The 45900-nt window shown below is 60.0% G+C and carries 44 protein-coding genes, 1 tRNA gene and 1 riboswitch (1 of these 46 running past the window's edge); of the genes, 24 read left to right on the top strand and 21 right to left on the bottom strand.

The genetic code is table 11. From position 1 onward, the window contains the following. Positions 1 to 251: 251 nt before the first annotated feature. Together C4N22_RS11215 and C4N22_RS11210 are read right to left on the bottom strand one after the other, a co-directional pair. Positions 252 to 917, bottom strand: coding sequence for a sigma-70 family RNA polymerase sigma factor (locus C4N22_RS11215; RefSeq protein WP_112149028.1), 666 nt, complete (start codon positions 915 to 917; stop codon positions 252 to 254). Further along, on the bottom strand, positions 901 to 1731 hold the full coding sequence (locus tag C4N22_RS11210; RefSeq protein WP_112149027.1) for a helix-turn-helix domain-containing protein: 831 nt from the start codon (positions 1729 to 1731) through the stop codon (positions 901 to 903). Before C4N22_RS11210 ends, C4N22_RS11215 begins: the two co-directional genes overlap by 17 nt. A 249-nt stretch (positions 1732 to 1980) precedes the next feature. Between C4N22_RS11210 and C4N22_RS11205 the strand changes: the two genes are divergently transcribed. The 4 genes from C4N22_RS11205 to C4N22_RS11185 all read left to right on the top strand — a co-directional run bounded on the left by C4N22_RS11205 (position 1981) and on the right by C4N22_RS11185 (position 5904). After that, positions 1981 to 2589: a CHC2 zinc finger domain-containing protein gene (locus tag C4N22_RS11205; RefSeq protein ID WP_112149026.1), complete on the top strand. Its 609-nt coding sequence runs from the start codon at positions 1981 to 1983 to the stop codon at positions 2587 to 2589. 73 nt (positions 2590 to 2662) lie between these two features. Further along, on the top strand, positions 2663 to 3979 hold the full coding sequence (locus tag C4N22_RS11200; RefSeq protein ID WP_112149025.1) for a DNA primase family protein: 1317 nt from the start codon (positions 2663 to 2665) through the stop codon (positions 3977 to 3979). Between the two features lie 465 nt (positions 3980 to 4444). Continuing rightward, complete coding sequence (locus tag C4N22_RS11190; RefSeq protein WP_112149024.1) at positions 4445 to 5710, top strand: plasmid recombination protein; 1266 nt, start codon at positions 4445 to 4447, stop codon at positions 5708 to 5710. Positions 5711 to 5727: 17 nt separating this feature from the next. After that, positions 5728 to 5904: a hypothetical protein gene (locus C4N22_RS11185; protein WP_223387700.1), complete on the top strand. Its 177-nt coding sequence runs from the start codon at positions 5728 to 5730 to the stop codon at positions 5902 to 5904. Positions 5905 to 6002: 98 nt separating this feature from the next. Here the strand turns inward: C4N22_RS11185 and C4N22_RS11180 are convergent, their stop codons facing one another. The 6 genes from C4N22_RS11180 to thiW all read right to left on the bottom strand — a co-directional run bounded on the left by C4N22_RS11180 (position 6003) and on the right by thiW (position 10137). Next, the gene (locus tag C4N22_RS11180) at positions 6003 to 6254 is read right to left on the bottom strand and encodes a DUF6061 family protein (protein ID WP_112149030.1); all 252 of its coding nucleotides are present in this window, start codon (positions 6252 to 6254) and stop codon (positions 6003 to 6005) included. A gap of 152 nt (positions 6255 to 6406) precedes the next feature. Then, positions 6407 to 6492: transfer RNA gene (locus C4N22_RS11175), tRNA-Tyr, on the bottom strand. Positions 6493 to 6671: 179 nt separating this feature from the next. Further along, positions 6672 to 7982 (bottom strand): phosphomethylpyrimidine synthase ThiC, encoded by a 1311-nt coding sequence (gene thiC, locus C4N22_RS11170; protein ID WP_112116448.1) that lies wholly within the window; start codon positions 7980 to 7982, stop codon positions 6672 to 6674. Positions 7983 to 8014: 32 nt separating this feature from the next. Next, on the bottom strand, positions 8015 to 8845 hold the full coding sequence (gene thiD, locus C4N22_RS11165; protein ID WP_112149023.1) for a bifunctional hydroxymethylpyrimidine kinase/phosphomethylpyrimidine kinase: 831 nt from the start codon (positions 8843 to 8845) through the stop codon (positions 8015 to 8017). Between the two features lie 121 nt (positions 8846 to 8966). After that, positions 8967 to 9599, bottom strand: coding sequence for a thiamine phosphate synthase (gene thiE, locus C4N22_RS11160; protein ID WP_112149022.1), 633 nt, complete (start codon positions 9597 to 9599; stop codon positions 8967 to 8969). 22 nt (positions 9600 to 9621) lie between these two features. Next, positions 9622 to 10137, bottom strand: a complete 516-nt coding sequence (thiW, locus tag C4N22_RS11155; protein ID WP_112149021.1) for an energy coupling factor transporter S component ThiW — start codon at positions 10135 to 10137, stop codon at positions 9622 to 9624. Between the two features lie 90 nt (positions 10138 to 10227). Continuing rightward, positions 10228 to 10335: riboswitch (TPP riboswitch) on the bottom strand. A 132-nt stretch (positions 10336 to 10467) separates the two neighbouring features. Between thiW and C4N22_RS11150 the strand changes: the two genes are divergently transcribed. From C4N22_RS11150 to C4N22_RS11140, 3 genes are read left to right on the top strand one after another with little or no spacing between them, the layout of a single operon-like run. After that, positions 10468 to 11760, top strand: a complete 1293-nt coding sequence (locus C4N22_RS11150) for an SPFH domain-containing protein (RefSeq protein ID WP_022256436.1) — start codon at positions 10468 to 10470, stop codon at positions 11758 to 11760. A gap of 13 nt (positions 11761 to 11773) precedes the next feature. Beyond that, the gene (locus C4N22_RS11145) at positions 11774 to 12847 is read left to right on the top strand and encodes a Trm112 family protein (RefSeq protein WP_112149020.1); all 1074 of its coding nucleotides are present in this window, start codon (positions 11774 to 11776) and stop codon (positions 12845 to 12847) included. A gap of 17 nt (positions 12848 to 12864) precedes the next feature. Further along, the gene (locus C4N22_RS11140; RefSeq protein WP_242981014.1) at positions 12865 to 13668 is read left to right on the top strand and encodes a TPM domain-containing protein; all 804 of its coding nucleotides are present in this window, start codon (positions 12865 to 12867) and stop codon (positions 13666 to 13668) included. Positions 13669 to 13725: 57 nt separating this feature from the next. Here the strand turns inward: C4N22_RS11140 and C4N22_RS11135 are convergent, their stop codons facing one another. From C4N22_RS11135 to C4N22_RS11115, 5 genes are all read right to left on the bottom strand, one after another. Continuing rightward, the gene (locus C4N22_RS11135; protein ID WP_022256433.1) at positions 13726 to 14490 is read right to left on the bottom strand and encodes an amino acid ABC transporter ATP-binding protein; all 765 of its coding nucleotides are present in this window, start codon (positions 14488 to 14490) and stop codon (positions 13726 to 13728) included. Next, complete coding sequence (locus C4N22_RS11130) at positions 14480 to 15244, bottom strand: amino acid ABC transporter permease (protein WP_112116436.1); 765 nt, start codon at positions 15242 to 15244, stop codon at positions 14480 to 14482. Before C4N22_RS11130 ends, C4N22_RS11135 begins: the two co-directional genes overlap by 11 nt. Positions 15245 to 15356: 112 nt before the next feature. Continuing rightward, positions 15357 to 16205, bottom strand: coding sequence for an ABC transporter substrate-binding protein (locus tag C4N22_RS11125; RefSeq protein ID WP_022256431.1), 849 nt, complete (start codon positions 16203 to 16205; stop codon positions 15357 to 15359). A gap of 214 nt (positions 16206 to 16419) precedes the next feature. Continuing rightward, entirely contained in the window at positions 16420 to 16872 is a 453-nt protein-coding gene (locus C4N22_RS11120; protein WP_112149018.1) for a threonine/serine exporter family protein, read from the bottom strand. Then, positions 16869 to 17660, bottom strand: a complete 792-nt coding sequence (locus C4N22_RS11115; RefSeq protein WP_112149017.1) for a threonine/serine ThrE exporter family protein — start codon at positions 17658 to 17660, stop codon at positions 16869 to 16871. The genes C4N22_RS11120 and C4N22_RS11115 overlap by 4 nt, the downstream gene beginning before the upstream one ends. 582 nt (positions 17661 to 18242) lie before the next feature. On the opposite strand from C4N22_RS11115, the gene C4N22_RS11110 reads away from it, so the two are divergent. The 12 genes from C4N22_RS11110 (at position 18243) to C4N22_RS11055 (ending at position 30817) form a co-directional block, all read left to right on the top strand. Next, complete coding sequence (locus C4N22_RS11110) at positions 18243 to 19172, top strand: MetQ/NlpA family ABC transporter substrate-binding protein (RefSeq protein WP_022256428.1); 930 nt, start codon at positions 18243 to 18245, stop codon at positions 19170 to 19172. 149 nt (positions 19173 to 19321) lie between these two features. Further along, on the top strand, positions 19322 to 20335 hold the full coding sequence (locus tag C4N22_RS11105; RefSeq protein ID WP_112116428.1) for a methionine ABC transporter ATP-binding protein: 1014 nt from the start codon (positions 19322 to 19324) through the stop codon (positions 20333 to 20335). Then, positions 20332 to 20988 (top strand): methionine ABC transporter permease, encoded by a 657-nt coding sequence (locus C4N22_RS11100; RefSeq protein WP_112149016.1) that lies wholly within the window; start codon positions 20332 to 20334, stop codon positions 20986 to 20988. The genes C4N22_RS11105 and C4N22_RS11100 overlap by 4 nt, the downstream gene beginning before the upstream one ends. Before the next feature lie 113 nt (positions 20989 to 21101). Continuing rightward, positions 21102 to 22376: an O-acetylhomoserine aminocarboxypropyltransferase/cysteine synthase family protein gene (locus tag C4N22_RS11095; RefSeq protein WP_112149015.1), complete on the top strand. Its 1275-nt coding sequence runs from the start codon at positions 21102 to 21104 to the stop codon at positions 22374 to 22376. 23 nt (positions 22377 to 22399) lie between these two features. Then, positions 22400 to 23335 (top strand): homoserine O-acetyltransferase MetA, encoded by a 936-nt coding sequence (gene metA, locus C4N22_RS11090; RefSeq protein WP_112149014.1) that lies wholly within the window; start codon positions 22400 to 22402, stop codon positions 23333 to 23335. A 65-nt stretch (positions 23336 to 23400) separates the two neighbouring features. After that, positions 23401 to 24447, top strand: a complete 1047-nt coding sequence (locus C4N22_RS11085) for a P1 family peptidase (protein ID WP_112149013.1) — start codon at positions 23401 to 23403, stop codon at positions 24445 to 24447. Positions 24448 to 24948: 501 nt separating this feature from the next. Next, complete coding sequence (locus C4N22_RS11080; RefSeq protein ID WP_112149012.1) at positions 24949 to 25641, top strand: hypothetical protein; 693 nt, start codon at positions 24949 to 24951, stop codon at positions 25639 to 25641. A gap of 359 nt (positions 25642 to 26000) precedes the next feature. Then, positions 26001 to 26855, top strand: a complete 855-nt coding sequence (locus C4N22_RS11075) for a LysR family transcriptional regulator (protein ID WP_112116418.1) — start codon at positions 26001 to 26003, stop codon at positions 26853 to 26855. A gap of 15 nt (positions 26856 to 26870) precedes the next feature. After that, entirely contained in the window at positions 26871 to 28238 is a 1368-nt protein-coding gene (gene citG, locus C4N22_RS11070) for a triphosphoribosyl-dephospho-CoA synthase CitG (RefSeq protein WP_112116416.1), read from the top strand. Beyond that, positions 28231 to 29274, top strand: coding sequence for a [citrate (pro-3S)-lyase] ligase (citC, locus tag C4N22_RS11065; RefSeq protein ID WP_112149011.1), 1044 nt, complete (start codon positions 28231 to 28233; stop codon positions 29272 to 29274). Before citG ends, citC begins: the two co-directional genes overlap by 8 nt. 270 nt (positions 29275 to 29544) lie before the next feature. Next, positions 29545 to 30678, top strand: coding sequence for a sodium ion-translocating decarboxylase subunit beta (locus tag C4N22_RS11060; RefSeq protein WP_112149010.1), 1134 nt, complete (start codon positions 29545 to 29547; stop codon positions 30676 to 30678). A 16-nt stretch (positions 30679 to 30694) separates the two neighbouring features. Then, on the top strand, positions 30695 to 30817 hold the full coding sequence (locus tag C4N22_RS11055; protein WP_022256416.1) for a hypothetical protein: 123 nt from the start codon (positions 30695 to 30697) through the stop codon (positions 30815 to 30817). Between the two features lie 52 nt (positions 30818 to 30869). On the opposite strand, the gene C4N22_RS11050 is transcribed toward C4N22_RS11055, so the two are convergent. Then, on the bottom strand, positions 30870 to 31739 hold the full coding sequence (locus tag C4N22_RS11050) for a patatin-like phospholipase family protein (protein ID WP_112149009.1): 870 nt from the start codon (positions 31737 to 31739) through the stop codon (positions 30870 to 30872). A gap of 331 nt (positions 31740 to 32070) precedes the next feature. On the opposite strand from C4N22_RS11050, the gene C4N22_RS11045 reads away from it, so the two are divergent. After that, on the top strand, positions 32071 to 32664 hold the full coding sequence (locus tag C4N22_RS11045) for a xanthine phosphoribosyltransferase (protein WP_022256414.1): 594 nt from the start codon (positions 32071 to 32073) through the stop codon (positions 32662 to 32664). A 66-nt stretch (positions 32665 to 32730) separates the two neighbouring features. Here C4N22_RS11045 and C4N22_RS11040 read toward each other — a convergent pair whose 3' ends face one another. Further along, positions 32731 to 34602, bottom strand: a complete 1872-nt coding sequence (locus C4N22_RS11040) for a peptidoglycan D,D-transpeptidase FtsI family protein (RefSeq protein ID WP_112149008.1) — start codon at positions 34600 to 34602, stop codon at positions 32731 to 32733. Between the two features lie 90 nt (positions 34603 to 34692). On the opposite strand from C4N22_RS11040, the gene C4N22_RS11035 reads away from it, so the two are divergent. The 4 genes from C4N22_RS11035 (at position 34693) to C4N22_RS11020 (ending at position 39374) form a co-directional block, all read left to right on the top strand. Further along, positions 34693 to 35847, top strand: a complete 1155-nt coding sequence (locus C4N22_RS11035; RefSeq protein WP_112149007.1) for an FtsW/RodA/SpoVE family cell cycle protein — start codon at positions 34693 to 34695, stop codon at positions 35845 to 35847. Positions 35848 to 36079: 232 nt separating this feature from the next. Further along, positions 36080 to 37357, top strand: coding sequence for a UDP-N-acetylglucosamine 1-carboxyvinyltransferase (locus C4N22_RS11030; protein ID WP_242981013.1), 1278 nt, complete (start codon positions 36080 to 36082; stop codon positions 37355 to 37357). A gap of 153 nt (positions 37358 to 37510) precedes the next feature. Beyond that, positions 37511 to 38674 carry a cell division protein FtsZ gene (ftsZ, locus tag C4N22_RS11025; protein ID WP_022256410.1) on the top strand — a complete coding sequence of 388 codons (1164 nt, stop codon included), beginning with the start codon at positions 37511 to 37513 and terminating at the stop codon, positions 38672 to 38674. Between the two features lie 76 nt (positions 38675 to 38750). Beyond that, entirely contained in the window at positions 38751 to 39374 is a 624-nt protein-coding gene (locus C4N22_RS11020) for a hypothetical protein (protein ID WP_112149006.1), read from the top strand. Between the two features lie 59 nt (positions 39375 to 39433). Here C4N22_RS11020 and C4N22_RS11015 read toward each other — a convergent pair whose 3' ends face one another. The 6 genes from C4N22_RS11015 to C4N22_RS10990 all read right to left on the bottom strand — a co-directional run. After that, positions 39434 to 40015 carry a hydrolase gene (locus C4N22_RS11015; protein ID WP_112149005.1) on the bottom strand — a complete coding sequence of 194 codons (582 nt, stop codon included), beginning with the start codon at positions 40013 to 40015 and terminating at the stop codon, positions 39434 to 39436. Between the two features lies 1 nt (position 40016). Continuing rightward, positions 40017 to 40238 (bottom strand): YdbC family protein, encoded by a 222-nt coding sequence (locus tag C4N22_RS11010; protein ID WP_022256407.1) that lies wholly within the window; start codon positions 40236 to 40238, stop codon positions 40017 to 40019. Between the two features lie 102 nt (positions 40239 to 40340). After that, positions 40341 to 40688, bottom strand: a complete 348-nt coding sequence (locus C4N22_RS11005; protein WP_112149004.1) for a hypothetical protein — start codon at positions 40686 to 40688, stop codon at positions 40341 to 40343. A gap of 40 nt (positions 40689 to 40728) precedes the next feature. Then, positions 40729 to 43194 (bottom strand): AAA family ATPase, encoded by a 2466-nt coding sequence (locus C4N22_RS11000; RefSeq protein WP_112149003.1) that lies wholly within the window; start codon positions 43192 to 43194, stop codon positions 40729 to 40731. Then, a complete protein-coding gene (locus C4N22_RS10995; protein ID WP_112149002.1) occupies positions 43191 to 44342 on the bottom strand; it encodes an exonuclease SbcCD subunit D in 1152 nt (383 codons plus the stop codon). Before C4N22_RS10995 ends, C4N22_RS11000 begins: the two co-directional genes overlap by 4 nt. Positions 44343 to 44445: 103 nt before the next feature. After that, positions 44446 to 45900, bottom strand: the 3' portion of a protein-coding gene (locus C4N22_RS10990; RefSeq protein ID WP_112149001.1) for an ABC transporter ATP-binding protein. 321 nt of this gene lie beyond the right edge of the window; 1455 of the gene's 1776 nt are visible here — the last part of the coding sequence; the start codon falls outside the window, past its right edge — the gene reads right to left on this strand; its stop codon occupies positions 44446 to 44448.

Below are 45900 nucleotides of genomic sequence, written 5' to 3'. Positions count from 1 at the left end.
AACATTCCGACATATGCCAGTGTATGAATAAGATCTTTTGAAAAAAACATTTTATCTCGTGTAATTTTCATAAAACGGCATCCTCCTCAAATCCTACAGTCGGTAATCAGCAGCTTCGTGAAATCAACGTTCCTTAGATACTTAGATTTAATCCTATTTTGTTTCATCCGTCTACAAAATTTCTCAAAATCGTATAGTTGCACATAAATTCCCATAAAGCTCGTAGCACAATCACGATTTTTTCTTTTCATTCAGATAAACCACCACGGCAGTTCCAGCCAAAGGTTATCCATGGCCTGTTCCTCCGTCTTTTTGGCGCGCCTTTTTGTCAGGTGGAAGTATATCGCCGTACCGATCAAAGGATGTTCCTCACCATCGGTGAAGCCATAGCGGTACAGCAGGTAAGTCTGCTCCCGTTGGGTCAGCCGTTTCAGGCCATCGTACAGTTCCCGGCGCGATTCCTGCTCCTCCATAATGCTCTGCGGCTGCATGGCGTAGGGGTCGGCTATGGCTTCAATGCGCCGCAGCTGCTCTTCTCCCGGCAGAACATCGTCCAGCGAAACGCGCTGGTAGCAGACGCCGTCCTTGTCCTCCGTTACCATCTGCTGTTCAAAAGCGGCAAAGGCATCCCGTACCATGTCCATCATGGCGTTGCGGATGGCAGGAGCCGCGTAGGTCAGGAACTTCATGCCGCGCGCTGCTTCGAACTTTGGCACGGCCTTCCACAAGCCCATATTCCCTGCCTGTTTCAAATCGTCCGTGTCAAGGTTCAGGCCGGACTGTGCCAGATTCATGCTGCGGAAGAGGTCGTTTGCCGCCTTGCCAATAAAGGACTTGTTGTTTTCGATCAGGCTGTCCAGTGCGGCGGCGTCCCCTTTCTGCGCCAGCGCACAAAGCCGTTCATTCGTCTGCTTCATGGGCGTTTTCCTGCTCTGCGGCAGACTGCAAGATTCCCAGCAGACCGTTCCGCAGCTGTTCCAGTGCTTCCGGCGTAGCTCCCTCCATGCCCGAAACGCTACCCAACATTGCGTCTGTCAGCTGCTCTGCCGTAATCGTTGGGTGCTGCACATCCTGCCCTTTGGTCAGTTCATTGAACATCTTCTCGGCCACTTTCTTGCTCATGGCTTCCTGCTCGGCGTAATGGCTCCCGATTCCCTTTTTGATTTCCTTGACCGCTGCCATGAAGTACATTTCAATGTCATCAAGGTCACCTTGGTATACTGGCTTTCTCCGAAGGCTGATGTCCTTTGCGGCTTTGGCTGCTTCCGGGGTCTTGATCTTTGTGCGCAGCAAGGTGCTCAATGTCGTGAGCATGGCGTTCTGTGCTGCAATACCAGACGCAAAGGTATCATCAAAATACTGCGCTATGCGGTAAGTAAGTTCTGCAAAGCGGGCGTTTTCCAGCAACAGGTTGACCACCTCTGCATTGACGCGCCCTGTGTAAAGGTTCTTTGCAGCCTCTACGGACAAGCCCAGTTCGACAATGTCGTAATTCTTGCGGTCGGGGATGTTGGTTTCTCCCAGCAGAAAATCCGTGGACACGTTGAACAACCTTGCGATCTTCAGCACCTGCTCATGGGTCAGGGTTCCTTTCGCACCGCTGATAAAACGGCTGATGGTGCTCTTGGAGCAGCCGATTTCCTTGGCAAGCTCCGGTTGGCTTATGTTGTGCTCTTTCATCAAGTCCGCAAGACGGACGTTGGATGGTGCGGGCAGATATTCCTGTGCCACGTGGTCGGCCCTCCTTTTGGCGTTTTTTCTCATTATAATACGCTCTGCCGTTTTGTTCAATATACGGTTTCCCCTCTGCCCTTGCTGTTGCAAATCTGCAACCAGTAAGGGCTTTTTTCTTTTTCCGTTGCAGTTCTGCCGCTTTTTCGCCTTTCCTACAAAATTTTCCGTATATTCAGGCAGGAAGCAAAAAACACCAGAGTTCCCACTTTGGGGATACTCTGGTGCAACACACGAAACAAAGGAGAAATGCCCTTGAGCCTGTATCAAACTGTCAAGTCCGCCATCACCGTTCGGCAGGTGGGAGAGATGTACGGCATGGAACCCGACCGCCATGGCATGGTGTGCTGTCCGTTCCATTCCGACAGCGACCCCAGCATGAAGCTGAACGACAACTATTATTATTGCTTTGGCTGTGGGGCCAACGGAGATGCCATCGACCTCACCGCCAAACTGTTCGACCTGAACCCCCGGCAAGCCGCCGAGAAGCTCGCAAGTGACTTCGGGCTTGACCCGGACAAGCCGCCCGCCAATGCCATCGCTCTGCCGCCGCCCAAGCGTGGCCTGACAGACGAGCAGTGGGCAGACATTGCCTACTGCCTGCGGGTGCTGACCGATTATCTCGACCTGCTGCACGACTGGCGAGAGCGCTACAAGCCCACCACCCCGGAGGAGCCGCTGGACGAGCGGTTCGTGGAAGCTCTCCACATGACCGAGACCGTCGAGCACCTGACGGACTGCGTTGCATTTGGGACACCCCAGCAGAAAGCCGCTGCCGCCGCACAGCTGCTGTCCGGGTCGTACCTGCTGATGCTGGAGGAGCGCACCGACCGCCTTGCTCTGGCAAAGTGCGCCTGATAATTTATTCACCTGAAGTGGTAGGTCTCACCGTGAGACCTACCACTTCACTTTCCTAAAGGAGAACCACCCTATGAAGAAAAACATTTCCCGCAACCCTTTATGGCCGGACTGGTACAACGGTAAGAAGATCGATGAAGTCCAGTTTGGCCGTGCCTTTCTGGAACAGTGGCCGCTGAAATGCGTCAACGGTACGCTGTACACGCTGGACGGCCCGGTGGAAGACGAAAGCGAGATCAAGCAGCGCATCTTGGAGAACATCGAGGAATATGTCACCTCTGGCCTGTCCAAAAAGGTCACCAACATTCTGGAGACCATCAAGCTGCTGGCTTTTTCCGACCCGTTCCCCATCGAACAGGACTGCATCCACCTCCAGAACGGCGTGTACCATCTGCCGGACGGCTCTTTTCAGGAGAGCCGCCTGTTCTGCCAGAACCGCCTACCTGTGAGGTATGACCCCAAAGCCGCCAGCCCTGACCGCTGGCTAACTTTCCTGCACGAGCTGCTGGACGATGCTGACATTCCAACCTTGCAGGAGTATCTGGGCTACTGCCTGATCCCCAGCACCAAGGGGCAGAAGATGATGCTCATTGTTGGCAAGGGCGGCGAGGGCAAGTCTCGCATTGGGCTGGTGCTGAAGCGGCTCATGGGAGATGCCGCCAGCAATGGCAGCGTCCAGAAGGTGGAGAACAACCGCTTTGCCCGTGCCGATCTGGAGCGCCGCTTGCTGATGATCGATGACGACATGGACATGAACGCCCTGCCCAAGACCAACTATATCAAAACGATTGTCACTGCCGAAGCCAAGCTGGACTTGGAGCGCAAGGGCGTCCAGAGCTACCAGCGGGACATTTACGCCCGGTTTCTCTGCTTCGGCAACGGTGCGCTGACCTCGCTGTATGACCATTCGGACGGCTTCTTCCGTCGCCAGCTCATCCTGACCACCAAGGACAAGCCCGCCGACCGCACGGACGACCCATTTCTGGTCGAGAAGATGTGCGCCGAGTTGGAGGGCATTCTGCTGTGGTGTCTGGAAGGGCTACACCGGCTGGTGCAGAACAACTTCCGCTTTACCGTCAGCGAACGTGCCGCTGCCAATGTGGACACCATCAAGCGCAGCAGCAACAATGTCATCGACTTCATGGAGTCCGAGGGCTACTTCCGTTTCAAGGCGGACTACTCCATCAGTTCCAAGGAGTTCTACGACATTTACAAGCAGTGGTGCGAGGACAACGCCTGCCACAGCGTATCGGCCATCCGTTTCAGCGCCGAACTGCGCCAGAATGACCGCCGCTATAACCTTGAAGCCACCAACAACATCTACCTGCCCGGTGGCCGCAGGGTGCGTGGATTCGTGGGCATTGAGCCGCTTGTCCACCCCTGCCCGTAAAAAGTGCATTTTTTCACGGAAGAAGTTCGTACAACCTGTACGGTCTGTACTTGTACGCACCTGTACAGCGAATTGAAACAAATTAAAACGTGTTATCGTTTATATTTCGCATTTCTGTACGCCGTACAGACCGTACGGGTTATTTGAAGTCCGTACGCGATTTTTTCAGATGCGTACGGAGCAATCAAGTTCGCATTGTGCGAACTTGTCGGGGCGAGGCCCCTCCATCTTGCTGGCGCAAGACCGTTCGGTCACTTAAAAGCCCCACTGGGGCTTTCATTGCTTCGCAAACGTGAACTTGATTGGCTCTCCCGCAGGAGACGTTTTCCCTCGTTCCCCCTCGGAGAGCCCACTACACTTTGCAGCCCATAGGGATGAAAGTGTTATAGTGGGTTATTACACTTCCGAAGAAGTGCATCTCCGTCCCCGTCACCTTCCTCTGAACCCCGAAAGGAGGAATGCCCTTTGGCAAGAAATGATGGTATTGACCGCACCAGTGTCCGAAATCTCGCCGTTTCAGACAAAGCCGTTGGCAACACCCAGCAGCACAATGAGCGCGAAAAGGACAGCTATCGGAACCCCGATATTATCCCCCAGCGCGCTGCATGGAACTTCCATTTCAAGAAGCCTGCCGCCAGTTATACCGACCTGTTCGCCCAGATGGAAGCCAACGGCACGATCTCCACCCGTGGTTTGAAGCCGGATGCCACCCACTACTGTGAGCTGATTTTTGATGTCAACTCGGCCTACTTTGACAACCACGGCGGCTACGAGTTCGCCAAGCAGTTCTATGCGGATGCCTACAAAGCTGCTGTGCAAATCGTGGGTGGTGAGCAGTATATCCTCTCAGCAGTCATGCACGCCGATGAGATCAACCGCGCCATGACCGAAGCACTAGGCCGCGAAGTTTACCACTACCACCTCCATGTGGTCTATGTGCCTGTGGTGGAAAAGCAAATCCTGTGGTCGAAACGCTGCAAAGACAAGGCATTGGTTGGCACCGTCAAGGAGACCGTCATGCAGGTCAGCCGAAGCAAGAAGTGGGCTTCCAAGCCCCTGCTGGACGATGCCGGAAAGCCTGTCCTGCAAAAGAGCGGCAAGCCAGTCCTGAAGAAGTCGTACAGTGTCCTGCAAGACGATTTCTTCAACTATATGCGCAATGCCGGGTACACGGATGTGGAGCGCGGTGAGCGTGGCAGCACTGAAGAACACCTGACCGTCACCCAGTTCAAAGTCCAGCGGGAGCAGGAGCGGCTGGACAGCCTGACCGCCCAAGCCGACCAAAAGGCGCAGTCGCTTGCCAAAACCAGTCAGACCCTCTCCAAAAAGGAGAAGGAACTTGCCGCTGTGCAGAAAAAGGCCACGCTCACGAAAGAAGCCCTCATTCATGCGCGCGATCTGGATTATATCGGCAAGCGCACCTTCCTCGGTAACTACTCGCTGACCGAAGAAGAATTTTCCAAGCTGAAAAAGCAAGCCGACCACGGCTATATGATGGACGTGGAGAACCGCCGCTTGAAAGAAGAACTTTCCACCGCCAAGAAGGAGGCCGTTCGTTGGAGCAACAAGTACCACGACCTTTGGTATGATGTGAAGCCTTATCTGGATGCTCTCCACCGTGCGCCCGAACTGGTGCGCGGCTTTCTGGAAAAGATTCTTGCCCCCAAGCAGGAGCGCACCATGAATGTGCCGCAGCGAAACCGCAAGCGTGGGCAGGATATGGAACTTTGATTTTCGGAGGATACCATTTGAACAAAAAGAAGAAGTCGAACAAATCCGGCTACCCGGATGAAGCAATCAAGACCCTTGCGCGTTGCTTTTATCCCTCCATGGTTGAGTTTTTCAACAGTGAGGAAGGCCAGCGTGAATATGAGGAATGGCTGAAAGAGCAGGAAGCACTACAAGCCTTACCTGTTGCCGCATAAAAACAGCAGGACGCTCCCAGTAAAGGGAACGCCCTGCCTTATATAGATGTATCTTGCCGAGGTGTGTCCAGTTGGGCACACCTCTTATTTTTTTGCCCTCAATCTTCTAGCCCATGGCTCCCGGCCACATTCTTCAAATATTCCTTCGGATCGCCATTCAGAATCAAATCGGCATAGCCCAGCGGGTCATTATAGATAAGGTAGTCCAACTCTGTCCTCTGCGCCATAGTCACATCCAGCACATCCTCGACCCCGGTGCAGTCAATGGAGATCTTTCTCCCATCCCGGAGCAGCAGCTCCACGCAGCCATTGTCCATATTAAACTTGCAGGCTCTTTCATCGTACTTCATAATCATACCCCCCAAATCTTGTTATCAGCTTACGGTCTATGACAAGGTATCGGAGTTTTGTGCCGTCCACGGGAGCCTTCATTGTTGTACCCGAAGAAAACGAAAAATCCGAACCCTTCTCCAATCGGAAATAGGTTCGGATTTTTCTTGTTTGGTGGGCGCGGGTGGATTCGAACCACCGAAGCTGAAAAGCAGCAGATTTACAGTCTGTCCCCATTGGCCACTCGGGAACACGCCCATATTCTTTTGAGTGCCCGGCCAAGCCGGACGACTCAATTATTTTAGCATGGGCGGCTGGTTTTGTCAACTGCTTTTTGCAAATTTCGCGGTACTTTTTTGCAGAGAAAATAAAAACCGCCCGGCAGAGCAAAAGCCGGGCGGGGAAAAGGAAGAAAAACGCGCGTTGAAACGGCAGGCTTACAGGATGTCGATGTACTCGCCGGCCAGTGCCTTGTTCATGCTGCGGACGGCGCAGAACTTGCCGCACATGGAGCAGGTGTCGCTGTGGTCGTCTTCGGGCAGGCGGGCATCACGGATGGCCTTGGCGGTCTCGGGGTCGATGGCGCAGGCAAACTGTGCGTCCCAGTCCAGCACCCGGCGGGCGTCGCCCATCTTGTCGTCGATGTCGCGGGCATGGGGGATGCCCTTGGCGATGTCGGCGGCGTGGGCGGCAATTTTGGACGCCACGATGCCCTGCTTGACGTCATCCACATTGGGCAGGGCCAGATGCTCTGCAGGAGTGACATAGCACAGGAACGCTGCACCGCTGGCGGCAGCCACGGCACCGCCGATGGCCGCCGTGATGTGGTCGTAGCCGGGGGCAATGTCGGTCACCAGCGGTCCAAGAACGTAGAACGGAGCGCCCATGCAGATGCTCTTCTGCACCTCCATATTGGCGGCGACCTGGTTCAGAGGCACATGGCCCGGGCCCTCCACCATGACCTGGACATTGTGGGCCCAGGCGCGTTTGGTCAGCTCGCCCAGACGCACCAGCTCTTCGATCTGGCAGACATCGGTGGCGTCGGCCAGGCAGCCGGGGCGGCAGGCGTCGCCCAGAGAGATGGTCACATCGTGCTCTTCGCAGATGTCCAGGATCTCGTCAAAGTGCTCGTAGAACGGGTTCTCGTTGCCGGTCATGCACATCCAGGCAAACACGAGGGAGCCGCCGCGGCTGACAATGTTCATCTTCCGCTTATGCTTGCGGATCTGGTCAATGGTCTTGCGGGTGATGCCGCAGTGCAGGGTGACAAAGTCCACGCCGTCCTCTGCGTGCAGGCGGACCACATCAATGAAATCCTGTGCCGTCAGGGTGGCCAGGTCGCGCTGGTAGTGGATGACAGAGTCATACACGGGCACCGTGCCGATCATGACAGGGCACTCGTGGGTCAACTTCTGGCGGAACGGCTGGGTGTTGCCATGGCTGGAAAGATCCATGATGGCCTCGGCACCCATGTTGACGGCGCTCATCACTTTCTGCATCTCGATGTTATAATCCTTGCAGTCGCGGGAGACACCCAGGTTGACGTTGATCTTGGTGCGCAGCATGCTGCCCACGCCCTCGGGGTTGAGGCAGGTGTGGTGCTTGTTGGCGGGGATGGCCACCTTGCCCTCCGAGACCCACTGCCGGATCTCTTCGGGAGTGCGGTACTCTTTCTTGGCCACGACCTCCATTTCAGGGGTCACGATGCCCTTGCGGGCGGCGTCCATCTGTGTGGTGTAAGTCTGCATACGATAAATCCTCCAAGTTGAACTCTCTCGATTTATTCCTGAATGGCGTCCGGTGCGCCGTTCATCCATGTAAAAATGTCCTTGCCGCCCAGCGTGTGATCCAGCGGGCCGGAGCCAGCGCCCAGGTCCAGCCCGGCGGAAAGGGCGGCGGTGATGTAGCCTTTGGCTCGCGCGATGGCCTGCGGCAGGGAATACCCCTTGGCCAGGTTCGCCGCAATGGCGCTGGAAAGGGTGCAGCCGGTACCGTGGGTGTTGGGGTTTGCAATCCGCCTCCCCGCAAACCAGGTCTCGGTGCCGTCGGCCTCCACCAGTAGATCATCCGCGTCGGTGTCGCTGTGGCCGCCCTTGAGCAGTACGGAGCAATGGCAGTCAAACGCGATGGCGCGGGCGGCGGCCAGCATCTCTTCCCGGCTGTGGATAGGACGGCCGGAGAGCACTTCGGCCTCCTGCCGGTTGGGGGTGATGACCTCGGCCAGCGGGAACAGCTGCTCCCGCAGGGAGCGGACGGCGTCCGTTTCCATCAGGCGGGAGCCAGAGGTGGCCACCATGACGGGGTCCACCACGATGTGCCGGGCCTGATAGAAACGCAGCCGCTCGGCGATCGTCGCAATGAGCGGGGCGGAAGATACCATCCCGATCTTGACGGCGTCGGGGCGGATGTCGAGAAACACCGCGTCGATCTGCTGTGCGAGGAAGGCAGGGGAAACTTCAAGGATGCCGGAAACGCCGGTGGTGTTCTGGGCCGTCAGCGCGGTGATGGCGCTCATGGCAAACACACCGTTCAGGGTCATGGTTTTGAGATCAGCCTGGATTCCGGCGCCTCCGCTGCAATCGCTTCCTGCGATGGATAATGCGGTCTTCATGAAAAATCTCCTTTGCATGAATTTTATAGCGCGGCAAAAGGTGGTGCCCCCAATCTGCCGCGGACTCCTCCAGCCTCCCTCCCTGAGGGAGGTGTCATCGCGCGGGCGATGACGAAAGGAGTTACAGTTTCCGGACCATCTCGCGCAGTTCTCTGCACGCGGCTTCGATATCCGGCTGTGCAAAGATGGCGCTGATGACGGCGATGCCGGCCTCTCCGCAGCCGGCAAGCTGGAGCAGGTTCTCCCTGTGGATGCCGCCGATGGCCACCACCGGGATGGGAACACTGGCGCACACATCCGCCAGTACCTGACGGGAGATCACGTTGGTGTCCGTCTTGGTGTGGGTGGGAAACATGGCCCCGCAGCCCAGATAGTCGGCCCCGTCCGCAAAAGCCTTTTTGGCCTCCGCCACATTGTGGGCCGACACGCCGATGATCTTGTCCGGGCCCAGCAGGCGGCGGGCCTCGGCGGCGCTCAGGTCGTCCTGCCCCACATGCACGCCGTCCGCGCCGCACAGCTTTGCCAGCGGGACATTGTCATTGAGGATGAACGGGACATGGTACGCTCTGCAGAGGGCGGAAATTGTTTTTGCCTCGGCCAGCATATCGGTGTCGTCCAGGTGTTTTTCCCGCAGCTGAACGCAGGTGGCTCCGCCTTTCAGGGCGGCTTCCACCTGCTGGGGCAGGGTCTGTCTGCCGACCCAGGCGCGGTCCGTCACGGCATAAAGCCGCAGCATCTCAGCGGTACAGTTCATAACACAGCTCCTTTGGCAAAATTCAGGTCAGGCTGGCCTGCATGGAGTGCAGCGCGCCCGAACGCTGCAGGCTGAACAGCAGCACGCCCGCAATGACGGCACCGCCGGCCGTGGAGACCAGGAACGGGATGATGTAGGCGTAGAATGCGATGTCACCGGCGCTCTTGCCCATGAACAGGATGGCCACCGGGTAGGCGCACAGCCCGCCCAGGATCGAGGTGCCAAACACCTCCGCCACCAGCGTGGGGAGCAGCTGCTTTGCCTTATGGTAGGTCAGCCCGCAGAGCAAAGCCCCAAACATGCTGCCGGGGAATGCCATCAGGCTGCCCAGCCCCAGCAGATTGCGCAGCAGCGAGGCCACAAAGGCCACGCCCACCCCGTAGTAAGGGCCCAGCAGCACGGCGCACAGGATGTTGACCATGTGCTGTACCGGGGCGCACTTGCTGCCAAAGATGGGGAAGCTGAACACGCTGCCCACCACGGCAAGCGCGCAGAACATTCCCGCCAGAGCGAGTTTTTTCACTGAGAGATTTTTCATGAAGATGCCTCCTTTGCAAAATACGGCAAAACAAAAACAGGAGACGCCTGTTACGGTGTCTCCTGTAAAAATCCATATCTTCAAAGTATGCACTTCGACGTTATGACTTCCTACGGCGGCATTATCCGCATCAGGTGAAAGGGTCGAAGTTTGGGTACTTCCTCTCAGCCTGCTTTACAAGCTCCCCTGTATTTGTGTTGACGCCCATATTCTACACCCGTCGGCTCCAAATTGCAAGAGTCGATTTGCTATACAATTTCCGTCCGGTATGCTATACTGAACAAAACGCCTGCAAAAATCAGAAGCAGGCGCAAAAAGGAGATTTGACTTATGGGTCTTGTCAAAGCAGCATTGGGCGCCGCTTCCGGCGTGATGGGCGACCAGTGGAAAGAATACTTTACCTGCAGTGCTCTCCCGGCGGATGTTCTGGCCGTCAAAGGCGAGAAAAAGCAGAGCGGCCGCTCTGCCAACCGCCATGGCAGTGAGAACATCATCACCGATGGCTCCATCGTGGCCGTGGCTGAGGGCCAGTGCGCCCTCATCGTGGAGCAGGGCAAGGTGGTGGACCTCTGCGCCGAGCCCGGTGAGTACACCTACAATACCGGTACCCAGCCCTCCCTGCTCAGCGGCGGGCTGGCCAAGAATATTGATGACGCCTTTGCCGAGATGGGCAAGCGCTTTGCCTTTGGCGGCCAGGAAGCCACCGACCAGCGGATCTACTACATCAACACCAAGGAGCTGCCCGGCAACAAATACGGCACCCCCAGCCCGGTGCCGTTCCGGGTGGTGGACCAGCGGGCCGGCATCGACATGGACATCAGCATCCGGTGCTTTGGCGAGTACAGCTACCGCATCACCAACCCCATCCTGTTTTACACCAATGTCTGCGGCAATGTGGAAAACGCCTATCTCCGTGAGACGCTGGACAGCCAGCTCAAGACCGAGCTGCTGACGGCCCTGCAGCCGGCTTTTGCCAAGATCAGCGAGCAGGGCATCCGCTACTCGGCTCTGCCCGGCCATACCATGGAAATGGCTGACGCCCTCAACGAGGTGCTCTCCGCCAAGTGGAAGAACCTCCGCGGCATTGAGATCGTCTCCCTCGGCGTGTCCGGCGTCAAGGCCAGCGAGGAAGACGAGGCCATGCTCAAGGCCATGCAGCGGGATGCCGCCTACATGGACCCCACCCGGGGCGCTGCCCATCTTGTGGGTGCCCAGGGCGACGCCATGCGGGCTGCTGCCGCCAACACCAGCGCGGGCCCAGCCATGGCCTTTATGGGCGTGAACGCGGCTGCCGCTGCGGGCGGAGCTGACGCTCAGACGCTCTACCAGATGGGGGCCCGGCAGGCGGCAGCACAGCCCGCTCCGGCTCCCGCCGCGGGCTGGAAGTGTGCCTGCGGCCAGAGCGGCAACACGGGCAAATTCTGCACGGCCTGTGGTGCTCCCAAGCCGGAGGCACCCACGGTCTGGGTGTGCAGCTGCGGCACCAAGAACAGCGGCAAGTTCTGCTCCGAGTGCGGCAAACCCCGCCCGGCTGCCCAGTGCGCCAACTGCGGCTGGAAGCCTGCCGACCCCACCCGGCTGCCCAAGTTTTGCCCGGAATGCGGCAAGCCCTTTGGGGCATAAGGGGGAATGAACCATGCCGAATGAAACCACCAATTACCAGTGCCCGGCCTGTACCGGCCCGCTGCGGTTCGACAGCGCCACGGGCAAACTGGTCTGTGATTACTGCGGCTCCACCTATGAGGTCAAGGAGGTGGAGGCCCTTTATGCAGACAAGCAGAAAGCCTCTGACACCGCTGCCCGGCAGCGGCCCCAGGGCCCCGTCTGGGGCGAGGAGGAAGCCGCCGGCCTCACCAGCCGCACCTGCTCTTCCTGCGGGGCCGAGCTGGTCTGCGACGGTACCACCGCTGCCACCACCTGCCCTTACTGCGGCAACCCCACAGTGCTGGGCGGGCAGCTCTCCGGCAAGCTGAAGCCGGAGTACATCATCCCATTCAAGCTGGATCGCAAGGCAGCCGTGCAGAATCTGAACAAATACTACAAGGGCAAAAAGTTCCTGCCAAAGGCGTTCAAAGAGCAGAACCACGTCGAAGAGATCCAGGGCGTGTATGTGCCGTTCTGGCTCTACGACGCCACTGCCGATGCCCGGGGTGCTTATGAGGGCGAAGTGACCGAGAGCCACCGCGAGGGGAATTACGTCGTCACCAACACCCAGCACTACAATGTGGCCCGCGCGGGCGAGGCAGACTTTATCAAGGTGCCCGTGGATGGCTCCAGCAAGATGCCGGATGCCCACATGGATGCCATTGAGCCCTTTGATTACAGCGCCATTCAGCCGTTCTCCACGGCGTACCTGCCCGGCTTCCTGGCCGACCGTTACGACGAGGACGAGGAAAAGTGTCTGCCCCGGGCCACCCGCCGGATGGAAAACACCACCCGTGCGGCCCTGCGGGAGACCATTGACGGCTACTCTGAGGTACACACCAAGGCGGAGAACATCAACATCGACATCCGCAAGGCGCACTACGCCCTGCTTCCGGTCTGGATGCTCCACACCCGCTGGAACGACAAGGACTTCCTCTTTGCAATGAACGGCCAGACCGGCAAGCTCATTGGCGACCTGCCCGTGGACCCCAAGCGGGTCGCTGCCTGGTTTGCGGGCATCAGTCTGCCGCTCATGGTCATTCTGGCACTGTTTCTGTACGGCTGAGGGGGTGTGAGCGCAAAATGAAAAATCGGATGTGTAAAACAAACTGTTATAAAAAGTGCTGTGCTTTTCTGGCCGCTCTGCTGATGCTTGCGGTGCTGGTTCTGCCCGGTATGGCGGCGGCTCCCCTGGTCCGGGACGAGATGGGCCTGTTTGATGCCGATACCTACAACGAGCTGGAACAGAGCGCGGAAGCGGCTTCCAGCGGCCACGATTGCGACGTCTATTTCCTTGTGGTCAACGACATCGGCGATGCCAACCAGCGGGATTTTGCCAAGAATTATTATGTAAACAACGGTCTTGGCAGCGGTGAGGGCAAAAGCGGCATCCTCTTCCTGCTGGCGGTGGGTTCCCGCAAGTATGTCACCATCACCTATGGCGGCGGTGTCACGGCCTTTACCGATTACCGCATTGAGCAGATGGAGGACGACATCGTCCCCAAGCTCTCGGACGGCGACTGGGCCGGGGCGGCCCGCACCTACATCGAGATGGCAGATTACACGCTGGACTACTATGCCGAGCATGGCGAGCCCATTGATGTGGACAACGACCTGGGCGCCGAGGGCCTCCTCTTTGTCATTGGGATCCCGGCGGCCATTGCGGCAGGTGTCTGCCTGGTGTTCTACCACCAGATGAAGACGGCCAAGGAGAAGACCGAGGCGGACGATTACATGCCCGGCCTCAAGCTCCGGGTCAAGCGGGATGTCTACACCCACACCACGCAGACCCGCGTCTATGACCCGCCCAAGGAAGAAAAATCTTCCGGCGGTGGCTCCTCCACCGACAGCGACGGCTTCGGCGGCTCGTCGGGTGGTTCGTTCTGAGTAAAAAACGAGCAAAAAAATACTCCGTGCATTTGCACGGAGTATTTTTTTGACTTGTTACAACATCCTGGACAAAAATGCTTTCAGTCTCGGGTGCTTGGGGTTGGAGAACAGCTCCTGCGGGGGTTCATCCTCCTGGATGCGGCCATTATCGATGAAGATGACACGGTTGGAAACTTCGCGCGCAAAACCCATCTCGTGGGTGACCACCAGCATGGTGATGCCGGTGTGGGCCAGCTCTTTCATCAGCTCCAGCACTTCGCCGACCATCTCCGGGTCCAGGGCGGAGGTGGGCTCGTCAAACAGGATGACGTCCGGGTCCATGGCCAGGGCACGAGCAATGGCAATGCGCTGCTGCTGGCCGCCGGAAAGGCTCTTGGGGAAGACATTGGCCTTATCGGACAGGCCCACGCGGGCCAGCAGCTCGTCGGCACGGGCGGAGGCCTCCTGCTTGTTCTTGAGCTTGAGCAATTCCGGGGCCAGGCAGAGGTTCTGCTTGACGGTCAGGTGGGGGAAGAGGTTGAAGTGCTGGAACACCATGCCCATCTTCTGGCGCACGGAGTCAATGTGGGCTTCGTCCACTTCCACGCCCTCAAATTTGATGCTGCCGCCGGTGGGGATCTCCAGCCGGTTCAGGCAGCGCAGGAACGTGGATTTGCCGCAGCCGGAGGGGCCGATCAGGCAGACCACATCGCCGCGGTAAATGTCAATGTCGATGCCCTTGAGGACATCCAGCGTGGGGGTGGCCTTTTTGTCGCCTTTGAGCTTCTCGCCGCCGTAGGTTTTGGTCAGGCCGCGGACTTCCAGAATTTTATCGGTCACTTTGTGCCAGCCTCCTCTCAAACTTTGCCAGCAGCCGGGTGAACAGCATGACCAGGAGCAGATAGATCAATGCAACGCCCAGCAGCGGGTACATGGCTTCGTAGGTACGATTCATAATGCCCTGCGCGGCATACAGCAGCTCTTTGCCGCCGATGGTCGTGATCAGGGAGGTATCTTTCAGCAGGACGATGAACTCATTGCCCAGGGCCGGCAGCACGGCACGGATGGCCTGCGGAATGATGATGACCACCATGGTGGTTATGTAATTCAGGCCCAGGCTGCGGCCGGCTTCCATCTGGCCGGGGTCCACGGCCATCAGGCCGCCGCGGATGATCTCCGAGACATAAGCGCCGGAGTTGATGCCCAGCGTCAGCGCGCCCACCATGGTAAAGTTGCGGCTGTTGGAAAAAATGACCATGCTCATGATGAGCAGCTGCACCATCATGGGCGTGCCGCGGATGATGGTGGTGTACACCTCGCAGATGGCATTGAAGAAGCCCAGCACGGGGTTGCGGTGGTTGGGGCGCTGCTGGTCGTGGGCCACACGCACCAGAGCCACCACGCTGCCCAGTACGATGCCCAGCGCCAGCGCCATGGCGGTGACCAGCAATGTGGTGCCTACACCCTGGATGTACTGCATCCAGCGGTCTTTCAGGAGAAAGGCCTGATAAAACTTGAAAAAGAACTCCTGCCCGAAGTTGAGCTTGGTGCCGCTGTTGAGCAGCTCTTTGAGCAGTTCGTATTGAGCAGCCATTCGCATCCTCACTTTCCGATTTTGTCAGATTTTTGTAACCTTATTTTTCTAAAAAAGGGGAGGAGCCCCAAAAGAGACCGCCTCCCCGTGGTTCTTGTGGTACAGCAGCTGATTATTCAGCGGTGATGTACTTGTCCACGATGGACTGCAGGGTGCCGTCAGCTTTCAGCTCTTCCAGAGCAGCGTTGACAGCGTCCTTCAGAGAGGAACCCTTTGCCACGCCGATGGCGTAATCTTCCTCGGCGTAGCTGGTGTCCAGAATGACCAGGCCGGGGTTGGCGGCGACGAACTCCTTGGCGGGAGCGTTGTCGATGACCACAGCGTCCACCTGGCCGTTGTTCAGAGCCTGCACAGCGGTCAGACCGTCGTCGTAAGCCACAACGTTCTCGTCGCCGAAGTCATCAGAGCAGTAGATGTAGCCGGTGGTGCCGCGCTGAGTGCCGATCTTCTTGCCAGCCAGATCATCGGGGGAAGCAATGTCAGAGCCCTCGGGCACGATGATGGACTGGATGCCGGTAGCGTAGCTGTCGGAGAAGTCCATCACAGCCTTGCGCTCGTCGGTGACGGTGACGCCAGCCATGACGATGTCGGCCTTGCCCTGCTGCACGCTCAGCAGCGCGGCGTCAAAGTCCATGTCATCGATCTGCAGCTCCAGGCCCAGCTTGTCAGCGATGGCCTGAGCAGTCTCGATGTCGATGCCCTCAAACTCGCCCGCATCGGTGGTCATCTCGTACGGAGGGAATGCGGCGTTGGTAGCCATGGTCAGCTTGCCGGCCTCAACGGTGGTCAGCTCGGTGGCGGCAGCGGAAGCAGCCTCAGAAGAAGCAGCGGCGCTGGAAGCAACGGAAGATGCGGCAGCGGAAGAAGCAGTGCTGGAGGAACCACCGCAGGCAGTCAGAGCCAGAGCGGCAACGGTCAGACCAGCGGCAGCCATAAAGCTGCGGCGAGTAATCTTTTTCATATTCAAACACTCCTCTGTTGATTGTATAATCTTACAGCTCCCAACACGATGCGATTCATCGAAACTTTGGGAAGTGAACTTAGTATAGATTGTACAAAATCAAAAGTCAAGCGTTGTGCAAAAATTCCGTAAAATTGAAACCGATTTGCAAACAATTATGCAGAAAAGGGATGGAAATGAATGTATATATGCGGATGAATGAGAAAACACGCACTCAACGCCTGCGGTGAGGCAGGGGGATGCCCAGCACCAGCGCGATGCCAGTGGCCAGCACGACGGCGATTTTAAAAGTGGAAATACCATTGGAAAGGGCCAGCGCGTTGTTGCTCTGGATAAAATAATAAGCCGTGTAGTAGATGCCGGCTCCCGGCACCAGCGGGAAGATGCCCGTCAGCAGAAAGACCGTTACCGGGGCTTTGAGCAGGATGGCCAGCACCCGGGTGAGCAGCGTCAGGGGGATGACGGCCAGCAGGGAAGCGGTGGTGCTGTCGGCCCCCAGCAGGACAGCCAGCTCATACACCAGCCAGCCCACACCGCCCACCAGCGCGCAGTAAGGCAGCAGCCGCCGGGGGCAGGCAAACAGGATGGCAAAGCTCAACGTGCCCGCCGCTGCGAGGAAAAACTGGGCCACCAGCGTGCCAAGGACCGCGTTGGTCAGCAGACTCATGCAATGTTCACCCCCGTCAGCAGAGAATAGCACCACAGCACAAAACCGGTGCCGATGGCGATGCAGGCGGCCACCAGCAGGGCGTCGATCATCCGGATGGTGCCGGAGAGGTAATCGCCCTGCACAAAATCCCGGATGCCCATGGTAAAGGCGATACCGGGCGTCAGGATCATCAAAGTGCCGATGATGGCATGGCTGGCCTCGGTGCCCAGCAGATGACATAGCGGCAGGCAGACCAGCGTGATGAGGGAAGCCGTGGTGATTTTCCGGAAACCGCCCGGCAGGTGGAGCCGCTCACACAGCAGCAGGTAGCTGCTGGCGGCAAGGCCCGCCACGGCTGCCGCCAGCCCGGCCCGGAGAGTGCCGCCAAAGATCATGGCAAAACAGAACGCGCCGGAAAGCCCTGCCACCAGCTGCACCCAGTCGTTCGGGAACGGGATGCGCTGGGCCCTGGCCAGCTGGGCCTCTGCCTCGTCCAGCGTGAGCCCCCCCGCGGCGATCTGGCGGGAAAGCTCGTTCACCGCCGCCACCCGGCCCAGATGGGTGGTGCGGACGGGCACATTGCGCACTTCGCTGATCTCAGCCGTGCCTGCGCTGGCAAAGATACCGTTGGTCAGAATATAAACATGGAACTCCCGCAGGTGGAAGCTCCGGGCCATGATCTCCATGGTCTGCTCCACCCGGAACACCTCGGCGCCGTTTTCCAGCAGCGTCTGGCCTGCCGCCATAATAAAATCCATAATGCGGCGGCGCTGTTCCTCATCGGGATAAAGAACCCTCTCGCTCATCGGGGGCCTCCTTATAGAAAAGTGATAAACGATGCCGCCCCATTTTATCATGTCCGCAACTGGCGCACAAGAGGAAAGTGAAAAGAACCGCCAAAACCGTAATTTCCTACTAAAAAACTTCGTTTCACCTGTTGACAAATCGCGCTGAGGCGATTACAATAAATGCAATATCACTAAAATGGCTGTGAAGAGAAGAGTAGGTTTTCGCATTGAGCCTTACCAGAGAGCCCGGACGGTGGAAAAGGGCAGGAAACAGGGAACGGAAAATGGTCTCGGAGCCGCGTGGGCGAAGTGCAAGAGTGCTAAGCCTGCGACGGGTACGCCCGTTAAAGCGTCCGGCTGTACGCCGCGTGAGCCGAGCTCAGCTCCCGCTGCCGCAGCTTCAAGGCCGTACCTGTGAGGGTGCGGTAAACCAAGGTGGTACCACGGAAGTTTCAAGCTCCCGTCCTTGCAGGGCGTTTGCCCGTAAGGACGGGAGCTTTTTTGCTTGGCATTGCCAGGGGGCTTCCGGTGCACGGGCGCGGAACTGTGCCGTGCCGTGCAATCCAAAAACATTTTATAGAATAGAGAGGGAATACTGCTATGATTACTCGTCGTGATTTTCTGAAAGTTACCGGTGTGGCCGCTGCTGCCGCTGCCCTGACCGCCTGCGGTGGTTCTTCTTCCACCTCTACCGCTTCCTCTGCTGCTTCCAGCACTGCCGCTTCTTCTGAGGCAGCTTCCGCTGTGGCAAAGCTGGACAAAGTCAAGGTCGCTGTCCCCAACGACACCACCAATGAGGCCCGCGCTCTGACCCTGCTGGAGAAGAACGGCTTCTTCAAGCTCAAGGCGGACGCCGGCCTGACCGCTACCAAGAACGACATCGAGGAGAACCCCCTGAACGTCACCGTCGATGAGGTCGAGGCTGCTCAGGTGCCCAATGTCCTGCAGGATGAGGACTACGCTGTCATTAACTCCAACTACGCGATCTCCGCTGGTCTGGATCCCATGACCGACGCTCTGGCGATGGAAGACGGCACCTCTGCTTACGTCAACGTGCTGGTCTGCAAGGAGGGCAACGAGAACGAGCCCAAGATCAAGGCTCTGGTGGCTGCTCTGCAGAGCCAGCAGGTCAAGGACTTCATGGATGAGAACTACAAGGGCGCTGTCGTCTCTGTTGTCGAGAACCCCACCGACGGCTATGATTCTTCCATTGATTACGATGCACTGAACGGCGAGACCGTCAGCTGCGCGGCTACCCCGGCGCCCCACTGCGAGGTGCTGGAGATCTGCAAGGACATCCTGGCCGCCAAGGGCATCACGCTGGACATCCAGGAGTATGACGACTATGTGATCCCCAATACCATCGTGGAGGATGGCCAGTGCGATACCAACTACTTCCAGCATCAGCCGTACCTGGACAACTTCAATGAGGAGAAAGGCACCCACCTGGTCACCGTGGCCGGCATCCATGTCGAGCCTATGGGCATCTACGGCGGCAAGCAGGACAGCCTGGCTCCCATCGAGGGCTAAGCAAACTCCCCCAGTCACCTTGCGGTGACAGCCCCCTCGGGGAGGGGGCCTTTGCTTGACCGTTCTGTTTCAGGCTCCCTCCATGAGGGAGCTGGCAAACCCGCAAGGGTTTGACTGAAGGAGTTTATTCAACAGCGAGGAGAATTTCCGTGATCGAGATCAAACACCTTTCCAAGACTTTCCAAATGAAAGACGGTGCGGTCAACGCACTGAACGACATCAACCTGACCATCCCGGATGGAGCCATTTATGGCATCATTGGCATGTCCGGCGCGGGCAAATCCACGCTGGTGCGCTGCATCAATCTGCTGGAGCGCCCCACGGAGGGCAGCGTCGTCATCGACGGCACCGCCATGGAGACGCTGTCTCCTGCCGAGCTGCGCCAGCGCCGCCGGGAGATCACGATGATCTTCCAGCAGTTCAACCTGCTGATGCAGCGCAGCTGCCTGAAGAACATCTGCTTCCCTATGGAGCTGGCCGGGGTAAAAAAGGCGGATGCGGAAAAGCGCGCCAGGGAACTGCTGGAGATGGTAGGCCTGCCCGATAAGGCCAACGCCTACCCGGCCCAGCTTTCCGGCGGCCAGAAGCAGCGCATTGCCATTGCCCGCGCGCTGGCAACCAACCCTAAAGTGCTGCTCTGCGATGAGGCCACCAGCGCGCTGGACCCCAACACCACCCACTCGATCCTGACGCTCATCAAGGACATCAACCGGAAGCTGGGCATCACGGTGGTGGTCATCACCCACCAGATGAGCGTGGTCGAAGAGATCTGCGACCATGTGGCCATTCTGGACAGCGGTGTGGTCGTGGAACAGGGAGAGGTCAAGGAGATCTTTGCGAACCCGAAGACGGCCGCGGCCAAGCGCCTTGTTGCCCCCAACGGCGGCAGCGCGGCCCGCGACCTTTCGAGCTTTGCGCCTGACGATCACGTCGTCCGTGTTACGTTCAACGGCTCGTCCACGGCAAAGCCTCTTGTGGCCAGCCTGGCAGCCGAAAAAGGGATTCTGGTCAGCGTGCTCAGTGCGGATACCCGTGATCTGAGCGGCCAGTGCTACGGCAGTATGCTGCTCAAGCTGCCGCGGGAGATCGAGCAGGCAAAACAGGCAACGGCCTATATGCGGGCCCAGCCCGGTGTCACGGTAGAGGAGGTGACTGGCGAATGAGTATTGCGGATTATAGCTTTGCCATCTGGGAGACGTTCTATGTAACGGTGCTCTCCACGGCGTTTTCGCTGGTCATCGGTCTGCCGCTGGGCGTGCTGCTGGTGGCCGGGGATAAGGACGGTGTTCTGCCCCTGCCCGGCTGGCTGATGCATGTTCTCAACATCATCATCAACATCCTGCGCAGCGTCCCGTTCCTGATCCTGATGATCTGCGTCTTCCCGCTCACCCGCGCCCTCGTGGGCACTACCGTGGGCACCAAGGCCACCATCGTTCCGCTGGTGGTCGCGGCGTTCCCGTTCGTGGCCCGTCTGGTGGAGACCAGTCTCCGCGAGCTGGACGAGGGTGTGGTGGAGGCGGCCCAGAGCATGGGCGCGACCCCGTTCCAGATCATCACCAAGGTCATGATCCCCGAGTGCCTGCCCGGCCTTATTTCCAGCATGACCACTGCGCTGACCACCATTCTGGGTTACTCGGCCATGTCCGGCGTCATTGGCGGCGGCGGCCTGGGTAAGATCGCTCTGTCCTACGGCTACTACCGTTACCAGACCAACATCATGGTCGTCTGTGTCATCCTGCTGGTGCTGCTGGTGCAGGCGTTCCAGACCGTGGGCACCCTGTGGGCCACCAAGAGCGATAAGCGGCTCAGAAAGTAAACTCCATCTGCCTGCGGCAGGGAAAAATTTAACGTTTCAATTCCCCGCCGGAGGCTCGTGCTCCTGCGGGGAATTGTGCTATACAGACAAACCCAGTAAAGGAGTATGTTGCAATGAATCGTGATACCATCTGTGTGCAGGGTGGCTATACGCCCGGCAATGGCGAGCCCCGCCAGGTCCCCATTATCCAGTCCACTACCTTTAAATATGCCACCAGCGAGGATATGGGGAAGCTGTTTGACCTGGAGGCCAACGGCTATTTCTACTCCCGCCTGCAGAACCCCACCTGCGATATCGTCGCAAAGAAGATCTGCGAGCTGGAGGGCGGCACTGCCGCCATGCTGACGTCCAGCGGCCAGGCGGCCAACTTCTTCGCCCTGTTCAACATCTGCGAGGCAGGCGACCATATCGTGGCGTCCAGCACCATCTACGGCGGTACGTTCAACCTGATCTCGGTCACCATGGCCAAGATGGGCATTACCGCTACCTTTGTGGACCCGCTCTGCACCGAAGAGGAGCTGGACGCCGCGTTCCAGCCCAACACCAAGGCTGTGTTTGGTGAGACCATTGCCAACCCTGCCCTGACCGTGCTGGATATTGAGAAGTTCGCCAAGGCAGCGCATGCCCATGGAGTGCCCCTCATTGTGGATAATACATTCCCCACCCCGGTCAACTGCCGCCCCTTTGAGTGGGGCGCTGATATCGTCACCCACTCCACCACCAAGTATATGGACGGCCACGGCGCGGCTGTGGGCGGTGCCATTGTGGACAGCGGGAAGTTTGACTGGATGGCCCACGCCGAGAAGTTCTCCGGCCTGTGCACCCCGGATGACAGCTACCACGGCATTACCTATGCCGAGCGCTTTGGCAAGGAGGGGGCGTTCATCACCAAGGCAACTGCCCAGCTGATGCGCGACTTTGGCTCCACGCAGTCCCCCATGAGCGCCTATATGCTCAACCTGGGGCTGGAAAGCCTCCATGTCCGGATGCAGCGCCACTGTGAAAACGGCATGGCGGTGGCGAAGTTCCTCGAAAGCCACCCCAAAGTGGCTTATGTCAACTACTGCGGACTGGAAAGCAGCCCCTACCACGCACTGGCCCGGAAGTACCTGCCCAATGGCAGCTGCGGCGTGGTGTCCTTTGGCCTGGCCGGCGGCCGCGAAGCTGCCAGCACCTTTATGAAAGCCCTGAAGCTGGCTGCCATCGAGACCCATGTGGCCGATGCCCGCACCTGCTGCCTGAACCCCGCGTCCAGTACCCACCGCCAGATGAACGATGAGCAGCTGCGCGCCGCAGGTGTCCCCGCCGAGCTGGTCCGTATGAGCTGCGGTCTGGAGTCCAGCGAGGACCTCATCGCGGATATCGCACAGGCACTGGATCAAATCTAATCTCTCAAAAGGAGTAAGACGTTATGCCTCTCATCATCCCCAAAACGCTCCCCGCTTACGATGCCCTGTATGAAGAAAATGTCTTCGTCATGCACCGGGAGCGGGCCGCTTCCCAGCATATCCGCCCGCTGGAAATCCTGATCCTCAACCTGATGCCCACCAAGATCGCCACCGAGACCCAGATCGCCCGGCTGCTGGCCAACACCCCGCTGCAGGTGCATATGACCCTGCTGCAGACGGCCAGCCATGCGGCCACCCATGTCGCTGCAGCCCATCTGGAGGCGTTTTATAAGACCTTTGAGGAGGTCAAAAATAACCGCTACGACGGCATGATCATCACCGGTGCCCCGGTGGAGACGATGGATTTTGAGCAGGTGGATTACTGGCCGGAGCTGTGCGAGATCATGGATTTCAGTGAGACAAACGTCTACTCTACCCTCCATGTCTGCTGGGGTGCGCAGGCGGGCCTGTACTATCACTACGGTGTGCGCAAGCATATCCTGCCGGAAAAGATGTTCGGCGTGTTTGAGCACAAGGTCACCCGCCCGGCAAACCCGCTGGTCCGCGGCTTTGATGAGGTGTTCTACGCCCCCCACAGCCGCCATACCGGCATCAGCCGGGAAGATGTGCTCAACTGCCGCGCCCTCCGCATCCTGGCCGAGAGCGACGAGGCAGGCCCGTTCCTCATGAGCACCGAAAATGGCCGCCAGATCTTTGTCACCGGCCACCCGGAGTACGATAAGTACACGCTGGATGCCGAGTACAAGCGGGATGTGGGCAAGGGCCTGCCCATTGCAGTGCCCAAGAATTACTACCCCAACGACGACCCGGAGCAGCCGCCCCTCTTCCGCTGGCGTGCCCATGCCCACCTGCTGTATGAGAACTGGCTGAACTATTACGTCTATCAGAACACTCCCTATGACCTGGGCACCATCGAGCGCGTCCAGCACGAGGACTGAGAAAAATAAACCCTTTCTGCCTGCGCGATGAAAGGCGGAGAGGGTTTTCTTGGAGGTAAATCTTTATGGGAATCCCTGCAAAATGGAATCTGACCATCGGCCATCTGCCCCACGGCCCGCTGAATAAGATCAGCGACGTGCCCGGCGTGACGGTGGGCCACTGCACCCTGGCGGACGGCGATGTCCAGACGGGCGTGACGGCCCTGCTGCCCCACCCGGGGGATCTCTTCCACGAGAAGCTGCTGGCCGCCAGCCATGTCATCAACGGCTTTGGCAAGACCACCGGCCTGGTTCAGATCGACGAACTGGGCACGCTGGAAACGCCCATCCTCTTTACCAACACCCTCAGCGTGGGCACGGCGGAGACGGCGCTGGTCAAGTATATGCTGGCCCAAAATCCGGATATCTGTGAGACGACGGGCAGCGTGAACCCGGTGGTGTGCGAGTGCAACGACAGCGGCCTGAACGACATCCGGGGCCTGCATGTCACCGAGCAGAACGTTTTTGACGCATTGGCCGACTGCAAGGCTGATTTTGCCGAGGGCGCTGTGGGCGCGGGCCGAGGGATGCGCTGCCACGGCCTCAAGGGCGGCATCGGGTCGGCTTCCCGGGTGGTGGAGCTGGATGGAAAAAACTATACCATTGGTTCCCTTGTCCTCTCCAACCATGCCATGTTTGATGATCTCATTGTGGGCGGTACCCCCATCCAGCAGCTGCTGGAGGCACACATCCCGCCCCACGAGGATAAAGGCTCCATCATCACGGTGCTGGCCACGGACATCCCGCTCAGTGAGCGGCAGCTCCGGCGGCTCTGCCACCGGGCGCTGGTGGGCCTCTCCCGCACGGGCAGCTACTGCGGCAATGGTTCGGGCGAGATCGTGCTGGCCTTTACCACGGCCAACCGGATGCCCCACTACGCGGACAAAGCCCTCCTGCCCATGACCATGCTCCACGATGACGCCATCAACCCGCTCTTCCGGGCGGTGGCCGAGTGCGTGGAGGAAAGCGTCCTCAGCAGCCTGTTCCACGCTGAGACGGTCACAGGCTATCACGGCAAAACCGTGCCCTGCCTGACCGACCTGCTGGAGGGTAAAATCGAGAGAAAAGAATGATCTAACGCGGCAACACCCGCAGGGAGCCAGTTTCCTGCGGGTGTTGTCTTTTGACAGAAAGTATGATATCCTGTAACTGCAGTGTATTTACCCTGCCAATGGGTGTTGCCTCAAACGCAGGCGGCTGAACGCTCCTTGCCGGAATTCTTGTTTTGCAAAGATTGCAGAACAGATGCCGGGAGGGCGGCTTTTTTGAAGTGACCCCTCCCGACACTTCTGGTGAAAGGAGGGATGCAATATGACTCTGTCTGAAGTGCTTTTGCTGCTGACATTGCTTTGCAGCATTGCCTATGGTGTTTTTGACATCACATGGAAAATCAGCCATGATGACAAGAATCAGAAAAACAAAAAAGACTGACCGCCATCTACTTCCCCAAGTACATCGGTCAATCTTTTTTGTTCATGTACGGTAAGGAGCCAGCCGTTTGTTAGGCAGCACCCTTTGTAGTTTCAGTATACGCGTTTCAACGTCCTTTGTCAAGCTTACGGGAGGTGGTCTTTATGCAAAAAATCAAAGCACACAAGCAGGCTTTCCGCCGCGCACTGCGCATTTTGTACTGGGTGGGTTTGATGATCCTCTACCTCTGTGCGGCCAGCCGCCCGGGAGTCTGGCTGCGGGATGCGTTTCTGTACCGGCAGACGGATGGAAGCTTTGCAGGCCGGGATGAATACGGAATTTATGCGTTGACTGTCACTGCGGCAGAGCATGAAACGCAGGCAGTGTTTGCGATGAACGGGGAAACGATTCAATACCGCGTTGTAACGTCATCGCAGGAGAATGTCCAAATTTATCAGGATGACAGGAAGATTTTTGCCGGGCAGGCAATTGGCGAGCCGGGCGATGCGGTTTTATGGGCGGAAAACGGCCAGCTGGCAGATGGTATCAATGTTGTGGTCAACGGGGAGTACCAACAGCAAGACCTTTTGCCCACTTGTCAGTGGCTTTATAATATTGCCGTCGGAGGGCGGATGGAAACGCGGGGGAATTTATGGTTCCTGCTCCCTATGGGGCTGCTGGCGTTGGTTCTTTTTCTGGACATTAAATTTCCATTGCTATTCTGGAACCTCAGCCACGGTCTGGCAGTACAGGGCGGCGAACCCAGTGAATGGTACTGCACCATGCAGAAAGTCAGCCGCGATCTGATGGAAGTCGGCATCCCCTTTCTGGCCCTCATCAGCTTCTGGCAGCATTAAAGGAAAGACAAGTGCCCGCAGGAAGATAAAACCTGCGGGTATTCTTATGTCTTTTCAATGGTGACAAAATTTATCCTGCTGCAAAAGGCTGAGAAAAGCTCCTTTTCCAGTCCGGCAGGGAATCTTGCTTTGAAATCTGGGATACATCCTGCGCTTTTCTGGCAATCTGCTGTCAGAGATTCCATCTCGTTGTGCAAAATGCTTACTTGATTCCAAATTGGAATGGATTTTGGAAAAACTCTCGGAAAAAATGGGACTTTTCTTGGGGGATAAAGGGTAGTAAGATGAAGAAAAGGAATGGGAAAAGACAAACATAGAACGGAACCAGGCAGGGAAGTTGAAATGAAAGGAGAACCTCAATGGACGAGAAAGACTTTGAGCTGCTGGAAGTGCTGGATGAGACACGGAACATCACCCATGCGGCGGATAAACTCTATATGACCCAGTCGGCGCTGTCCAAGCGGATCAAATCCATGGAGCAGGAGCTGGGGGTGGAAATTCTGCTCCGCTCCCGGCAGGGCATCCGCTTTACCCCGGCAGGAGAAAAGGTGCTGGAGCACAGCCGTGCCGCCCTCAAGCAGATGGAGCAGCTGCGCCGCGGGCTGGACGCCATGCAGGGCGAGGTGTGCGGCACCCTGAAAGCGGGCGTGTCGGTCAATTTTTCCTACTACCGCCTGCCGGAGGTGCTGACCGAATACCACAAAAAGTATCCCCGTGTCCGGCTGGATATTGCCACCGGGCACAGCCGCCACCTTTACCAGCAGATGCTGGACGGTACGCTGGACATTGCGGTGCTGCGGGGCGAGTACCCCTGGGACGGCACGCAGTTCCTCCTCTCACAAGAGGATATCTGCCTGATCTATGCCCGGGAGTATGAGGGAAAGCCGCTCTCGGATTATCTGTATATCGACCACCAGACCGACGCTTCGCTGGGGGCCCAGATGGCCCGCTGGCGGTATGAGAATGGCGTGACCGGGGATACGGGCAGCTTTGTGGTGGACAATATCACCGCCTGTCTGGAAATGGTCAAGCGGGGCCTTGGCTGGGCCCTGATGCCGGAAATCGCGCTGGACAATTTTGATGGCTGTGTCCGGCCCTGCACGTTTGAAAACGGCGAGCCGTTCCTCCGCCGCACCTACATTTTCTGCCAGCGGGATGCCGCTGCTCTGCCGCAGGTGCAGCTGTTTATGGACATGCTCAAGAAAAAACGCTGAGAGGAGAAAATTTTCATGGAACAAGAAGTATCCCTCATCCAGATGCTGGATGCCCGGGAGCGCCGGGTCTGGCACCAGCAGGAGCTACTGGGGGCCTATGGCAAGCCGCTGGTCTGCTTTACCATGAACATTGCGGGCCCGGTCAAGGATTCGCCTCTCATCCGCCGGGGCTTTGCCCGGGGGCGGCAGCTGCTGGAACGGCAGTTTTTGCGCTGCGGCATCAAACCGCTGAAAATCGACCTCAGCAAGGCTGTGACGGGGCCAGAGGCTTTTTATGTGCTGGACGCGGAACCGCTGACCATCAAGAAACTGACGACATTGGTGGAGGACGCCAGCCCGCTGGGGCGGCTGTTTGACATGGACGTCCTCCGCCCGGACGGCAAAAAAGTGGACCGGGAAGAATTGCATCTTGAGGGCCGCAAATGCCTCATCTGCGGCGGGCCTGCCAAGGTGTGCAGCAGCCGCCGGGTGCATCCCGTAGCCGAGCTGCAGGCCCGGACGACGGCGATTCTTACCGAGACGATGGATACGCTGGATGCCGCCACGGCTGCCCGGCAGGCGGTGCGGGCCCTTTTGTATGAGGTGACCACTACCCCCAAGCCCGGCCTGGTGGATCGCCGGAACAGCGGCAGCCACACCGATATGGATTCGTTTACCTTTATGAGCAGCGCGGCCTCCCTCTACCCTTATTTTGAGGCCTGCACCCGGGCAGGGCGGAAAACAGCGGACGGCCCGGCCCCGGAGACCTTTGCAGCCCTCCGCCCGCTGGGCTGCGAGGCTGAGGGCGAGATGCTGGCCGCCACCCATGGCGTCAATACCCATAAGGGGGCTATTTTCTCCATTGGCATCGTCTGCGCGGCGCTGGGTCGCCTGGACCGTGCCGTCTGGGCCGACCCGGCCCGCGTGCTGGCGGAAGTCTCGACCATGACGGCCGGGCTGACGGCAAAAGACTTTGCGGGGGTCACGGCCGAGAATGCCGTTACCGCCGGGCAGAAGCTCTATGTGCAGTACGGCATTACCGGGGTGCGGGGGCAGGTGGAAGCAGGTTTGCCCGCCGTGTTGGAGTTTGGTCTGCCCGCGCTGGAAAAAGGGCTGGCCGCAGGATACAGCCTCAATCAGTCCGGCTGCGGGGCGCTGCTGGCGATCATTGCCAACAGCACGGATACCAACCTGATCGCCCGCAGCGACCGTGCCACGCAACTGGCCGTGGTGGAGGAGCTGAAAGCCCTGCTGGCCCGGACGCCTTACCCGGACGAAGCCGCTCTCCGCGCGCTGGATGACCGCTTTATCGCGGCCAACCTCTCGCCCGGCGGCAGCGCTGACCTGCTGGCGCTCTGCTACCTGCTCCATTTTTTCAAAACGGAGGTACTGGAAGATGTCTGAATACACCCTCTCGCAGGTGTCGCCCACCGATAAAACCACCCTGGCTGAGATCGACGCCCTTTTGCAGAAAGAGGGCATCCGCCGGGACGGCAATCTGGATTATATCTGTGCCATGTTCGATGAGGATTACCACGTCATCGGCACGGGCAGCTGCTTTGGCAACACCCTGCGGTGCTTTGCCGTCAGCAGCGACCATCAGGGCGAGGGCCTGCTCAACCAGATCATCACCCACCTCATTGAGGTGCAGTGCGCCCGGGGCAACCTCCACCTGTTTTTGTACACCAAGGGTAAAAGCTCCAAATTCTTTGGGGACCTGGGCTTTTACGAGATCGCCCGGGTGGAGGATACCCTCGTCTTTATGGAGAACCGCCGGGATGGTTTTGGTGCCTACCTGCGCGGCCTCGAAAAGACCAAAACCGAGGGCAGATCTGCCGCGCTGGTCATGAACGCCAACCCCTTTACGCTGGGGCACCAGTATCTGGTGGAAACGGCGGCTGCCGCCTGTGATACCCTCCATCTGTTTGTCGTCAGCGAGGACGCCAGCCTGGTGCCTTTTGCAGTCCGCAAGCGGCTGGTGGCCGAAGGAGTGCGGCATCTGTCCAACGTCGTTCTGCACGACAGCGGCCCCTATATTATCTCCAACGCCACGTTCCCGAGTTATTTTCTGAAAGACAAAACCGCCGTGATCGAGGGCCACGCAAGGCTCGACCTGGCCGTTTTTACCAAGATCGCGGCGGTATTGAATGTGACCGCCCGCTATGTGGGTGAGGAGCCTGCCAGCCAGGTGACGGGCCTGTACAATCAGATCATGAAAGAGCAGCTGCCCAAGGCGGGCATCCACTGCATCATTGTGCCCCGTAAACAGGCCGGGGGAAAGGCCATCAGCGCCTCCACCGTCCGCCAGTGCCTCCAGAACGGCGATTGGGAGTCCCTGAAAGCCCTCGTCCCCGCCACGACGCTGGAATATTTCCGCAGCCCGGAGGCTGCCCCGGTGCTGGCACGGATCCAGAAAGCGGGCAATGTGGTGCATTACTGAGAAACTCCCCGGAAAAGAAGCGGCAAAAAAAGCGCCGGAGCCCGTTGACAGACCGGCGGGACATCGCATATAATAGAACCGATAAAAGGGAGTAAGGGGTGTGCCGCGGACCCGGAGCGGTGCACTGCATGGCAGCGTCAGCACGGTGGAAACACCCGATGTCATGTGTTCGCTTGAGACTTTTGTCACAGTGATTTTTGGCTGTGGCAGGGGTCTCTTTTTTTGTTTCCTGTCCGCAGCCTCCGGGGCCTGTTTTTGGGAGGAAACAAAATGGAGTTTCTCACAACATTCGCCAGCCTGTTTTCCAATTTTGGAAATCTGACCTGGCAGATGGTGGTCATGTGGGCGGTGGGCGGTCTGCTTATTTATCTGGCCATCGCAAAACAGATGGAGCCAAGCCTGCTGCTGCCCATGGGCTTTGGTGCCATCCTCGTCAACCTGCCTCTCTCCGGGGCCATTACCCAGGGGGAGACCGTGGGGCCCATCACGGAGCTGTTCCGTGCGGGAATGAGCAACGAGCTGTTTCCGCTGCTGCTCTTCATCGGCATTGGTGCCATGATCGATTTCGGCCCCCTGCTGGAAAAGCCCTGGCTCATGTTCTTTGGGGCGGCGGCCCAGTTCGGCATCTTTTTCACCCTGTTCGCGGCAGGCTTCGTCTTTGAGCTGAACGATGCCGCTTCCATCGCCGTGATTGGCGCGGCGGACGGCCCCACGGCCATCTTTGTGGCAAACGTGCTGGGCTCGAAATATCTGGGAGCCATCATGGTGGCGGCCTACAGCTACATGGCGCTGGTGCCCATCGTTCAGCCGCCGGTCATCCGGCTGGTGACCACCCGGAAAGAACGGCTCATCCGGATGCCCTATGAGAAAGGCCATGTCAGCAGGCTGACCCGCATTCTGTTCCCCATTGTAGTCACGGTCATCGCCGGGCTGGTGGCCCCGGCCAGCGTGGCGCTGGTGGGCTTTTTGATGTTCGGCAACCTGCTGCGGGAGTGCGGTGTCCTCAACGCCCTGAGCGAGACGGCGCAGAATGTGCTGACCAATCTCATCACCATCGTGCTGGGGCTCACCGTGGCCGGGCAGATGACGGCGGACCAGTTCGTCCGGCCGGATACCCTGCTCATCCTGGCGCTGGGGCTGGTGGCGTTCGTGTTCGATACCATCGGCGGCGTGCTGTTTGCCAAGCTGCTCAACCTTTTCCTGCCGGAGGGCAAAAAGCTCAACCCCATGATCGGCGCGGCGGGCATTTCCGCGTTCCCCATGAGCGGGCGGGTGGTCAACAAAATGGGGCTGGAAGAGGATAACCAGAATTTCCTGCTCATGTATTCCATCAGCGTCAATGTCTCAGGCCAGATCGCTTCCGTCATTGCAGGCGGGCTGCTGCTCACCCTGCTGGGCGCGTGAACAAAGGAGGAAAAACATGCTGCATTTACTTTCGTGGGAGACCACGCTGCCCATCCTGCTCATCGGGATGCTGGGCATCTTCCTGGTCATCGGCGTTATTGTGCTGGCGGTGACCCTGCTGGGGAAGTTTACAAAGTAAAAATAAAAGAGGCTGTTGCACCATTTTGCAACAGCCTCTTTTGTTTTGCAAATCAGGTCTCAGGAGCTGCTTTCACGGCATTCAAAAAATCCCGGATCTTCTCGACCTGGATCTGAGCCACGGCCCGGCCGGTCTCATAGACGCGGCGCAGCTGGGCGGGGTCCCGCTCCATGGCACCGATCTCCAGCGGGATGGGCGGGCGGATGACATAATCCTTGCCGGCCTGCTCCAGCATCGAGATGTAGCTCAGGGTCTCGTTATACCGCTCATGGCGGTCCGCCACAGCCTCCACAAAGGCGGGGTAGCGGAAATATTTGGCCCGGATGGCGGGCAGGAGTTTGTTCTTCTTTTTGGTGTAGCCCTTGGGCTGGGTCAGGATGATGAGATTGCGCTTGTACCCGATGGACTCAAAGAACCGCACCGGGATGGAGTCCGCCACGCCGCCGTCCAGCAGGCCGTAATGGCCGATCTTGACGATCTTTGCCGCCAGCGGCATGGAAGCCGAGGCTTCCATCCAGCGCACATCCTCGGCATCGCCCTTGCGGCACTTATGATAGATGGGCTCGCCCGTTTTCACATCGGTGCAGACCACAAAGAAATCCATGGGGGAGGCGGCAAAGGCCGCCTCGTTGAACGGATCCAGCTTTTCGGGCACCTCGTGGTAGCAGAACTGCTCACTGTACAGGTTGCCCGTTTTGACCAGATTTTTAAAGCTGGCGTAGCGCTTATCGTTGCAGTACTCGGTGTTGTAGCGGATGACGCGGCCGATCTGGTGTGATTTGTAGTTGCAGCCAAACACCGCGCCGGCCGACACGCCGATCGCACCGTCGGTCACAAGGCCGTTCTCCATCAGAACGTCCAGCACGCCCGCCGTGAACATGCCCCGCATGGCACCGCCTTCCATGATCAATCCTGTTTTCATACGGGTCCACTCCTTCTCCCCAGCGGCTGGTTCGTTGCAAAACAGCCGCACCCTGTTGGCCGGGGCAGCACAGAATCCCCCGGCTGATTGCTTCCAGTATACTCGAATTTTTCCAGAAAACAAGCCCGCAGGCCGGAAAAATCGCCCCCGGACGCAAAAGAACAATCAAAGTCATACTCTTTGGAGCTAAGACTGAAATTCCAAGCGCTTTTTTGTCAAATTTGGGTATAAAACACCTTGCAAACCCCGGGTGGTTCCGGTATACTTGGTAAAATAAAAATTGAGAGTCACAGGAAAAATTTGAGAGTCACTGGGAGGAACGTGCAGAGTTATGAAAATGCTGGAAGATCGCATCCGCAAGGACGGCATTGTCCGCGAGGGCAATGTGCTCAAGGTAGACAGTTTCATCAACCACCAGATGGACATCCCACTGTTCAAGGAGATGGCCCGGGAGTGGAAGCGCCTGTTTGATGGCAAGCCCATCAACAAGGTGCTCACCATCGAGGCCAGCGGCATTGGCATTGCCGCCGTGGTGGCCAGCGAGTTCAACGTGCCGGTGGTGTTTGCCAAAAAGTCCATGAGCATCAACCTGGATTACGATAACTACGAGACCAAGATCCAGTCTTTTACCCACAAGAAGATCTACAACGTCATCGTCTCCAAAAAGTTCCTCACCCCGGAGGACCATGTCCTCATCATTGACGATTTCCTGGCCAACGGCTGTGCCCTGATGGGCCTGCTGGAGCTGGCACAGGAGGCCGGTGCCACCGTGGAGGGCATCGGCATTGCCGTGGAAAAAGGTTTCCAGCAGGGCGGCGAGCTCATCCGCAGCAAGGGCTACCAGCTGGAGAGCCTTGCCATCGTGGATGCCATGGACAGCAAGACCGGCGAGATCACGTTCCGCGAGCAGCCGCAGCAGAGCTGAAAATCCAGCAGCACATGTTATCCTATCCGCAGGACCGCTTCGGCGGTCTTTTCTTTTTGCCCTGATTCAGGCCCCGTCAAAACTGTCGCCATCTTCAGGCAGGTCGGCGGCAGTCTCCGCCGTGGGGGCTGGCTGCTCCGGGACGGCGGCGCGGGGGATGCCTTTGGATACCAGCGTCTGTTCCAGAACCTCGGCGCAGACGGGAGCCGAGAGGCTGCCGCCTGCCGTCGTCCAGCTGTGGGGCTCATCCAGGCAGACCAGGCAGAGGAACCGCGGGTCGTCGATGGGGGCCACGGCCACAAAGCTGGCAATGCGGGCCTTTTCGTCGGCGCTGTCCAGCTTCTGGCTGGTGCCGCTCTTGCCGCCCACCCGGTAGCCCGCGATCCGCGCGTTCCGCCCGCCGCCGTAGAGGACGACCGCCTCCATCATCTCCCGCATGATCTGGCTGGTCTCGGGCTTGAGCACCTGCCGTTTGCAGACGGGGGAGAGGGTCTCTATGACCTCGCCCTCCGGCCCTAAAATGGCATCCACCACCCGGGGCTGCAGCAGCTTCCCGCCGTTGACCACGGCACAGACCGCCGATGCCATTTCCAGGTAGGAGATCTTGCTGCTCTGCCCGAACGCGCAGGAGGCCAGCTCCACCGGGCCCATCCGGTCAGCGGTGTAGTAGAGGCTCTTTTTCGGCTCGGCGGGCAGGTCGATGCCGGTGGGCTCCCGCAGGCCAAAGGCTGCAAAATAATCACAGAACGCCTCTTTGCCCAGCCTTGCCCCGATCTGGATGAAGCTCTGGTTGCAGGAGTTTTCCAGTGCCTGGGTCACGGTCTGGGCCCCGTGGCGCTTGTGGTTGGCGCAGTGGAACCGGGTGCCTGCTACCGAGATGAACTCCCCGCAGTAAAAGCTGGAGCTTTTGGAGATGGCCCCGGCGTCCAGCGCTGCTGCGCAGGTGATGAGCTTGAAGACGCTGCCCGGCTCGTATAAATCGCTGACGGCCTTGTTCCGCCACTGGGTCTGCTGGGCCAGCTGCAAAGCTGCCTTGCGCTCGTCGCCGGTCAGGGCGTCCACCATGCTCCGGGCGGCCTTGTCGGCCAGCACGCGGGGCTGGTTGGGGTCGTAGGAGGGGGTGGTGGACATGGCCAGCACGGCCCCGGTGTTCACGTCCATCACGATGCCTACGGCCCGGGCCGCGACGTGATGCTCCCGGACGGCATAGCCCAGCGCGTTCTCTAGGTAATGTTGGATGTTGGTGTCGATGGTCAGCCGCAGGCCGTCCCCCTCGGTGGGGAAGCGCTCGGTCTCATAGCTTTGTTCCAGCGTGTAGCCCCAGGCGTTGACGGCGGTGAGCACCACGCCGTTTTCCCCGGTGAGCAGATCGTCGTATTCCAGCTCCAGCCCCGAGACACCGGCGTTGTCCACATTGGTGAAACCCAGCACCGAGGCCAGAAACTCCCCCTGCGGGTACCAGCGCCTGGAGTCCTGATTGATCCGGATGCCGGTGATGCCGTTCTCCTCGCAGAAATCCCGCACCCGGTCGGCCATGGAACGGTCCACCCGGTAGCGGAGCAGGCAGTCGTTGGAGCGCCGCTGGCTGAATTTTTCCAGCAGGGCGGCTTCGTCCAGCTCCAATATTTTCGCAAGGCCCTGGGCGGCAAGGCCGAGTTTTTCCTCCGGCATCTCCCGGGGCGAGGCCCGCAGGGTCCAGCAGCTGCTGTTGGCGGCCAGCAAAACGCCGTCCGCACTATAGATACGGCCCCGGTCCGCCGGGACGACGGTATCCCGCAATTGCTGGCCCAGCGCCCGCTGAGTGTACCAATCAGAGGCGCGCAATTGCAGCCAGAACAGACGGAACGCCAGCCCGGCGGCCACGGCACAGAACAGCACGGCCACCAGCCGTGCCCGCTGGCGGAATGCCCGCTCGGGCAGGGTGCGCGGACCGGACATGAACACCACCTCCTCCTGCCACTCTATGCGGGGCAGAGTGACTATTATTCGCCATTCCTGCGTACAATAAGTACCCGGGAGGAACTGCCGATGCTGCACAATGAAACGATACGCCCCACGCCCCGCCACAGGCTCCGCCTGCCTCTGCGGCAGCTGCCTGCCCTGGACCTGCCTTTTCTGGTACTGGTGCTCACGCTGGTGGGCTTTGGGCTGGTGATGCTGGCCTCTGCCTCCAGTGCGGTGGCTCTCTACCGCCGGGGGGATGCCTGGGCCTACCTGCGCCCGCAGCTGCTATACGCGGCGCTGGGGTTGGTGGGCCTGTGGCTGGCCAGCCGGGTGGATTATCATCTTTTCCATAAGCTGGCCTGGCCGCTGCTGGCTCTCTCCCTCGTTTTGCTGGTGGCCGTGCTCTTTATGCCGGAGTACAACGGCTGCAAGCGCTGGCTGGTGCTGCCCGGGCTGGGCACGCTGCAGCCCAGCGAAATTGCCAAATTCGCGGTGGTGCTGGTGTTCAGCCATGTCATTTCCCTCAACCACGACCAGATGAAACGCTTCTCCGTGGGCGTGCTTCCCTTTGCGCTGGTGCTGGGGGTGGTGGCGGCGCTGATGCTGCTGGAGCCGCACCTTTCGGGCACCCTGCTGATCCTGGGCATTGGAGCCGTGCTGATGTTTGTGGGCGGTACCGGGCTCAAGTGGTTCGTGCTGGCAGGCGTGAGCGGGGTGGCCGCCATCGGGGCGGCAGTGGTCATCATGCCCGACCTTGTGCCCTACGCCGCCGACCGGCTCAATTCCTGGCTGGACCCTTTTGCTGACCCGCTGGGCGACGGCCACCAGACCATCCAGAGCCTGTATGCCATCGGCTCCGGCGGGGCTGCCGGGCTGGGCCTGGGCAACAGCCGCCAGAAACATCTGTTCGTGCCAGAGCCCCAGAACGATTTTATTTTTTCCATCGTTTGCGAGGAGCTGGGCTTTGTGGGGGCCTGCGCCGTGGTGGGGCTGTTCGTGCTGCTGCTCTGGCGGGGAATCACGCTGGCGGCCCATGCGCCCGATCGTTTCGGGGCACTGCTGGTGGTCGGCTTCACGGTGCAGGTGGCCCTGCAGGCCGTGCTGAACATGGCCGTTGTAACCAACACCATCCCCAACACAGGCATCAGCCTGCCGTTTTTTTCCTCCGGCGGCACCAGCCTCATGATGCTGCTGGGCGAGATGGGGGTGGTGCTTTCCGTCTCAAGAGGGGAAACGTGAAAATTCCTCTGTTTGGCTCCCCTGATAGGATAGACTCCCTCCGGCCGGAGGGAGATGTCGCGTTAGCGACAGAGGGAGGACGGCTGGACGTGCCAGAGCGCGGCCTGAGAGGTTGAATTTTAAATAAACTGGAACAAATGACGCACCAAACTCTTGTGGAATCAGACGGATTGACATTCCGCGCTCCCTTTGCATAGCCTGTGGTATCTTTTGCGGAATGGGGGCTGCGTATATGGCACAGAGCGCGGAACAGATCGTGGTAACGGGTGGGTGGCCTTTGAACGGAACGGTCCGCATCCCGGCAGCAAAAAACAGCGTACTGCCGCTTCTGGCGGCCGCGCTGCTCTGCCAGCGGCCGGTCCGGCTGCGGGGCGTGCCAAGGCTCTCGGACGTGGAGTGCAGCCTTGCGCTGCTGCGGGGCGCGGGCTGCACGGCCCAGTGGCAGGGCAGCGATGTGGCGCTCTCCGGCAGCCCGGTCCAGAGCACCCTGCCGGGGCAAACAGCGGCACAAATGCGGGCTTCCATTCTCTTCTGCGCGCCGCTGCTGGCACGGCTTGGCCGGGCGGAGACCGTGCTGCCCGGCGGGTGCAGGATCGGCTCCCGCCCCATTGACCTGCACCTGACGGGTCTGGCGCGGATGGGGGTGCAGGAGCTGGACGCCGGGCCGGGGCGGCTGGTGCTGCTGGCTCCCTCCGGCCTGCATGGGGCAGAAATCACCCTGCGGTTCCCCAGTGTGGGGGCCACGGAGACGCTTTTGCTGGCGGCGGCCTGCGCCCGGGGCCGCACCGTGCTGCGGGGAGCTGCGCGGGAGCCGGAGGTCGCAGACCTGGCCGATTTCCTCAACCGGTGCGGCGGCAGTGTGGAGGGGGCGGGAAGCTCCACGCTCATCATTGAGGGGCGGAGGGCGCTGGGCGGGTGCGTGTTTTCGCCCCTGCCGGACCGTATTTTTGCCTCCACGCTGGCCTGTGCGGCGGCCGCCGCCGGAGGCCGGGTGGAACTGACCGGATGCAGCCCGGAGCTCTATGCCCCGGTGCTGGAAATTCTGGCACAAATGGGCTGCCGGGTGGAGCGCGGCGGGGAGAGCGTGCAGGTGGCCCGGTTTGGGCGGCTGTATGGTGCGGGCCGGGTGTTCACCGGAGTATATCCGGCATTGGCCACCGATGCTGCCCCGCCGCTGGCGGCCGCCATGCTCTGTGCGGAGGGCGAAAGCAGTATTGAGGATGTGATCTTTGAGCGGCGGTTTGCCTGCGCGGAGGGCTTTGCGGCCTTGGGCGGGCGGGTAAATACGGCGGGCCGGGTGCTGCACATCCGGCCGGGTGGTGCACTGCGGGGTACACGCCTTTCTGCACCCGACCTGCGGGGCGGGGCCGCACTGGTGCTGGCAGCCCTGGCGGCACAGGGCAGGAGCCAAATCGGCGGGGTTGCGTATCTCGACCGTGGATATGCGGATTTTACAGAGATTTTGGCCTCTCTTGGGGCACGAATTTACCGAGAAACGAAGCCCGCGTGACCCCCGGTGAAAAAAACACCCCCCAAAACCCAAATTTGTCTTGCAATCGGAGCCAAAAGATGATACGATACTGTTATATAGTAGCAGTAATATGAGATAATCCTGCCCTTGTACACGGCGGGTGTACGATAAAATCCGATGGAGGACAAAGTTATGGCATTGATGCTCGACGAAGAAATGGACGAAAACGTTACGACGATTAAGGTAATTGGCGTCGGTGGCGGCGGCGGAAACGCGGTCAACCGGATGGTCAGCGACGGCCTGCAGGGGGTTGAATTCATCGCGATGAACACCGACCAGCAGGCACTGGCCAAGAACCATGCTGCCACCAAGGTGCAGCTGGGTTCCAAGCTCACCAAGGGCCGCGGCGCGGGTGCCGACCCTGAGATCGGCCAGCGCGCCGCCGAGGAGAGCAAGGACGAGATCGCAAACGCGCTCAAGGGCTCTCAGATGGTCTTTATCACTGCCGGTATGGGCGGCGGCACCGGCACGGGCGCGGCCCCTGTTGTGGCCGAGGTCGCCCATGACCTGGGCATCCTGACCGTTGGCATCGTGACCAAGCCGTTCTCTTTTGAGGGCAAGCGGAAGATGGGCCTGGCCGAGCAGGGCATTGCAAACCTGCTGATGCATGTGGACAGCCTGATCGTGATCCCCAATGAGCGCCTGAAGATGATCAGCCAGGAGAAGATCACCCTGATGAACGCTTTCCAGGCTGCGGATAACGTGCTGCGCCAGGGCGTGGAGTCCATCTCCGCCCTGATCAATGTGCCCGCGTTCATCAACCTGGACTTCGCCGACGTGCGCTCCATCATGAAAGACGCAGGCTACGCACACATGGGCGTGGGCAGTGCCAAGGGTGCCGGGAAAGCAGAGAACGCCGCCAAGGCTGCGATCTCCTCTCCGCTGCTGGAGACCAGCATTGCTGGTGCACACGGCGTGATCATCAACATCACTTCCAGCCCGGACATCGGCCTGGAGGATGTCGAGACCGCCGCGGGCCTCATCACCCAGAGCGCGCATCCCGATGCAAACATCATCTGGGGTACCGCGTTTGATGAGAACCTCTCCGATGAGATGCGCGTGACCGTGGTCGCCACCGGTTTTGACAACAAGGTGCCCGATGCTCTGCGTGCCAGCCTGAGCAATGCAGCCGGTGCGGCAGCTTCCACTCCGTCGGCTGTCTTCAGCTCTGACGTGGCAGCCGCCAACAATGCCGCAAAGCAGCAGCCTGCTGCCAACACCGCCAAGGTGGAAGAGGAGAGCAGCGACAACCGTTATTACGATGAGCTGCTGGCCATCCTGAACAAGCGCAAGTAAGCGGGATCTTCATTCAGAACAACAGAGCGCCCGGGAGGGGGCGTGTCTCTTGCGCGTGAGCGGAAGGAGGCATTGGATGGTACTCAGGGACGGAACGCTGCCCACCGCATGGTTGAGCAGCCGCAAAAACAGCGTACTGCGCTGCATTGAGCGTCTTTGTGCCGAAACTGCGTCCGAGCACCGCCGCGCGCAGCGCAGACTGCAGGAAGTGGAGGAAGCCATGGCTACCCAGAACCAGCCGGGATCGATCCTGCCGGGGCGGACGATGCAGACCGCTGTTCCGGTGTCCGGGGGGCAGTCTGCGCCTGCGGCTTCTGAAACAGAGCTGCTGCGCCGGAAACTGGCGGAGGCCAATGCGGAGATCCGCCGGTATGAGACTCGCCTGTTTGCCTACGAGCGTGCCATGCTGGACCTGCGCCGGGAGAACGCCGAGTTACAGGCGCTGTGTGAGCAGGCCCGGGCGGGCGAGACCCTGCCGGAGCCGACGCCTCAGCCCACCGTTCCGGTGCTGGAAAAGCCGGAGCTCCCGGTCATCCATTTCCCGGCCCCCGCGCGGGATGCCGGGGTGGCTCAGGGACCGCTTACCGGCGAGATCGAGACCCTGCTGGACACGGGCACCCCGGAATGGGAGCCCAAGACCAAGCTGGATCACCTCTCGGTGGACATCATCTCCCAGCTGGAACAGCTGATGGGAACTTAACAAAAAAGAAAAAGACCGATGCATTTGTCTCACGACAGTGCATCGGTCTTTTTTGATGCTTATTTTACCGCGCTGGTGCGGTGCTCCATGAGGTACGTTGCTTCCAGGTCAGCAATGTGGAGCTTGACGGCCAGAGGGTATTTATCGTAGGCCTCCGAGATGGCAAAGCAGCCGCCCCGGGCCGCGTCGTCAAAGCCGCCCATGTGCCAGCGGATGGCCACCGCTTCCTCCACTTTCAGTTTCATGAACCGCTCAATGAGGAAAACGCTCTTCTCGCCGTGGCCGTAAGGGAACAGATCCTCCACGCTGTAGGAGGGCACTTTTTCCCACTGGCCGGTCACGTCATTTTTCACGTTGCGGGTGCCGCGCTTGTAGTAGTTGGCCTTGCACAGGTCGTGCAGCAAGGCGCAGATGGCAAAGCTCTCCTCGCTGTCGCCCTCGGTGAAGAAGGTGTCATGGAGGGCGTGATAGACGTTGAGGCTGTGCATACACAGCCCGCCCTCACAGGCCCCGTGGAACCGGGTGGAGGCCGGAGCCGAGAAGAAATCGGTCTTGCTGTCCAGCCAGTCCAGCAGCTTCTCGCTGCCGGGGCGGGTGACATGCTGCTGGAAGATCTGCAAAAACTCCTCGCGGTCGCCCATCTTACAGCTCCATATCGTCCAGGATGCCCTTGAGGATGGCCAGCTCGTCGTGGCTCAGGGAAATGCCCTTGCCCATCCGGGTGCCGTCCGGGGACCAGTCACGGATATCATACTTGGGCTCGCCGTCGTTCCAGCTGATGAGGTTGAGCTGGCGCTCCCAGCCGCGGGGCCGCTGGGAGAGGACTGCCAGCTTCTGGACCACTTCGTATTTGATTTCTGCCATGGTAACATTACCTGCCTTTGTCTTTGTTTGCTACCATAATAAAAGAAGCGGCCGAAGATTTCAACTACTAAATTAAAAATAATTTGAAAATTGTTTCAGAACTTAGCCGTAGGGGGCGTCCTCCCGCCACTCCACCAGTGCTTCCACGCCGCTCTCGTCCTCATCCGGGGCCGGGTGGGCGGAGTGAGTGTGCTGGGCCGTGCCGAACAGCTGCTGGCCGTACTGGGCCATCACGCTGGTGGAAACATCGCCTTGTAAATAATCCTCAGCGTTTTTCTGGTAGCAGGCGGCAGGGGTGCCGTCCGTTACCTCGATGGAACTTCCCTTGGCAGGGGAGCTGTCCGCGCCAGAGCGCGGACGGAGAGGTTTTATTTCAAAATCAGGCAGATGCCCCAGCGGCGGGCTCACCTTGCTCGACGTGTTTCCAACGGAATGCTTGTGCTTCGACATAAAAACACCTCCGCGCATAGTTTGCGCAGAGGTGCCGCGATTATACGATGAGCTCTACCGTGCTCCCGCCGCTGCGGGCCTTGCGGACGACCACCTGATGGTCAACGCGATCCTTGAGAGCTCCTACATGGGAGATGATGCCCACCAGCCGGTCACCCTCGGTCAGGCCTGCCAGCACCCGGATCGCCTGTTCCAGCGAGTCCTCATCCAGGGAGCCAAAGCCCTCGTCGAGGAAAAGGGTGTCCAGCCGGATGCCGCCAGCGGCGCTCTGCACCTCGTCTGAAAGGCCCAGGGCCAGCGCCAGAGAGGCCTTGAAGCTCTCGCCGCCGGAAAGGGTCTTCACGCTGCGGCGGGTGCCGTTGTAGTGGTCGATGACGCCGAGGTCGAGGCCGGACTGGCTGCGCTGGTTCTCGGCCCCGATCCGTTCCAGCTCGTACTGGCCCGCCGTCATCTGCATCAGGCGGGTGTTGGCGTGGACGAGGATGCGGTCGAGGTAGTTCATCTGAATGTAGGCTTCCAGCCGGATCTTCTGTTTGCTGCTCAGGGTGCCGCCCGCCGTGGCGGAGAGGGCGCTGACCCACTGCCAGCGGTGTTCCAGCGCCGTGAGCCGGGCCGAGTGCTGGCGGTACTGGGCGGCTGCGTTCCGGTTGGGCACCAGCCGGGCGTTGAGGGCCTTTTCGGCGGCGGTCAGCTGGCTGCGGGCGGTCTGCAGCTCCGTTTGCCGGGCCTGCAATGCTGCCAGCTCCTGCGGGGGCAGCGTGTTTTCAGAAGTCTGCTGGGCCTCCAGTGTGCGGACGGTGGCCTCGGCAGCGGCCGCCGCTTGCTGGGCCTGCGCCGCCTGCACTTCCAATGCAGCGCGCTGGTCGGCCAATTGCTTGCGCTGGGCTTCCAGCTGGGTGCGGCGTTTCGTCTGGGCAGCATTTTCAGTCTGCTGTGTGTGCAGAGCGTCCAGTGCCCGGTGCAGGGCGGTATGCTCCTCGGCTAATGCGGTCTTGAGCAGGCCCACCGTCAGCGGCACCGGCCCCTCCGGAGAGGTGAACCGCTCCGGCAACAGGGCCTCGGCGTCCTGCCGCAGGCGGGCGCGGCCCTCCTGCTCCCGGGTCAGGGCGGCGCGGGCGGCAGCACTGGCCTCCTGCGCGGCGGCGTCTGCCTCAGTGGCGGCGCGCTTGGCCGCGTTTACCTGCGTCTGTGTGGGGGCCGTGCGGGGGAGCAGGGCTTTGGCCGGGTGGTGGGTGCTGCCGCAGACCGGGCAGGGCGTGCCCTCTTCCAGCGTCTGGGCCAGCAGGCCCGCCTGTGCGTCCAGAAACGCCCGTTCCAGCCCATCCCGGGCGGTGTGTGTCTCGGTCTGGCGGGCGGCTGCCTGCCGGTACTGCTCCTGTGCCGTCTTGGCGGCGGCAGCGCGGCGCTGACAGTCGGTGAGGCTCTGTTCCAGTTTGCGGAGCGTTTCCCCGCGCTGAGCAAGACGGGAGGCGTCGGCTTCCAGCTCCACCCGGCGGGTATCCGTGTCGGCCAGCCCGGCCAGTGCCGTTTCGGTTTCGGCCAGGCGGGTGGTCAGCTCGTCCAGCGTTTTGCGGCGTGCCGCGGCCCGGGCGGCCTCTAAGAGAGCTGTTTCCTGCGCTTTAGCCCGTTTGGCGGCCAGCTCCTGCTGCAGTTTCTGTGCCTGCTGGGCCCGGCCAAGGGTCTGCTGCAGGGCGTCCAGAGCCGCTTCTTTTTCGGCCCGCTGGGCGGCAAGCCGGGTCAGCTCCGTCTCCTGCCGGGCCAGCAGATCGTCCAACAGGGCCAGTACGGCGTCCGGTAAGAGCTGTGCTTCCGGCTGGCGCAGGGCGTCCAATGCTTCGGCGTCCGGGTCCTCGGGCGGATATGAGACGCCGGATAAGATCTGTCCGATCCGCACTTTCTGAGCCGCGCGCTGGGCCGTGAGAGTGGAAGCCTCCGCCTGCAGCGCTTCCTGCAATTTCTGGTACCGCTGGGTGCGGAACAGTTTGCGGAAAATGCGGCTCCGCTCCTCGGTAGAGGCATTCAGCAGCCGGGTGAACTGCCCCTGCGCGATCATGGCGATCTGCGAGAACTGGCTGTAATCCAGCCCGATGATGTCGATGACGGCGGCTGTCACCTCTTTGGCTTTCGTAACGGGCGGGCGGCCATCGGCATAGGTGAGGGTGGCGTCCGCTTTCTCGGTGGTAAAACCCTCGCCCCGGGCCTTGGGGCGGAGATATTCCGGGTTCCGCCGCACGGTATACCGCTGGCCGTTCACCTCAAATTCCAGCTCCACAAAGGTGGGTGTTTTGGGGTCGGCGTATTTACTGCGGAGCATGGCCCCCTCTCGCACGCCGCCGCTGGAGTGGTCGTAGAGGGCGTAGGTGATGGCGTCAAAGAGGGTGGTCTTGCCCGCCCCGGTGTCCCCCGTGACGAGGTACAGGCCACCCCGGCCCAGCTGCTCCAGCGGGAGAGTGGTCTCGGCGGCATAGGGCCCAAAGGCCGAAAGGGTCAGTTTCAAAGGCCTCATGCGTCGTCCTCTCCTTTCCAGATGGATTCAATGAGCTGCTGGCAGAATGCGGCCTGCTCCTCGCTCAGGGGCTGGTTATTCTGCAATTGATAAAAAGCTGCAAAGTGTTCCAGCGGGGTCTGCTGCTCGGCCCGGGCCGGGCCCTCCACGGTCTGCTGTTCCCGGGTGCGGCGGTTGTCGTAATCCAGTCGCATGAGATTGGGATAGAGGACCCGCAGCCGGGCCAGCGCGTCCGGGAGATCCTGCTCATCGGTCAGGGTGATGTGGAGGTAATCGTCCGTGGCGGTGCCCTCGTAGGCCCGGCGGTCCGTCAGCTCCATGTAGCTGCCCCGCAGCTCCCGCAGGTCGTGCAGCGGGGTGAGGGGTTCCGTGGTGATGGAGACGCTGCCCTTGGGGCCCAGCTCCACAAAGGTGACACTCTTTTGCTGCCCTGCCTCGGAGAAGGAATACTTGAGGGGCGTGCCGCAGTAGCGCACGGTGTCCCGCCCCACGTTCTGAGGGCTGTGGAGGTGGCCCAGGGCCACATAATCAAAGCCCTCGAACAGGGAAACGTCCACACTGTCCAGCCCGCCCACCGAGGGCTCCTCGCTCTCGCAGACAGCGGCCCCGGCCACGAACTGGTGGGCCACCAGCAGGCTGCGGTGAGCCGGGTCCCGTTTGCAGCGGCGCAGGACACAGCCCAGCGCGTCGGAGTAGCTCTGGGTACTTTCAGCGGGTTCCTCCGGCCAGACATGCCGGACGGTGGCAGGCTTCAAAAACGGGAGCAGGTAGATGTCCACCGGGCCGTATTCGTCGGCGAGGGGGATGGGCTCCGGGGCCCCGGTGAACACCGGGCTCATGTATACCCGGCTCTCCGCCAGCAGGTGGGAGCCAAACGCGATGCGGTCGGCGGAATCGTGGTTGCCGCTGATGGCGAACACCGGAAGCTTCCGCTCGGCCAGCGCGGTGAGGAACCAGTCCAGCAGGCGGACGGCCTCGGCGGGGGGCACGGGCTTATCGTAAAGGTCGCCCGCCAGCAGCACGGCGTCCACGGGGTGGGTGTCCAGCAGCGACAGAATCTGCTCGAGGATATAGCGCTGGTCGTCCAGCATGGAAAACTCACAGACCCGCTTGCCGAGGTGGAGGTCCGAGAGGTGAAGAAAGCGCATGGGATGCACCGCCTTTTTGTAAGAGATTGCCTTTATTATAGCATAAAGAAAAGAGCATGTCCTCTTTTTGGAAGACATGCTCTTTGGACCGGTGATTTCAGGCTCAGGTCTCCACGCCCTCGAACTGGCTGTTGTACAGGGTGGCGTAAAAGCCGCCCTGAGCCAGCAGCTCGTCGTGATTGCCCTGCTCCACGATGTGGCCGTCTTTCATCACAAGGATGACATCGGCCTCGCGGATGGTGGAGAGGCGGTGGGCCACGATGAAACTGGTGCGGCCCCGCATCATCCGGGCAAAGGCGGCCTGGATGCGCACCTCGGTACGGGTATCAATGGAGGAGGTGGCCTCGTCCAGAATCAGCATGGGGGGCAGGCAGAGCATGACACGGGCGATGCAGAGCAGCTGCTTCTGGCCCTGGCTGATGTTGCCGCCGTCCTCGGCGATGACCGTGTTGTAGCCCTCCGGCAGGCGGCGGATAAAGCTGTCGGCATGGGCAGCCTTGGCCGCGGCGATGATCTCTTCGTCGGTGGCGTCGGGCTTGCCGTAAGCGATGTTCTCCCGCACGGTACCGGCCCGGAGCCAGGTGTCCTGCAGTACCATGCCGTAGCTGCCCCGCAGGGAGGCACGGGTCACATCCCGGATGTCGGTGCCGGAGACGGTGATGGAGCCACCGTTGACATCATAGAACCGCATGAGCAGGTTGATGAGGGTGGTCTTGCCGCAGCCGGTGGGGCCCACGATGGCAATGCGCTGGCCGGGCTTGACGTCCAGGTTCAGCCCCTCGATGAGGGGGCGGTCCGGCAGGTAGCGGAACGAGACATCGTGCAGCACCACATGGCCGTCCGGCTGGAGCGCGGCAGCGTTTTCGGCCTCGGGGATCTGGTCGTCTGCATCCAGCAGCTCAAACACACGGGCCGCGCAGGCCAGGGCGTTCTGCAGCTCGGTGACGACGCCGGAGATCTCGTTGAACGGCTTGGTGTACTGGTTGGCGTAGCTGAGGAAGATGCTCAGCTGGCCGATGGTGATGCCGCCTGCCACGGCGTAGATGGCACCCACCAGGCCCACGCCGGCGTAGACGATGTTGTTGACAAAGCGGGTGGCGGGGTTGGTCATGCTGGAGAAGAAGATGGCCTTGAGGCTCACGTCCTGTAAACGACCGTTCACTTCGTCAAAGGCTTCCAGGCTCTCGGCCTCGTGGCCAAAGGCCTGTACCACTTTCTGGCCCTCGATCATCTCGTTGACCAGAGCGGTCTGCTCACCGCGGACGGTGCTCTGGCCCTGGAAATACTTGTAGCTGCGCTTGGCGAGGAAACTTGCCACGACGAGGCTCAACGGGGTGACACAGACCACCACCAGCGTGATGGGCACGTTCTGGGACAGCATGAACAGCAGGGTGCCCAGAATGGTCAGCACGCCCGAGAACAGCTGGGTGAAGCCCATGAGCAGGCCGTCGGCAAAGGTGTCCACATCGGCTACCATCCGGCTGACGATGTCGCCGGAGGGGTGGCTGTCGAGGTAGGAGAGGGGCAGGGTCTGGATCTTGCGCATGGCCTCGTTGCG

Origin of the sequence: Faecalibacterium prausnitzii (assembly GCF_003287495.1) — a bacterium.
Taxonomy (GTDB): domain Bacteria; phylum Bacillota; class Clostridia; order Oscillospirales; family Ruminococcaceae; genus Faecalibacterium; species Faecalibacterium prausnitzii_I.
This window is presented reverse-complemented; position numbering and strand designations above follow the sequence as displayed.

Coding starts and splice junctions, on each gene's coding strand:
- C4N22_RS11215 (WP_112149028.1), bottom strand. CDS start 917: ATGAAGCAGACGAATGAACGGCTTTGTGCGCTGGCGCAGAAAGGGGAC.
- C4N22_RS11205 (WP_112149026.1), top strand. CDS start 1,981: ATGCCCTTGAGCCTGTATCAAACTGTCAAGTCCGCCATCACCGTTCGG.
- C4N22_RS11200 (WP_112149025.1), top strand. CDS start 2,663: ATGAAGAAAAACATTTCCCGCAACCCTTTATGGCCGGACTGGTACAAC.
- C4N22_RS11180 (WP_112149030.1), bottom strand. CDS start 6,254: ATGAAGTACGATGAAAGAGCCTGCAAGTTTAATATGGACAATGGCTGC.
- thiC (WP_112116448.1), bottom strand. CDS start 7,982: ATGCAGACTTACACCACACAGATGGACGCCGCCCGCAAGGGCATCGTG.
- thiD (WP_112149023.1), bottom strand. CDS start 8,845: ATGAAGACCGCATTATCCATCGCAGGAAGCGATTGCAGCGGAGGCGCC.
- thiE (WP_112149022.1), bottom strand. CDS start 9,599: ATGAACTGTACCGCTGAGATGCTGCGGCTTTATGCCGTGACGGACCGC.
- thiW (WP_112149021.1), bottom strand. CDS start 10,137: ATGAAAAATCTCTCAGTGAAAAAACTCGCTCTGGCGGGAATGTTCTGC.
- C4N22_RS11150 (WP_022256436.1), top strand. CDS start 10,468: ATGGGTCTTGTCAAAGCAGCATTGGGCGCCGCTTCCGGCGTGATGGGC.
- C4N22_RS11145 (WP_112149020.1), top strand. CDS start 11,774: ATGCCGAATGAAACCACCAATTACCAGTGCCCGGCCTGTACCGGCCCG.
- C4N22_RS11140 (WP_242981014.1), top strand. CDS start 12,865: ATGAAAAATCGGATGTGTAAAACAAACTGTTATAAAAAGTGCTGTGCT.
- C4N22_RS11130 (WP_112116436.1), bottom strand. CDS start 15,244: ATGGCTGCTCAATACGAACTGCTCAAAGAGCTGCTCAACAGCGGCACC.
- C4N22_RS11125 (WP_022256431.1), bottom strand. CDS start 16,205: ATGAAAAAGATTACTCGCCGCAGCTTTATGGCTGCCGCTGGTCTGACC.
- C4N22_RS11120 (WP_112149018.1), bottom strand. CDS start 16,872: ATGAGTCTGCTGACCAACGCGGTCCTTGGCACGCTGGTGGCCCAGTTT.
- C4N22_RS11115 (WP_112149017.1), bottom strand. CDS start 17,660: ATGAGCGAGAGGGTTCTTTATCCCGATGAGGAACAGCGCCGCCGCATT.
- C4N22_RS11110 (WP_022256428.1), top strand. CDS start 18,243: ATGATTACTCGTCGTGATTTTCTGAAAGTTACCGGTGTGGCCGCTGCT.
- C4N22_RS11100 (WP_112149016.1), top strand. CDS start 20,332: ATGAGTATTGCGGATTATAGCTTTGCCATCTGGGAGACGTTCTATGTA.
- C4N22_RS11095 (WP_112149015.1), top strand. CDS start 21,102: ATGAATCGTGATACCATCTGTGTGCAGGGTGGCTATACGCCCGGCAAT.
- metA (WP_112149014.1), top strand. CDS start 22,400: ATGCCTCTCATCATCCCCAAAACGCTCCCCGCTTACGATGCCCTGTAT.
- C4N22_RS11085 (WP_112149013.1), top strand. CDS start 23,401: ATGGGAATCCCTGCAAAATGGAATCTGACCATCGGCCATCTGCCCCAC.
- C4N22_RS11080 (WP_112149012.1), top strand. CDS start 24,949: ATGCAAAAAATCAAAGCACACAAGCAGGCTTTCCGCCGCGCACTGCGC.
- C4N22_RS11075 (WP_112116418.1), top strand. CDS start 26,001: ATGGACGAGAAAGACTTTGAGCTGCTGGAAGTGCTGGATGAGACACGG.
- citG (WP_112116416.1), top strand. CDS start 26,871: ATGGAACAAGAAGTATCCCTCATCCAGATGCTGGATGCCCGGGAGCGC.
- citC (WP_112149011.1), top strand. CDS start 28,231: ATGTCTGAATACACCCTCTCGCAGGTGTCGCCCACCGATAAAACCACC.
- C4N22_RS11060 (WP_112149010.1), top strand. CDS start 29,545: ATGGAGTTTCTCACAACATTCGCCAGCCTGTTTTCCAATTTTGGAAAT.
- C4N22_RS11055 (WP_022256416.1), top strand. CDS start 30,695: ATGCTGCATTTACTTTCGTGGGAGACCACGCTGCCCATCCTGCTCATC.
- C4N22_RS11050 (WP_112149009.1), bottom strand. CDS start 31,739: ATGAAAACAGGATTGATCATGGAAGGCGGTGCCATGCGGGGCATGTTC.
- C4N22_RS11045 (WP_022256414.1), top strand. CDS start 32,071: ATGAAAATGCTGGAAGATCGCATCCGCAAGGACGGCATTGTCCGCGAG.
- C4N22_RS11040 (WP_112149008.1), bottom strand. CDS start 34,602: ATGTCCGGTCCGCGCACCCTGCCCGAGCGGGCATTCCGCCAGCGGGCA.
- C4N22_RS11035 (WP_112149007.1), top strand. CDS start 34,693: ATGCTGCACAATGAAACGATACGCCCCACGCCCCGCCACAGGCTCCGC.
- C4N22_RS11030 (WP_242981013.1), top strand. CDS start 36,080: ATGGCACAGAGCGCGGAACAGATCGTGGTAACGGGTGGGTGGCCTTTG.
- ftsZ (WP_022256410.1), top strand. CDS start 37,511: ATGGCATTGATGCTCGACGAAGAAATGGACGAAAACGTTACGACGATT.
- C4N22_RS11020 (WP_112149006.1), top strand. CDS start 38,751: ATGGTACTCAGGGACGGAACGCTGCCCACCGCATGGTTGAGCAGCCGC.
- C4N22_RS11015 (WP_112149005.1), bottom strand. CDS start 40,015: ATGGGCGACCGCGAGGAGTTTTTGCAGATCTTCCAGCAGCATGTCACC.
- C4N22_RS11010 (WP_022256407.1), bottom strand. CDS start 40,238: ATGGCAGAAATCAAATACGAAGTGGTCCAGAAGCTGGCAGTCCTCTCC.
- C4N22_RS11005 (WP_112149004.1), bottom strand. CDS start 40,688: ATGTCGAAGCACAAGCATTCCGTTGGAAACACGTCGAGCAAGGTGAGC.
- C4N22_RS11000 (WP_112149003.1), bottom strand. CDS start 43,194: ATGAGGCCTTTGAAACTGACCCTTTCGGCCTTTGGGCCCTATGCCGCC.
- C4N22_RS10995 (WP_112149002.1), bottom strand. CDS start 44,342: ATGCGCTTTCTTCACCTCTCGGACCTCCACCTCGGCAAGCGGGTCTGT.